This window comes from Segetibacter sp. 3557_3 (assembly GCF_004354985.1).
Classification (GTDB): Bacteria; Bacteroidota; Bacteroidia; order Chitinophagales; family Chitinophagaceae; genus Segetibacter.
In genome coordinates this window covers 1-57,671 of record NZ_SMSK01000008.1, presented here as the reverse complement: position 1 = coordinate 57,671, position 57,671 = coordinate 1, and the positions used below count along the sequence as shown (strand labels likewise).

General features: G+C 45.9%; 44 protein-coding genes (1 of these 44 running past the window's edge). 32 read left to right on the top strand and 12 right to left on the bottom strand.

Annotation, left to right across the window (positions count from 1 at the left end; all coding sequences use genetic code 11):
* Window positions 1-1,258, bottom strand: partial view of an NAD-dependent DNA ligase LigA gene (gene ligA, locus EXU57_RS13580; protein WP_243745593.1) — the 5' portion only. The gene continues 941 nt to the left of window position 1, outside the view; the window shows 1,258 of its 2,199 coding nt (coding positions 1-1,258); it begins with the start codon at window positions 1,256-1,258; its stop codon lies beyond the left edge, outside the window.
* 456 nt (window positions 1,259-1,714) lie between these two features.
* On the opposite strand from ligA, the gene EXU57_RS13575 reads away from it, so the two are divergent.
* From EXU57_RS13575 to EXU57_RS13525, 11 genes are all read left to right on the top strand, one after another.
* Complete coding sequence (locus EXU57_RS13575; RefSeq protein ID WP_165958137.1) at window positions 1,715-2,458, top strand: NUDIX hydrolase; 744 nt, start codon at window positions 1,715-1,717, stop codon at window positions 2,456-2,458.
* 173 nt (window positions 2,459-2,631) lie between these two features.
* Window positions 2,632-5,808: an alpha-amylase family glycosyl hydrolase gene (locus EXU57_RS13570; protein WP_165958136.1), complete on the top strand. Its 3,177-nt coding sequence runs from the start codon at window positions 2,632-2,634 to the stop codon at window positions 5,806-5,808.
* A gap of 202 nt (window positions 5,809-6,010) precedes the next feature.
* Window positions 6,011-9,073: a SusC/RagA family TonB-linked outer membrane protein gene (locus tag EXU57_RS13565; RefSeq protein ID WP_133268765.1), complete on the top strand. Its 3,063-nt coding sequence runs from the start codon at window positions 6,011-6,013 to the stop codon at window positions 9,071-9,073.
* 18 nt (window positions 9,074-9,091) lie between these two features.
* On the top strand, window positions 9,092-10,480 hold the full coding sequence (locus EXU57_RS13560) for a RagB/SusD family nutrient uptake outer membrane protein (RefSeq protein ID WP_133268764.1): 1,389 nt from the start codon (window positions 9,092-9,094) through the stop codon (window positions 10,478-10,480).
* A gap of 19 nt (window positions 10,481-10,499) precedes the next feature.
* Window positions 10,500-11,006 (top strand): DUF5004 domain-containing protein, encoded by a 507-nt coding sequence (locus EXU57_RS13555; RefSeq protein ID WP_133268763.1) that lies wholly within the window; start codon window positions 10,500-10,502, stop codon window positions 11,004-11,006.
* Window positions 11,007-11,017: 11 nt separating this feature from the next.
* Window positions 11,018-11,788, top strand: coding sequence for a hypothetical protein (locus EXU57_RS13550; protein WP_133268762.1), 771 nt, complete (start codon window positions 11,018-11,020; stop codon window positions 11,786-11,788).
* Between the two features lie 11 nt (window positions 11,789-11,799).
* Entirely contained in the window at window positions 11,800-13,602 is a 1,803-nt protein-coding gene (locus EXU57_RS13545) for a SusE domain-containing protein (RefSeq protein ID WP_133268761.1), read from the top strand.
* Window positions 13,603-14,101: 499 nt separating this feature from the next.
* Window positions 14,102-14,977 carry a YicC/YloC family endoribonuclease gene (locus EXU57_RS13540; RefSeq protein WP_133268760.1) on the top strand — a complete coding sequence of 292 codons (876 nt, stop codon included), beginning with the start codon at window positions 14,102-14,104 and terminating at the stop codon, window positions 14,975-14,977.
* A gap of 117 nt (window positions 14,978-15,094) precedes the next feature.
* Entirely contained in the window at window positions 15,095-15,571 is a 477-nt protein-coding gene (locus EXU57_RS13535; protein ID WP_133268759.1) for a gliding motility lipoprotein GldH, read from the top strand.
* Between the two features lie 46 nt (window positions 15,572-15,617).
* Window positions 15,618-16,604, top strand: coding sequence for a sensor histidine kinase (locus EXU57_RS13530; RefSeq protein WP_133268758.1), 987 nt, complete (start codon window positions 15,618-15,620; stop codon window positions 16,602-16,604).
* Entirely contained in the window at window positions 16,601-17,308 is a 708-nt protein-coding gene (locus tag EXU57_RS13525; protein WP_133268757.1) for a response regulator transcription factor, read from the top strand. The genes EXU57_RS13530 and EXU57_RS13525 overlap by 4 nt, the downstream gene beginning before the upstream one ends.
* Before the next feature lie 32 nt (window positions 17,309-17,340).
* On the opposite strand, the gene EXU57_RS13520 is transcribed toward EXU57_RS13525, so the two are convergent.
* Window positions 17,341-19,140 carry a BatD family protein gene (locus tag EXU57_RS13520; protein ID WP_133268756.1) on the bottom strand — a complete coding sequence of 600 codons (1,800 nt, stop codon included), beginning with the start codon at window positions 19,138-19,140 and terminating at the stop codon, window positions 17,341-17,343.
* A gap of 197 nt (window positions 19,141-19,337) precedes the next feature.
* Between EXU57_RS13520 and EXU57_RS13515 the strand changes: the two genes are divergently transcribed.
* Window positions 19,338-20,474 (top strand): formimidoylglutamase, encoded by a 1,137-nt coding sequence (locus tag EXU57_RS13515; RefSeq protein WP_133268755.1) that lies wholly within the window; start codon window positions 19,338-19,340, stop codon window positions 20,472-20,474.
* Between the two features lie 99 nt (window positions 20,475-20,573).
* Here the strand turns inward: EXU57_RS13515 and EXU57_RS13510 are convergent, their stop codons facing one another.
* The 3 genes from EXU57_RS13510 to EXU57_RS13500 all read right to left on the bottom strand — a co-directional run bounded on the left by EXU57_RS13510 (window position 20,574) and on the right by EXU57_RS13500 (window position 24,977).
* The gene (locus tag EXU57_RS13510; protein ID WP_243745592.1) at window positions 20,574-21,212 is read right to left on the bottom strand and encodes a LysE family translocator; all 639 of its coding nucleotides are present in this window, start codon (window positions 21,210-21,212) and stop codon (window positions 20,574-20,576) included.
* A gap of 28 nt (window positions 21,213-21,240) precedes the next feature.
* Entirely contained in the window at window positions 21,241-22,773 is a 1,533-nt protein-coding gene (locus EXU57_RS13505; RefSeq protein WP_133268753.1) for a GH3 auxin-responsive promoter family protein, read from the bottom strand.
* A gap of 272 nt (window positions 22,774-23,045) precedes the next feature.
* Complete coding sequence (locus tag EXU57_RS13500) at window positions 23,046-24,977, bottom strand: glycosyltransferase family 2 protein (RefSeq protein ID WP_165958135.1); 1,932 nt, start codon at window positions 24,975-24,977, stop codon at window positions 23,046-23,048.
* Window positions 24,978-25,087: 110 nt separating this feature from the next.
* On the opposite strand from EXU57_RS13500, the gene EXU57_RS13495 reads away from it, so the two are divergent.
* The 4 genes from EXU57_RS13495 (at window position 25,088) to EXU57_RS13480 (ending at window position 28,918) form a co-directional block, all read left to right on the top strand.
* Window positions 25,088-25,864: an inositol monophosphatase family protein gene (locus EXU57_RS13495; RefSeq protein WP_133268751.1), complete on the top strand. Its 777-nt coding sequence runs from the start codon at window positions 25,088-25,090 to the stop codon at window positions 25,862-25,864.
* 81 nt (window positions 25,865-25,945) lie between these two features.
* Entirely contained in the window at window positions 25,946-26,983 is a 1,038-nt protein-coding gene (gene thiL / locus EXU57_RS13490; RefSeq protein WP_133268750.1) for a thiamine-phosphate kinase, read from the top strand.
* An 88-nt stretch (window positions 26,984-27,071) separates the two neighbouring features.
* Window positions 27,072-27,392 carry a hypothetical protein gene (locus tag EXU57_RS13485; protein WP_133268749.1) on the top strand — a complete coding sequence of 107 codons (321 nt, stop codon included), beginning with the start codon at window positions 27,072-27,074 and terminating at the stop codon, window positions 27,390-27,392.
* Between the two features lie 32 nt (window positions 27,393-27,424).
* Window positions 27,425-28,918 (top strand): S41 family peptidase, encoded by a 1,494-nt coding sequence (locus tag EXU57_RS13480; RefSeq protein WP_133268748.1) that lies wholly within the window; start codon window positions 27,425-27,427, stop codon window positions 28,916-28,918.
* Between the two features lie 246 nt (window positions 28,919-29,164).
* Here EXU57_RS13480 and EXU57_RS13475 read toward each other — a convergent pair whose 3' ends face one another.
* From EXU57_RS13475 to EXU57_RS13465, 3 genes are all read right to left on the bottom strand, one after another.
* On the bottom strand, window positions 29,165-31,213 hold the full coding sequence (locus EXU57_RS13475) for a M13 family metallopeptidase (RefSeq protein WP_165958134.1): 2,049 nt from the start codon (window positions 31,211-31,213) through the stop codon (window positions 29,165-29,167).
* 98 nt (window positions 31,214-31,311) lie between these two features.
* Window positions 31,312-32,412, bottom strand: a complete 1,101-nt coding sequence (gene nagA, locus EXU57_RS13470; protein ID WP_133268747.1) for an N-acetylglucosamine-6-phosphate deacetylase — start codon at window positions 32,410-32,412, stop codon at window positions 31,312-31,314.
* Between the two features lie 44 nt (window positions 32,413-32,456).
* Complete coding sequence (locus EXU57_RS13465) at window positions 32,457-33,242, bottom strand: amidohydrolase (RefSeq protein WP_133268746.1); 786 nt, start codon at window positions 33,240-33,242, stop codon at window positions 32,457-32,459.
* Between the two features lie 234 nt (window positions 33,243-33,476).
* Here EXU57_RS13465 and EXU57_RS13460 point away from each other — a divergent pair, with 234 nt between their 5' ends.
* Complete coding sequence (locus tag EXU57_RS13460) at window positions 33,477-33,917, top strand: VOC family protein (RefSeq protein ID WP_133268745.1); 441 nt, start codon at window positions 33,477-33,479, stop codon at window positions 33,915-33,917.
* Window positions 33,918-34,052: 135 nt separating this feature from the next.
* Here the strand turns inward: EXU57_RS13460 and EXU57_RS25120 are convergent, their stop codons facing one another.
* Both EXU57_RS25120 and EXU57_RS13455 read right to left on the bottom strand, forming a co-directional pair.
* Window positions 34,053-34,817: a ZIP family metal transporter gene (locus tag EXU57_RS25120; RefSeq protein ID WP_165958133.1), complete on the bottom strand. Its 765-nt coding sequence runs from the start codon at window positions 34,815-34,817 to the stop codon at window positions 34,053-34,055.
* A gap of 68 nt (window positions 34,818-34,885) precedes the next feature.
* Window positions 34,886-35,779, bottom strand: coding sequence for an alpha/beta fold hydrolase (locus EXU57_RS13455; RefSeq protein WP_133268744.1), 894 nt, complete (start codon window positions 35,777-35,779; stop codon window positions 34,886-34,888).
* Between the two features lie 138 nt (window positions 35,780-35,917).
* On the opposite strand from EXU57_RS13455, the gene EXU57_RS13450 reads away from it, so the two are divergent.
* Window positions 35,918-36,649, top strand: a complete 732-nt coding sequence (locus EXU57_RS13450) for a DNA-formamidopyrimidine glycosylase family protein (RefSeq protein ID WP_133268743.1) — start codon at window positions 35,918-35,920, stop codon at window positions 36,647-36,649.
* 61 nt (window positions 36,650-36,710) lie between these two features.
* Here the strand turns inward: EXU57_RS13450 and EXU57_RS13445 are convergent, their stop codons facing one another.
* Window positions 36,711-37,106 carry a hypothetical protein gene (locus tag EXU57_RS13445; RefSeq protein ID WP_133268742.1) on the bottom strand — a complete coding sequence of 132 codons (396 nt, stop codon included), beginning with the start codon at window positions 37,104-37,106 and terminating at the stop codon, window positions 36,711-36,713.
* A 235-nt stretch (window positions 37,107-37,341) separates the two neighbouring features.
* Between EXU57_RS13445 and EXU57_RS13440 the strand changes: the two genes are divergently transcribed.
* From EXU57_RS13440 to argH, 9 genes are all read left to right on the top strand, one after another.
* The gene (locus tag EXU57_RS13440) at window positions 37,342-38,049 is read left to right on the top strand and encodes an alpha/beta fold hydrolase (protein WP_133268741.1); all 708 of its coding nucleotides are present in this window, start codon (window positions 37,342-37,344) and stop codon (window positions 38,047-38,049) included.
* 694 nt (window positions 38,050-38,743) lie between these two features.
* On the top strand, window positions 38,744-39,451 hold the full coding sequence (locus EXU57_RS13435) for a GNAT family N-acetyltransferase (RefSeq protein WP_133268740.1): 708 nt from the start codon (window positions 38,744-38,746) through the stop codon (window positions 39,449-39,451).
* A gap of 20 nt (window positions 39,452-39,471) precedes the next feature.
* Window positions 39,472-40,737: an argininosuccinate synthase gene (gene argG / locus EXU57_RS13430; protein ID WP_133268739.1), complete on the top strand. Its 1,266-nt coding sequence runs from the start codon at window positions 39,472-39,474 to the stop codon at window positions 40,735-40,737.
* 72 nt (window positions 40,738-40,809) lie between these two features.
* Window positions 40,810-41,865, top strand: a complete 1,056-nt coding sequence (argC, locus tag EXU57_RS13425) for an N-acetyl-gamma-glutamyl-phosphate reductase (RefSeq protein ID WP_133268738.1) — start codon at window positions 40,810-40,812, stop codon at window positions 41,863-41,865.
* Between the two features lie 71 nt (window positions 41,866-41,936).
* Window positions 41,937-43,097, top strand: coding sequence for an aspartate aminotransferase family protein (locus EXU57_RS13420; protein ID WP_133268737.1), 1,161 nt, complete (start codon window positions 41,937-41,939; stop codon window positions 43,095-43,097).
* Between the two features lie 141 nt (window positions 43,098-43,238).
* Window positions 43,239-44,255 carry an N-acetylornithine carbamoyltransferase gene (locus EXU57_RS13415; protein ID WP_133268736.1) on the top strand — a complete coding sequence of 339 codons (1,017 nt, stop codon included), beginning with the start codon at window positions 43,239-43,241 and terminating at the stop codon, window positions 44,253-44,255.
* A 27-nt stretch (window positions 44,256-44,282) separates the two neighbouring features.
* Window positions 44,283-45,122, top strand: coding sequence for an acetylglutamate kinase (gene argB, locus EXU57_RS13410; protein ID WP_133268735.1), 840 nt, complete (start codon window positions 44,283-44,285; stop codon window positions 45,120-45,122).
* On the top strand, window positions 45,119-46,225 hold the full coding sequence (locus EXU57_RS13405; protein ID WP_133268734.1) for a M20 family metallo-hydrolase: 1,107 nt from the start codon (window positions 45,119-45,121) through the stop codon (window positions 46,223-46,225). Before argB ends, EXU57_RS13405 begins: the two co-directional genes overlap by 4 nt.
* 105 nt (window positions 46,226-46,330) lie before the next feature.
* A complete protein-coding gene (gene argH / locus EXU57_RS13400) occupies window positions 46,331-47,665 on the top strand; it encodes an argininosuccinate lyase (protein WP_133268733.1) in 1,335 nt (444 codons plus the stop codon).
* A gap of 30 nt (window positions 47,666-47,695) precedes the next feature.
* Here argH and EXU57_RS13395 read toward each other — a convergent pair whose 3' ends face one another.
* A complete protein-coding gene (locus EXU57_RS13395; protein ID WP_133268732.1) occupies window positions 47,696-48,112 on the bottom strand; it encodes a DoxX family protein in 417 nt (138 codons plus the stop codon).
* A gap of 534 nt (window positions 48,113-48,646) precedes the next feature.
* On the opposite strand from EXU57_RS13395, the gene EXU57_RS13390 reads away from it, so the two are divergent.
* Genes EXU57_RS13390 through EXU57_RS13370 form a run of 5 tightly spaced genes read left to right on the top strand, consistent with a single transcriptional unit; the run spans window position 48,647 to window position 57,512 of the window.
* The gene (locus EXU57_RS13390) at window positions 48,647-49,504 is read left to right on the top strand and encodes a hypothetical protein (protein ID WP_133268731.1); all 858 of its coding nucleotides are present in this window, start codon (window positions 48,647-48,649) and stop codon (window positions 49,502-49,504) included.
* Window positions 49,501-53,157 carry a BamA/TamA family outer membrane protein gene (locus tag EXU57_RS13385; RefSeq protein WP_133268730.1) on the top strand — a complete coding sequence of 1,219 codons (3,657 nt, stop codon included), beginning with the start codon at window positions 49,501-49,503 and terminating at the stop codon, window positions 53,155-53,157. Before EXU57_RS13390 ends, EXU57_RS13385 begins: the two co-directional genes overlap by 4 nt.
* Window positions 53,158-53,166: 9 nt before the next feature.
* Entirely contained in the window at window positions 53,167-54,378 is a 1,212-nt protein-coding gene (locus EXU57_RS13380; RefSeq protein ID WP_133268729.1) for a Pycsar system effector family protein, read from the top strand.
* Between the two features lie 12 nt (window positions 54,379-54,390).
* Window positions 54,391-56,439, top strand: coding sequence for a polyphosphate kinase 1 (gene ppk1, locus EXU57_RS13375; RefSeq protein WP_133268728.1), 2,049 nt, complete (start codon window positions 54,391-54,393; stop codon window positions 56,437-56,439).
* On the top strand, window positions 56,436-57,512 hold the full coding sequence (locus EXU57_RS13370; protein ID WP_133268727.1) for an adenylate/guanylate cyclase domain-containing protein: 1,077 nt from the start codon (window positions 56,436-56,438) through the stop codon (window positions 57,510-57,512). Before ppk1 ends, EXU57_RS13370 begins: the two co-directional genes overlap by 4 nt.
* Window positions 57,513-57,671: the final 159 nt, after the last annotated feature.

The following is a 57,671-nucleotide window of genomic DNA, read 5'->3' as shown; positions in this document are numbered from 1 at the left end:
AAATCGAACCAACCGTTACGCCTGCAAGTTGCACAGGTTCAATCTTCGCTACCGGGGTTATAGAGCCCGTACGTCCAACCTGGTATTCAATCGACCGGAGTTTACTCGTTGCCTGCCGGGCTTTAAACTTAAAGGCAATTGCCCAACGCGGATGATGCGTGGTCATCCCCAGCTTCTCCTGCAGCTCCAGGTCATTAACTTTTATTACCATACCGTCCACTTCATACGGCAGGTCATCCCGCAGCGCTTCAAATTCGCCAACATGATCAATAACCGCCTTAATACCTTTTACGACGACCTTTTCTTTTTCGGGACTTCTAAATCCCAGTTGCCACAATAGGGTTAAGGAGCCGGAATGTGTATCAAGGAAAGCCTGGCCCTTCCTGACTGCTTCCTTGTCGTTGGTCGGTGTATGATAACTGATATTGTACAAAAACGCTTCAAGTCCCCGTTTTGCTACCTCCTTTGGGTCCTTCATGCGCAGGCTGCCGGAGGCACCGTTTCGTGCGTTTGCAAGGGGGGCAAGGTTTAAACCAGCAAGCATCTCATTATACCTGTTAAAAGCTTTTTTGCTCATCATTACCTCACCGCGTATCTCCACCTGCTGCACCCCAAAATCAGAAAATGCTGCTGATAAAGGTATTGAACGCACCTGCCTGATATTGGTCGTAATATCTTCACCTTCCACCCCATTTCCGCGGGTTGTACCTCTTGTCAGCACATCATTTTCATAAATCAGCGAAATGCTCGCGCCGTCAAACTTCGGCTCAATACAGTATTCAATATCAGCAATACCTGCGGCCTCCCGGGCTTTTCGATCCCAGTCAACCAGGTCATCTTCGTTATAACTGTTCGCCAGGCTCAACATTGGTACAATATGCTGAACCGTATTGAAGCTCTGGTTTAAGCTGCTGCCTACCCGCTGCGTTGGCGATTGCGACGTAATAAGTTCCGGGTGGGCAAGTTCAATAGCTTCCAGAGCCTTGAATAACTTGTCGTATTCAGCATCAGAAATCAGCGGATCATCCATCACATAGTAGCGGTGTTCATGAAAACGGAGCACCGTGCGCAGGTCGTTGATGACCTCTGCGGAATGATCTTTTTTGTTCAGGAAGTTACGCGTCATCTCCTGTAGCTGCTTCGTCTGGTCTGCTGTGTACATACATTCAAATTGGGTCATAAAATTATCCAGAATTTCCATCCGATAAGAAACAACGTTCGCACCTGTAATGATCAGCTCATAAACCGTGATGGCCATACGGCACAGCTATTTAAATGGCCAACCGGGGTACACGGCATGCTGCAGCAAATGCTTCTTCTGTTAGGTAGTTTTTATGGACCAGGCATTTAAGCCCGATGGGGCTTTTCTTGCGTCGCACTCTTGTACAGGATACCATTGCTGAGCTTTCCCTACAGCAAGGGTAAAGCGTGTAGTCTTATGCACTTACATATGAACACACGTTTGCACTAGATAGGAGTCACGACGCTAAGAGAGGTGGCCATGCTGGCAGGCATTAATTTTTTACATAGTTGTTTGTCGCACCACATCATACCGCCTGCTGAACCCTCATCCTTAAAAAATAGTTTAGAATATGATTATGTAATTTATACACGTACCAAAAAATGTTTAATTTCCCATTCGAACGATTGCCCGAACCTAGTTCTGGTGCTGCACCGGATCTTGTATACCATAACTAACAACCAATACTGCCATATGGAGCTTGTTACCGAATCTCCCATTACAAAGGATAAAAAAGAGCTGCTAAAAAATGCTTCTGAACTCGTAGCTACTTATCCAAAGGTTCCTATAACCGTTGACTGTGTAATTTTTGGCTTCGATGAAGACAAACTAAAGGTGTTGCTTATCCGAAGCGACCTTGCTATCTACCAGGGCAAATGGTCTTTGTTGGGCGATATCATTACCGATACGGAAGAACTCGATGAAGCCGCATACCGCATCTTGCAGCAACGTACCGGTATGGACGATGTGTTCCTGGAACAGGTAAAAACCTTTGGTAAACCCGGCCGCCATCCCGGTGGTCGTGTAATCACTATTGCCTATTGTTCGCTTTTGAATATCTGTCATCACCAGTTGAAAATACACGATAACGAACTGCATTGGCACAGTGTAGATAATCTCAGCGATATGGCCTTCGACCACCAGGAGATTATCGATGAATGTTATCGGTGGCTGCAAAAACGAATACAGGAACACCCACTCGGCTTTAATCTCCTGCCTGAAAAATTTTCCCTTCGCGAACTGCAAAACCTTTACGAAGCTATCCTCAACATCAAACTCGATCGTCGCAACTTTAGAAAAAAGTTCTTTGCCATGGACTTCCTGATTGATGTTGGTGAATACGAACTTGATGTTCCACACCGGCCAGGCAAACTTTACAAATTCAACTTCGAGAAGTACGAAAAAAACAAACGTAAATGGTTTGCAATAGACTTCTAGTGATATCCCCCTGATCTCTGCTCCAATGTTGGTAGCGCCGCGTGTTTAGCAGATCCCATTTATTTTTTGAAAGGTTTTTAACAATTCTTTTGGACTGTAAATTTTATTGCTAATATTGTGTAAGAAATACACATCGAAAGTTGTGTTGTTTTCATAACGAAATGCCTTGCCCAATGAGATTGATCTTTACATCTTTCTTCGTGTTGTTAATGCTAACTACACAATCCCAATTACTTACTACTTCACCTGAATTTGTCAGGGAAAGCTCTACTTCAGTTGAGATCATCGTTGATGCCTCAAAGGGCAACCAGGGTTTAAAAGATCACCTTCCCACATCCGATGTATACGTTCACTTAGGTGTCATTACTAATTTCAGCTCAAATCCAGGGGATTGGCAACACGCAAATAACTTCAACTGGGGTACTACAAATCCACTGGCTAACTGCGTCTATCTTGGAAACAACAGGTGGAAGTATACCATTACAGGTAGTATCAGGAGCTTTTTCAACATCACCAACCCTGCTGAAGTCGTTTATAAAATTGCAATCCTATTTCGCAACGGAAATGGCTCGAGGGTACAGCGTAACAGTGATGGAAGCGATATGTACATACCGGTTAGCGACAATTCCTTACAGGTCAGGATCACCGATCCTCCTCGTGAACCGCGGTATGTAGCGGTACCCGAGCCCATCAACAAAGCGGTTGGTGAACAATTGCCGGTTACAGCGAAATCAAGCGAAAATGCCGATCTCAGGATTTATTACAACGGAACAGAGATCGCCTCGGCAGCGAACACTGCTGTGCTTAGTGCTTCAGCAACAATTGTCGCAGGCAATCAGCAGATCATTGCCGAAGCCAGGTCCGGAAGTATAACCCGCTACGACACCCTTCTTTTTTTTGTTGCACCAGCACCGGTGATAGCTACCCTCCCTGCGGGAGTTAAAGACGGCATTAATTACGAGCCTGGCGATACGTCCGCAACGATCGTATTATTTGCACCGGGTAAATCCCGCATTGCTGTCCTGGGCGACTTCAACAATTGGACGGAAACGCTGCAGGAACAAATGAACAAAACCCCGGATGGGAACAGGTTTTGGATCCGCTTGAAGGGTTTAACCCCGGGTCTGGAATATGCTTACCAGTATTTTGTTGACGGTAACCTGAGAGTTGCAGATTACAATGCTGAAAAGGTACTTGATCCTGCTAACGATCCTTTTATCCCGGCAACTAATTACCCGGCACTTAAGCCATACCCAACCGGGAAAACCAACGGTATTGTAAGTGTTCTTCAAACAAATAAACCCCTGTACAATTGGCAGGCGAACAATTTTATAAAGCCCGACAAGCGTAATCTTATTATATACGAAATGCTGGTTCGCGATTTTGTTGCAGCACAAAACTGGCAAACGGTTACAGACACCCTTACCTACCTCAAACGCCTTGGCATAAACGCAATTGAAATAATGCCGTTTAATGAATTTGAAGGCAACAACAGCTGGGGCTACAACTCTTCTTTCTTTTTTGCTCCTGATAAGATGTATGGTCCCGAAAATGCCCTGCGCCGGTTTGTAGATGAATGTCATAAGCAGGGTATAGCGGTAATCATGGATATCGCAATGAATCACGCCTATGGTCAATCTCCTACAGTTCAGCTTTACTTTAATAGTCAACTTAACCGGCCAGCCGGCAATAACCCATGGCACAACCAAACTGCCACCCATCCTTTTAATGTTGGCTACGATTTCAACCACGAAAGCCAGGCAACAAAAGAACTGGTTGACCGTGTGATTGAACACTGGCTTACAAAATACAGGATTGATGGATTCAGGTGGGATCTCTCCAAAGGTTTTACGCAACGGAATTCCTGCGTTACGGCCAATTGCGAAAGCGATGCTGAAGTAGGGAACTGGAGTGCCTATGATGCCGGGCGGATAGCAACCTGGAAACGGATTTACGATAAAATGCAAACAACAGCAGCTAACGCCTATTGCATCCTGGAACATTTTGCAGCTAATAACGAGGAAATCGAACTGTCAAACTATGGAATGCTGCTGTGGGGTAATGCCAACTACAACTTTAACGAGGCAACCATGGGCTATGTCGGCACTTCAAACTTCGAAGGTGCTATATATAAGCAACGTGGTTGGAGCCAGCCGAACCTTATAACCTACCAGGAAAGTCACGATGAAGAAAGGTTAATGGTGAAAAACCTTGCTTTTGGCAATAGCAGCAATCCTGCGCACAATGTTAAGGATCTAAACACAGCCTTAAACAGGAATGGAATGGCTGCGGCTTTCTGGGCAATGATACCTGCACCAAAAATGTTATGGCAATTTGGTGAACTGGGATATGATTATTCTATCAACTATTGCCAGGACGGTTCCATCAACAATAATTGCCGCACCAATCCAAAACCCATCCGGTGGGACTACCAGCAAAATGCCAACAGACGGGCCCTGTATGATGTGTACTCGAAATTACTCAGCCTCCGAAATGTGCCAAACTTCTTGCCGACGTTTGTTACCAACGACATTAGCTGGAACCTCAATGGCGGTTTCAAAACCCTACAGGTAAATTCCGACTCTTTAAAGATCTGCGTTATCGGCAACTTCGATGTTGTTACTACCACCGGTACGGTTACTTTTCAACAACCCGGAACCTGGTACAACTACCTGTCTGGTGGCACAAGGGCTGCAACCGGAAACCCGGAAACAATCACACTTCAGCCGGGCGAATACTATGTTTATACCAACAGGAACGCCAATCCATTCGTAACCGCATTGCCGGTGAAACTGGTTTCATTTACAACCAACCTGAAGCCAGGTGCTGTAGACGTAACCTGGATTACAACAAACGAAGACCAACTCAGGAGTTTTGAAGTAGAACGCTCCTTGAACGGAACAGACTTCAGGCAGATTGAAAACCGTGCTGCAGCCGGGAGCTTAACAAGCCGGACTTCTTATATTTTCTCCGACAGGGAAGCCATCGCTTTAAATGTCGGTTCAGACCTGTACTACCGCCTGAAAATGGTTGACATGGACGGACAATTCTCCTATTCGGCAATCTGTCGTGTGCCCGCAGCAAAGCGAAAAGGTTTTACGATCTATCCAAACCCGGCAACAACCATACTTTATATCAGATTCGACCAGCAGAATGTAAGTGAACCAAAACTGACCATCACCGACCTAACCGGAAGAAAGTACAGGACAATAACAACAACAAACGCCCCTATGTCAAATGGTACCTTGGCTGTGCCCCTTGGCAAAATGGCAAAGGGCAGCTATTTGTTGAAGCTTGAAACCAGGAAAGGTGAGGTATTTATTAAACAGTTTTCTGTTCAGCAGAATTGACCTGAACAACACTGCATCGTTATGGATAGACCGGTTGTCTTGTAAACACCCGTTTTATAAAATATTCACTTCTGGAAAAACTACACCAATAGTATTCTACCAGGTTTTACCTGTTGGTAAGGAGTTCCTGCGCCTACATGGCCAGCGGGATTACCAAGCTTGACCTGGGTTAAAAATTTTATACGCTTTTAAACACACCATTATGAATCTAAAGGGATTGCTCAAATTTCTAACTCTCCCCCTGCTTTTCTTCTCCGGGATGGTATTCGCCCAGGAAAAACTGGCCTCCGGAAAGGTGGTCGACAGCAGGGACAACACGCCTATCGCAAATGCTACCATCGCGGTAAAAGGCGCAACCGCCGCCACTGCGACCACCGCAGATGGAAGTTTCCAGCTGCGGGTGCCGGCAACTGCAACAACCCTGGTGGTTAGTTCTGTTGGCTACAGCAGCAAAGATGTGGCTATCGGCTCCGGACCGATCCAGGTAACGCTTGAACAAACGAATGCGGCACTAAACGAAGTTGTTGTTGTAGGTTATGGTACCCAGCGGCGCCGCGATGTAACCGGCGCTATCGCCAAGGTAAATTCAGAACAACTGAATTCCATACCCGTTCCGAGCTTCGAGGCTGCGCTTCAGGGAAAAGCCGCAGGTGTTCAGATTATACAAGGTAACGGGCTCGCCGGATCAGGTTCTGTGGTCCGGATCAGGGGGATAGGGTCTATTTCGGCTTCCGGCGATCCCTTGTACGTGGTCGACGGCATACCGATCATCTCAGACCCTTTTTTACGCACCAACCAAGGGGCTATGAATCAAAATCCGCTGGCCTCAATTAACCCGGCTGATATTGAGTCGGTGGAGATTCTCAAAGATGCAGGCGCAACCGGGATCTATGGTTCGCGTGGAGCAAACGGCGTTATCCTCATTACCACTAAACGGGGTAAAAACGGTAAACCCACTTTTAATTACGCCAACAAACTTGGTATTTCTACCTACGCCAACAAACCGGATTTTGTAAATGCCGCTGAATGGCTGCAGCTGCGTCAGGAAGCATGGGTAAACGACGGTAAAACCGGCCTGGCCGATTTACCGAATGGCATTACCCGGGCACAGGCAAGCCAGGCAAATACCGACTGGTGGGATGAGCTGACGCAAATTGGCTTTATTAACGAGCATAATCTTAGTATGAACCAGGGTAATGCAAAACTTAAAACTTTCGCTAACCTGAGTTACAGTAATAACGAAGGTTACATTAAGAGCAACGCATATCAACGTATCAGTGCCCGTTTAAATGTGGACTACAACATCCTGAAAACCCTGAAAGTTTCACTTTCATCGGGCTACAACCGAGGTGTAAACAAGCGGGTTCCTGCTGCATGGGATGGTGGCATCGGAGATGCCATGTCGGGGGCACTACCAATATTTCCGGTGTATAACGCTGATGGAACTTACTTCACCGGAAACGCAAACCCGGTACGCCGTATCAATGAAACAAAAAGAAGAGAAATTGATAACAGGTTGATCGGTGGTCTGTCTGTAGAATTTCAGCCCATAACCAACCTGTTCCTAAAAGCGTCCAGTTCTATAGAATACACCACGGCTATCGACGACCAGTTTGAGTCGTACCTGTGGACACGCTTTTCTACTCCGGACTCAGGATATGCAAAAAGATTTCCTTACTGGGGCACAAACGTAAGCAGTACGGCCACTGCCAATTACCTCTGGAATCCGGGCAAAGAAAACAGGTTCAACTTCCTGCTCGGTACCGAAACCCAGGAGTACAGCAGGAAATCTTACACGTTTGAAACCGGTGAGTACGCGGCTGAACCTTACTGGAAACATCCCGAAGATTACCGTGAGCGTAGGGACTCCTTAAAGAGTGCAGTTGCCAACAATGTTTCCGAGCAGGAAGCTTATACTTTCAACAGCTTTTTCGGCCGGGTAAATTACAGTTATAAAGACCGGTATTCCTTACAACTTACCGCACGTGTGGATGGTTCGTCAAAGTTTGGCGCCAACAACAAACACGGCTTTTTCCCCGCCGCCGCAGCCGCATGGACGATAAGTGAAGAAGACTTTCTCAAAGGCAACAAGTTCATCAACTTTCTAAAACTGCGGGCGAGTTATGGTGTGGTTGGTAATGCAAACATGCCATCAGGAAAGTACTATGCAAACTATCGAAACGGTGGCATCAACTACAATGGTGATCCTACGTTATACCTGAATGATGGTGGTTATGGTAATCCGGATTTAAAGTGGGAAACCATGAATAACGTAGATGCCGCAGTCGAGTTTGCGCTGTTCGATAACCGGCTGACCGGTGAAGTTGCTTACTACAATAAGCAAACTACCGACCTGTTGCTGGAACCAGGTGTTTCCAATTCTGCAGGTACCGGAAAAATTTTCCGGAACGTTCCCGAGAGTAAAATTCTGAATGAGGGAGTCGAGATAAGTGCCAATCTTAAGATCGTAAATACGAATGATTTCAAATGGTCCGTGGGCGGCAATATTGCCAACAACAGGAACGAGGTACTCGAATGGTCGCTTGGTCCTGATGCGGTAACCGGTGGAACAAATGATACCCGGGTAGTAAAGGGCCTGCCGCTTGGTGTTAACTACCTGGTCCGGTATTATGGCGTGGATCCATTAGATGGCAACCCGATCTGGCTTGACCGCAACGGTAAACAAACCAAAACCTATTCACTAGATCATCGTGTTTATGCAGGAAGTGTTATGCCGGATTTCATTGGCGGCTTCAATACTTCAGTCGAGTACAAAGGCCTGACACTATCAACACTATTCTCCTTTGTGATTGGGGGCAGCATATATGAGAATTCGGCTAAATACCAGTTTGCAGGGGTTTCTAAAAAGTTCTGGAACGTGCGGAGAGACTTTCTTGACCGTTGGACCCGCCCCGGTGATGTATCGATGTATCCCCGTTTTGTTTCCGACGCTACTGCATTCCCGGGAGTATCCAGCGAGGACCAGTTTAACTCTACGATGTTCCTGAGAGACGCCTCGTACCTGCGGATGAGAGAACTAACGCTGGCGTATCGTTTTCCTGCAAATGTTTTAAAAGGTCTGAGAAATATCAGGCTGTTTTTAACCGGGAGCAACCTGTTTACCTGGTCGAAATACCCGGGCGGAGATCCGGAGATCACCCGTGACTTTGAAAATTCACAAGACCGGAACCTCAGCCCTAACATTACTTATTTAACGGCTCCCAGCCAGAAAACGGTTGTCTTCGGATTAAACGTGGGGTTCTAACATAAAACATACTCGTATATGAAACTAAATAGTAAAGTCATCATCATTATACTGGCCGTTGTTTTTACTACGTCGGCCTGTAACAAGTTCCTGGAGCGTCCGCCGGAGGGGCAGCTTACGAAAGAAGAGGCCTTTGCAGATGAACAGGGACTCATAAGATTTGCAAATGGCATCAACACCCTTCTTGGTGACGGGGTATTTATGGGTGGCCGGCATCAAATTTTGAATGAGCTACTCGCTGATCATTATAGGGGCGACAAATTTACCGGGGATTATTCGGAGATTTATAAAAGGCAGAATTCCTACTTCGGTGCTACACGCGACGATTACTATAACCGTGCATATCAGGTAATCACCCGGGCCAATGTTATCCTGGAAAACCTTTCAATAGCTTCTTCGGCCAGGCCGGTTTTGGAAGGGCAGGCAAAGTTTTTCCGCGGCATAATGCACTTTGAGATGGTCAGGATGTTTGCGCAGCCTTATGGTTTTACTCCGGACAACTCACATCCTGGAGTGCCAATCAGGACCGGTGTTTCCTTAAACTCGCAGGAACGTGCCACGGTTAAAGAAGTATATGACATCGTGATTGCTGATTTGAAATCTGCGGATAGCCTGTTACCAACTGAACCTGCAGGCGGCAAGTTTTACACCCCGACCAAATGGGCCGCAAAGGCTTACCTGGCGAAGGTTTATTTCCAAATGAACAGCTTTCCGGACGCATTTAGTTATGCAGACCAGGTGATCAAAAGCAATAAGTTCCAACTCGACACTTCTTACAACCACCGCTTCTCAGAAGGCATGAGTAAAGAAGGCATCTACGTTATCCAGAACCAGGGTTCGGCGTATGCCCCGGGTAGCGATCTGCGAGGTAGTTTCCGCTCGGATCAATCTCCGCCCGGCTTCACCTTCACCGACCAGTTTTACGCGGTTGCCACTTCAAAGGGCTCGGATAAAAGAAAAGCCTGGTACAGCAATACCCTGCAAGCGGGCCTGAATGTGCTTACTAAATATAACAAGGCCTTTTTCGACCTGCCGATTATTCACCTTACGGAAATAAAACTCATCCGTGCAGAAGCTGGTGCGGAAACAGGCAGCGCCAATTTAGCCGTAGCGATTAGCGACATCAACGAGATCCTCACGCGTGCATATGGCGGACCAGCCCAAAATCTGCCAGCTACTGCATCGGCGGCGGCCGTCATTGCTGCAGCACGAACCGAAAGAGAGCTTGAACTCGTAGGAGAAGGCAACAGGGTACAGGAGATCAAACGGATTGGTGTAAGAAGCAGCCAGAACCTTGATCGACGCGGTTCTCCATGGAACTGTCCTGGATTTATTCTCCAGTTTCCGAAGGGAGAACAGGACGCCAATGCTTCATTTCAACTGAACCCTGAAGGCAATTGCTTTTAAACATTAAAGAGAAACATACATGAAAACGTCAAATAAACCAGGCTTCTTCATCGCCACAGCCATGGTGTTGTTGTACGCCTGCCAGCCTGAACAATATAAATCTGTTGGATTACCGAACGACAATGTTTCGATGCTTGCAGGTACCTGGAAGCTGAATAAGGTGATACAAACCGATGAGGACTCAAAAAGAAAAGGGTTTCCTTACCAGCAACTTGATCTGACAACCCTATTTCCTTATAGAGATTTTGTGCTTAAGCTCGACGCGAATGGCAGCGCACCTTCTACCTTTAGCACAACCCCGGGTAATTCGCCGCGTATTATCCGGCTTGCAAGTGGCAATTGGTTGGTAGATGATCCTGCATACCCAAAAGTACTTACCCTGGCCAGCGCAACCGATACTGCACGCGTTACCCTTGGTGCCTACCCAACCGGTATCACGCCGGTATTAAAGATCACCCGCGAGCGACGTGACTCGGCTTCAAACAGGCTTATCATGTCGTACAGTTACGAGTTCACCAAACAATAAACGAAATCAAGATGAAACAAATATGCAGTTTAGTGTTGTGCCTGGTTGCCTTTGCGTTTGCAGGCCATGCGCAGGTAACATTTTCTCCACCTGTATTTACCGCTGAAGACGAGGTCACCCTTACGGTGGATGTCACCGGAACACCTATGGCGGGTCAACCTGAAGCTTATATATGGATGTTTTCAAACGTTAGTGGGGGAGGGAAGGATGGATTTACGAATACATCATGGACAAATTCGCCCGCTACGGCAAAGATGACGCCAGCAGGTACCAACAAGTGGTCCTTTAAGTTTACGGGCACAACCATGTTTAGCCAAACCCCTGCAGAACTAAAAGACTTTGGTTTTTTGGTTAAAGCAAAGGACGGCTCTAAACAGAGCCCCGACTACAAACCTTTCGCATTCGATCCCCTGATTTTTGCACCCGCTAAGCTTAGGGTATTTCCTGCAAAGGTCGACAGGGATGATGTGGTAACGGTGAACTTCGACCAGGCACTTGCGACCACCGTTGAAGAGCAACGTATGGCACCTGTTTCAGCTACGATTGCCTTACTGGACAACACTGGGGCGGAAGTAGGAACACCACTTACAATAGCCACACGTAAAATTGAAAACACCGTTTGGGCAGCAAGCTTTATTCCTTCGGCCCAATTTACCCCGGGCGCTGGTCGCAGGCTCGCGCGATTTAAATTTAAATTCAACGGAACCGTCAGGGATACCAATGGTGCAAATACCACCGTGTCGTCATCCGAAGCACAGGTTGAGTTTGTTACCCTCAAATAATAACGATTGTCATGAAAAAATTATCACTTTTTACCTTCCTCATACTTGTTCTATTAGCCGGCTGTAAAAAGGCGGATCTTGCCGGTGATGAGGTTACAGGAGAGGGCCTTGTTGGATTTGCAATTAAGTCGCCGGTGTCAGGCACCGAGGTTATACTGAATGCAGCAACACCGTCGGCACCTATTGAAATCACCTGGTCGGAAGCTAAGCCCGGCTTGAATACAAAGCCAACTTACACTTTTCTTGCAACGCAAAAAACAACGGGTACTTTCGAAGTTCCGCTGATCCAGGTGCCAGCCGACAATGCCGGACTTGATACAAAACTCACCCTTACCCACAAGCAGCTTGATGATGCCCTGAAAGCAAAAGGCATCGCCGATGGGGCCAAGGCTGAACTGACCTGGACGATAAAGGCAGACAATGGTTCAACCGTAATCCTTGCTTCAAATGTTTTTAATATTACGGTTACCCGTTTCAAAGATGGCGCGTCGCCATTTATCCTGCTTGCTCCGGCTTCTTCTACAACGCCCGTTGCTATCGATCCGGGATCGACCACGCAAAGCATAACTTTTCGTTGGACGAGGTCATTTCCAGCGGCCGGTGGTCCTGCTGTTAGTTACCGGGTACTCTTCAGTCCTGAAGGAAATTTTAGTAGTCCGTTGTTTAGTTTAACGCCAAACCCGGCTCCCGCTGACACTACTGCAAGCATAAGCTATAAGGCCCTGAGTGATACGCTCACCGCTAAAGGCCTGACTAACCTGAGTGCACCAACAGCATTGAAGTGGACCGTGGTGGCTACGTCCGGAAGCTGGCGCCAACAAGCGGACTTTGTTAACGACATTGCCGTGCTTCGTGAGGTACGGCTTTACATGCCCGGAAACTACCAGACCGCAACTGGAAATGGGGCAGACTGGACACCGGCAAATGCACCCGAGTTATTGAGGGATCTGCGGCCGGGACTTGCCAATAACCTTTACTACACTTATATCTACCTGCCCGCTAATGCCGAGTTTAAGATAACCCAGGGAAGGACATGGGATGTGAACTATGGCGGCACGGGTGGTAACCTGGTACTTAACTCATCAGACAACATTAAAGTGACCACCGCGGGAGTTTACCGGGTATCGGTAAACCGCACCACGCTTAAGTACAACGTTATGGCAGGAAGAATGGGTTTTGTTGGAGGTGCAACGGCAGCCGGTTGGACCCCTGCAAACGTGTTTCCCAACAACGCACTTAGTTTTATCGGAACAAACCTGTTTTTAGGCATTGCCGATTTTACCGCAGATGAATGGAAACTGATTGACAACAATGAATGGAACAATGGCAGCAATACACCCGATGATACGAGGAGTTATGGAACAAAAACCGGGAACATACTATCGGTTAATGGCGACAACTTTGCTACCGTAAACCCACCGGGCCGGTACAGGGTAATATGGGATGGCAGAGACAGCAGCGCATTGAAGTACGATATGACCGCTGCCGCACAAATGCGTGTAGTTGGCGACGGTATGGATGTGCCGGGAGTAAACGACTGGGATCCGGGAAGCAGCCCGCAGATGAATTATCTTGGACAAGGTCGCTGGCAAATCAGGCTCAGCCTTAAAGCAGGTAAAGACATTAAGTTCCTGGCGGGCAATGCCTGGGGTGCGTTTGATTACGAGGACAATGGCGACAATGGTTCAACCGGGAGTAATACCAACCGAAAGTTGAAGTGGGATGGCGGAGGGAACTTTAAAACGCCTGCAGTTGCCGGAACCTATACCATCATTTTAGATGAATATGCTCAAACGATGCAGATTAATCCTTAAGTACAACCTGTAAACAAGTTTCAAAGCCGGCTCCGAAACGAGCCGGCTTTTTTGTGCGATCTCTTATTGGGTCGGGACAGGCTTTGTTTAGCGGGCAACCTACCCAAGTTTTTAATTGCTATGATGCATGTACCTGTTAGATAAACAAAGCATGTGATGTGCTTCGGAACAAAGTTCCAGGTAAAGCGGAGTTAACCATTAGGCTGACCTTTCAGGTACTCAAACACCTGTTCCATCAATGAAATATTGTTCACACGTGCGACGCAACGGCCGATGCCCAAAGCGTTATGGCCGGGTCCATAAAAATTACCTTAGATGGTATTGTGCAAGTATTGCAGTGCAGATAACGGGCAAAATGGTTTGTACCGGTTCGACCTTTTGGCTATAACGTGCACAGTTCAAGAGGCTTAATGTAAGGCAACCGCGTATTGACCTTGTGGGGCTTAAGTGTTGCTTATGATTTAATTCATTTACTTTTACCCGATAACAAATTTATACAATGCTGCATTCAATGACGGGGTTTGGAAGGGCTGAACAAGCGGTTGGCGACAAGGTTTTCCTGGTGGAGGTGAAATCGCTTAACGGTAAACAGTTTGACATACGCATCACCATACCATCACTGCTTAAGCCATACGAATTTGAGATCAGGAACATGTTGCAGGAGAAGTTGGTTCGTGGCAGCGTTGAATGCATAATCACGATAAAACAAAATGGTTCTTCGCGCCCGGTAACCATTAATACCGAACTCGCAAAAGCATATTACCAGTCGATCTCTGATCTTTCCACGGAACTGAACCTTGACGCTGCAGGAATATTAAGTGCCCTGTTGAAATTACCCGACGTGGTAACCAATTCGACCGAGATGCTTACCCCCACGGAATGGGAAGGATTTAAAGAGGTGCTTTCAAATGCAATCGGGCTGCTAAAACAACACCGCGCCGAAGAAGGCAAGGCGATGGAAACCGACCTGTTGCTTAGGATTGAAAACATACTGTTGCAACAAAATATAATTGCAAAGCTGGAGCCACTGCGCCAGCAAAAGATCAGGGACGGCCTGAAGAAAGTGCTTGAAGAAAATGTAGGCAAAGAGAGCTATGACCCTAACCGTCTTGAGCAGGAACTGATCTACTATATCGAAAAAATTGACATCAGCGAAGAGCAGGTACGCCTGAAAAACCATTGTGATTACTTTAGGTCGATCCTGGTTGAAGCCGATGAAAGTAAGGGTAAAAAACTGTCTTTTATCATGCAGGAAATTGGAAGGGAAATCAACACCACCGGGTCGAAAGCGTATGACTCGCAAATACAAAAAAGTGTAGTGCTGATGAAAGATGAGCTGGAGAAAGCAAAGGAGCAGGTGCTGAATATTTTGTAACCCGGTTGGCGGAACCAAGAAAACCATTGCGCCTGCTGATCAGTACCCGCCGTTAAAACACCTGATCTATTATTTGAAAATCTGCTTGCCGGAATACCTTTGTAAAAATACCCGCGTTTGAAAACAGTATGTATTCTTTTTTGTTTGTTCTTTCTCTTCTCCTGCGATACCATTGACCTGTATGAGCAAACAAAGGCTTTCCGGAAACATGAATGGAACAGTAAAGAAAAAGTTCCGATAAGTTTCGAGATCACCGATACGGTATCACTTTACAACGTATTCGTCGTAATCAGGCATACGGACGCGTACAATTTTAATAACATCTGGCTTAACCTCACCACTGTTGCGCCAGGAGATACGGCTGTAACAAGGCGGCTGGATCTAAAGCTTGGCGACAACCAGAAAGGTTGGCTGGGCAGTGGTATGGACGACATATTTGAACATCGCATATTGGTATCGCGTAATCCCGACCCAACGGTAAGCGGGATTGTATTAAAAAAAGGCAGGTACCAGTTTATACTCGAGCAAACCATGCGCGAAGATCCGCTGCAACATGTTATGAACGCGGGGATAAGATTAGAAAAAGTGAAATAACGGCTTCGCGATAACGGTAAATTATCTGCGGGGCTGTTCCAGAAAAATGAAATCAAGGAATACCTCAAGAAAACTCCGGGTTATTACAATCGTATACTGGTTCCTGTTGCTATACGTGGTTGCAGCCCTTGTTTGGTGGTTTAGTTTGCTCGAGCGGCAGAACAGGCAGATGACCGATTACAAGTTGCAGGAGCTGGTAAAAACTGACCCGGATTACCATCTAAAAGTTAAGGCAATTACCAGCGAAAAGCGGCGGCAAACCAGGAAGTTTGCACTCGAAGGTGTGGTGTTTCTCGGACTCATCATCATTTCTGCAATATATGTTTACCGCGCCACCCGTCGCCAGTTCAGGCTTTCGTTACAGCAGCAGAATTTTATGATGGCGATTACCCATGAGCTTAAAACCCCCATTGCCGTTACCCTTTTGAATCTTGAAACCCTGCAAAAACACAGGCTCGACGAAGGCAGGCAGCAAAAGCTAATTGCAAATACCATCCAGGAAGCCAATAGGCTAAATACCCTTTGTAACAATATCCTGCTTGCTTCGCAGCTGGAAGCGCGGGCTTACCAATTGAACAGGGTAGAACTAAACCTTAGTGAAGTTGTGGAGGACTGTATCGCAGAGTTTGAGAATCACTTCCCCGGCCGCAAAATCAATGGCAATGTTGACCAGCAGGTTTTTTTCACGGGAGAACATTTGCTGTTGCAGGTACTGGTGAACAATCTACTGGAAAACGCGCAGAAGTATACGCCAAGGGATATCCCCATTAAAGTTGACCTGGCCGAACAAATGCAGCGAATTGTTTTAAAGGTTGCCGACCACGGACCTGGCATCCCCGAGGACGAAAAGCGTAAAATATTTGAGAAATTCTACCGGATCGGAAACGAAGCAACACGCAATACCAAGGGCACGGGATTAGGGTTGTACCTATGCAAGAGAATTGCAAATGATCATGGCGGTGACATATCGGTTAAAAACAACGAACCGCAGGGTAGCGTTTTTACGGTAACTCTAAATAAAACAACCGTATGACAAAAGAAGTAAAAGCAAACATTTTATTGGTTGAAGACGAAGAAAATCTTCATGAGGCGCTAAAGTTGAACCTCGAATTAGAAGGGTATTCAGTTACTTCTGCTTTCACGGGCAATGAAGCTTTCAAGGCAATAAAGGATGAATACTTCGACTTGATTATTATGGACATTATGTTGCCTGAAGTGGATGGCATTACCATAACTGAAACACTCCGGATCCAAAACAACGAAGTTCCTATACTAATTCTTAGTGCGAAAAACAACAGTGCCGACCGGGTGCTGGGTTTAAAAAAGGGTGCCGATGACTACCTTACAAAACCATTTAATCTCGAGGAGCTTCTACTGCGTGTAAATAAGCTGATACAGAAGAACAAAAAACTACTCGACAAAGAGTCGATCGGGGACGTTTATGAGTTCGGTAAAAATAAAATAGACTTTAAGGCACAGGAAGCCATTACCTGGAATAACGAGCACATTGAACTGAGTAAAAAAGAAGGGATGCTTCTAAAGCTGCTGCTGGAGAATAAAAATGAGGTGGTAACCCGGGAGAAGATCTTACAATCAGTTTGGGGTTACAATGTTTACCCTACAACCCGAACGATTGACAATTTCATACTGAACTTCCGCAAGTACTTTGAACGGGACAGCCGTAACCCGCAGTTTTTTCATTCCGTGCGGGGGGTTGGTTATAAATACACCGAATAAATTTAAGGGCATAAAGGATACGCCGGCAAAATTTAGAACCGGGCCTTCTCCAGCTTCGTCAGTAATTCTATAGCGCGTAAGCGATGCTTCATGGCCTCTTCCGCATCAAACACCGGGGTATACATGCCGAGGCTGCAGTCTCTTACCAGCTGATCCAGTTCTTTAAAGGTCTCCTGCTCGCCTGGTTGTGCATTCACGAGCGCAGCAGTATCGTTGCCTTCGACATGGTAGCGTGCGCCAAGGTAAGAACTGATATGTCTTTTGAGTTGCTTATAGAAGTCGTAGTCTTCAATCGGATTAAGGTCACGAATAGCATGAATGTATTGTTCGGAGTCAATAATCGCTGGTGGCGGTGTTTCAATTTTCACAGGTACAACCGGAGCTGGGACAGGCTGTTTTTTACGGCTTCGTTTGAAGTTGAACCAATACAAGCCTGCAATTACGGCAACAAAGGCGGCGATGATCAGCAGGTATAATCTTGTTTGAAAATCGGAGGTGCTGATGATGTTGGAAACGGGCAATACCTGCTTGCGACCTCGTTCAACATTAAACGATAGTGCGGCTGTTTGTATGGTCTCATAGCGTTCGTTTACCGGGTCGAAATAGCAAAACCCTGTACCGGGCAGGCTATACTGGCCCTTTTTAGCCACAACAAACGGGTAGGTAAACGTTTTTCGCACCCGTACCGGTGCGATGTTTTTATCAGACTCCTCTTCCTGTGCGGGATCGAAGCCTTCGATCCCTTTTGGCCATGTAACCGTTGGTGCTACAATTTGCTGCAGGTTACCAATACCCTCGATAACCACGCTAAGGGCAGCGTTATTGTTGGTGGTGATTTTACCGTCCCCGACGGATGCCTCCATCGTAAATCTTCCGACTGCCCCGGTGAAAGCGTCTGGCTGAGGCATAGGCAGCGGTTTAACTTTAATAACGCTGGGAGGGTTACTTACCGTTACTTCCTGTTCAAACGCCGGTGTTGAACGGTTGTAAAACAAGTCGCGATAGTTAAGGTCTTCTTCTTTGTAAAACATCACGTTATTGGCAACGCTTGCTTTTGGCAGTATCACTTCACCGGGCTGTAGGGGAAACAGCTGCACTTTGCGGATAACATAAACGTTGTACATCTTGCCATTGATCATCTCGCGCTTAGGCAGGGTTTGCTCCGTGGTAAGTTCGGTAACGGTACAGCCTGAAAACTCAGGTTGTTTTACAACCCGCGATTGAGAACGTAAACGGGTACAAAGTTTATAGGTTGCAATAACCGCTTCACCAACATAACACGTTGGCTTGCTGATATCAAGTTTTACCAGCAGGTTATTTTTTATTTTGTTGATGGGGTTTTCGCCTTTTCTCAATACCTGGTCCCTTGTATCTGTCTCTTCATCCTGAGCCGGGTCGTCCATTATTGCACCGGGTTGGGAACCCATATTCGTACGCCTGTTACCTGCCACATGGTCAACAGGTTTTACATCGATGGTGACTGTATTGCTTTTGCGTTTGTTGTTGCGGTCGATGTTTACGGTTGCAGCAGGAACACTCAGCTTGCCGGTGCGGGTTGGCTGCAGGGTGACGGAATAGATAATCTGTTGGGTAATCGTATTACCGCTTTGCATACGGTTACTGCTGAAATTTGGACCAGACTGGACCACCCAACCGGGAAATGAGGGAAGAATAAAATCAGCCAATTCAAGATTTTCGGCCACGTATTGCACTTCGAGCAGGTCACTTTTACCTATGGCTTTCGAGGAGACCCGGGTTGTAAAACTTTGTGCAAAACTTGCACTTGAAATTACAAACAGCACCGCCCATATGTATCTTAAAAAGGTCTTCATGTATTCAGGCAAATGTAATATTTACCGGACGCATGGGGAAAAGAATAGCGGTTAACCGCTCGTTAAAACCGCCGCACCCATTCGGGTACAAGGTGATCATAAAACCCCTTTTGTGGATTTTGTAAGGGGCAGGCGGCTGTTATTCCCAATGAAGATGCCACCCCTGTTTTTGTGTAAGTTTGTTCCAAACTACCCCAATGCCGAATATAGAATCAATCATTGACTTTTTAGATCCTGTAAATGTATTTGAGTTGTCGAATGATGAGGGCTTTAAAGGCACCCAACTTGGCCGGCACATTAACCTGTACGACGAGTCTTTTCCCGACATAACAGATGCAGATATGGTGCTGGTGGGCTGCGGAGAAAGTCGGGGTATGTTTACTGAAGCCGACTATGCCGCAGGGCCAAATGCCGTTCGAAAAGAGTTCTATGGTCTTTTTCACTGGCACCAGGATGTAAAAGTGGCGGATATCGGTAACGTAAAAACGGGTTCATCGCTTAAAGACAGCTATGCAGCCCTGAGCGCGGTAGTAAATGAACTTTTGCTCCACAACAAACGTGTGGTGATATTGGGCGGGAGCCACGACCTTACCGTTGCACAATACAAGGCTTATGCGCACATGGAACAGATCATAGAAGCCGTATGCGTCGACGCAAAAATTGACCTTGATATCGAAAGCGTGATGCCGGCAGAAAACTTTCTCATGGGCATGTTAACCGCCGAGCCAAACTTCATCCGCAACTACAACCATATCGGTTTCCAAAGCTATTTTGTACATCCCGACATGTTGCAGACTATCGATCGCCTGCGTTTCGACTGCTTCAGGGTTGGCCGGGTAAAGGAGAACATGGAGGAGATGGAACCCGTAATCCGGAATACGCACCTCTTTAGCTTTGATATAGCTGCAATACAGAACAGCCATGCACCGGCAAACCGGACTACACCAAACGGCTTCAACGGCGAAGAAGCCTGTACCCTGATGCAATATGCCGGTATGAGCCCTACCGTAAACAGTGTTGGCATTTATGGATTTGATCCCCGGTTGGATGTGCACGACCTTACCGCAAAGCAGGTCTCCCACATGTTGTGGTATTTTATGGATGGAATCTCAAAGGGTAAGATGGAGGCTGCAATCGAGGAGCGCAATCATTATAACGAATTCAACATGGCCTTTGCCGAAATAGAAACATCGTTTTTGCAAAGTAAAAAAAGCGGCAGGTGGTGGATGCAGTTGCCGGACGGAAAATTCATTGCCTGCAGCCATCGCGATTATATTGCAGCATCAAGAAACGATATTCCCGAACGGTGGTTACGGGCGATCGAAAGAAGTTAGGGATTAATGATTGCGAATTGGCGGATTTAGAATTAAGGTGCAGATTGTGGATGACAAAGCAAAGGTTAAGAAGCGTTTCGGTTGAAAAGGGAGGGAATGCTAAGAGATGCTGTCGCCAAAGGACACGAGGCCCCAGATGAGTGCTACACCAAAGCCGATCAGCACGAGCCCGCTTACCCGGTTGATAATATGGATATTATGTGGGGTCAATTTTTGCCGGATCCGGCCCGCAAGCATCACTTTTGTGATATCAAAGACCGCGACTACTACCAGGCAGGTTGTAAAAACAATCAGGCGATAGTGAGAGCTTTCAACGAGCAACGATGTAGAGGTGAGCAACCAGAAGCCAATTACCGCCGGGTTTAACAAGTTCATAAAAAAGCCCGACAGAAAGATCTTGAGGTAATCCCTTTTTCGCATGGTCTTGATCACATGCATGCCTTCAGGGTTAACGGGTACCTTTTTATAGAAAATCACATAAACCCCCAGTGCAATCAAGAGGCAGCTGCCGCCAATGCCGATCTGGGTTTTATATTCGAGCAGGTTGCTAAAAAGCTCTGTAAAGAAATTTGCGACGACTACAATAGCAATATCACTTGCCGATACCCCCGCTATAAACGCAAATCCGCCTTTATGTCCGTTGTTCAGGCTTTGTTTGATGATGGAGAAAATGACTGGTCCTACTGTTATACTGAGCATAAAACCTAAAGCCAAACCTTTCAATACTGCAGGAATCATCAATTACAATTAAGCTTTAATCACTTGTTTATCTTGACACCAGCTGTCCTGCTAAAAAATTCTGCCAGTCTTCGAGCATTTTTCCTTTTAGCACCCTCGGAAACTTGTGCTGCCCGCCTACTTTTCCCTTCTGCCGCATAAATTCCATAAAGTCTTCCTCCGTAAGCACATCCAGCATGATTGATTTCAAGGCGCTATTGCGTTCAACAGCATAGTCGTCATTGAGTTCCTTAAGCTTGTCATCAATTTTGCGGCACAAAAGTTCTTTATCTACCTTATCGTCGCAGGCCACATACCAGTGATGTGCAAAAAACGATTCAAAAGGTACCCCGGCCACTGTGAACTCAGGTATACTAATGTTCATCTCTTCGCTTACAAGCTGAACCGCCTTGTTCATATTGTCGACACTCAGGTGTTCACCCACCAGGCTTAAGAAGTGTTTGGTACGCCCTGTAATCACGATCTCCGATCTTTCTTTATCCGTAAATTTTATGGTGTCGCCGATAAGGTACCGCCAGGTGCCTGCTGAAGTACTCAATAAAAGTGCATAGGTTTTTCCTTCTTCTACTTCGTGAATCATGAGCACTTCCGGGTTGGCAACCACGTTTCCGTCTGCATCAAAGTTGTGTTCATCAAATGGTATAAACTCGAAAAAGATATGACCTGAAGTAAGCAGCCGCATGCCCTTTGCGTATTGGCGATCCTGGTAGGCAATGAAGCCTTCGCTCGCGAGGTAGGTCTCGATGTAAATCAGAGGGCGTGCAAGCAATTTTTCAAAGCCCTTTTTGTAGGGCTCAAATGCTACCCCCCCATGAACAAAAAAGGCCAGGTTTGGCCACATATCATGTATTGTCTTCAACTTGTAACGCTCAATAATCCGCTCCATGCACAATTGTATCCATGCCGGCACCCCAACTACAAATCCGATATCCCACTCTGGTGCTTTCTCTACTATTTCATCCAGTTTCTTGTTCCAGTCACGTTGCCGCGAAATTTTGTGGCCGGGTTTAAAAAAAGGCTGGAACCAAAAAGGAATTCTTTTGCTCGTAATGCCACTCAGGTCGCCTGCATAGTAGCCATGTTCTTTTTGCAGATCGGTGCTGCCGCCAATCGTCAGCCAACCTTTTCCGATAGATTTTACCGGCAGGTCCTGGTAGTTGCGCAGTGTAATCAGGTGTTTGATCATGGCAAGGCGATTGCCACGCAACAGGTCTTTAGTAATGGGAATGTACTTACTTGAAGCCTCACTTGTTCCACTGCTCAGGGCGTAATAATTAATCTTTCCCGGCCAACATACATCCGGAATATTCTTAAGCGTTTTATGCCACCATTCGCGGTAAATTTTATTGTAATCAAAAACCGGAACCATTTTCTGAAATGTCTTGCCCGGGTGGCTGCTCATCAGGATCTCGTCAAACTTATAAGCCTGCCCAAACTCAGTAAAACGTGCTTTTCGAAGTAGTCTTTTTAACACATTTATCTGCTGACGGCGTGCATTGTTTTCGGGTAACCTCAATGCCCTCATCAGTGTTTTTGGCAGCTTAATATCGAATATAGCCATATGGCAATGGTTGTGTTAAGTATACATGTACGAAACTACAGCAATTGCTGCACATGTAGTGGTGGGTTTTCGTTAATACCGCTCCGCTCTCAGGAGGTGTTTTCTTTGGTGACCGGCATTTTCCAGGAATGATTCATTGTTGCCACATCTGCCGGCTGCTCATTTCGATGGGCCGGTTCAGCATCAGGTTTCATGGTATCAAAATCCATTTTCAAGCAGACGTGAAATGCCCTGAATTGTTCCGGAAGCTGTAACGCACCTGCATTTAGCCGTTAATTCTTGCCGGCTCTACGGTAATGCTTTACAATGAGTTTAATGTCACGAAGCCAGTATAAACCAGTTCTAAAGGAGCTTTCGTGCTGTGCCGTATTTTTCGAAGAAATAGTGGAGATGTTGGCAACAGGCTTACGGTTAGTTGTGAGTAAACCTTTTTTAAAAACAGGCATCTGAAGGTTTTGTACCCCATAGCCCATCCATGTTTTTCGTCCGCTTAAAACCACCAGGGCATGCGGGATGATCCTGCTGCCGGTAATCAACAACTGTATCGGGAATGAAACAAGGATGAACAAAGCAATTACGATATCAGTCAACCTTTTCATGTATTGCTGGTACGGGTCAGCAAGCGAATAATAACCTTCGTCCGACAACGACTCCCCCGCAGTATCCCGGGAGTCGCTACCAATTATGGAGCTACTGTGGTCTGCATGAAAGCGGGCGTACACACCTTGTGGAACTTGTTGCAGCAGGACAATGATGTCGTTGAAGCTAAGGTTGCCCTCACAAAAGATGATTTCACCATATTGTCCCTCGCGTACACCATGTGCCAGTTTAGCTAAATCCCGCGTACCAGGATCTTCGTCGATTTCTAAATGACGAATGTCGGCGGCAAGGTGCCCGGATTTCAAAAGCAGCCGGTGTATGCTTCCGAACTGGCTGGCAGTTCCGGCTATAGCGATCTGTTTCCGGTGAGTGGCAGCCTTATTAGCTTTAACAATCTTCAGCTTGTGTAATATCGTACGAAATACAATAATCAGGGTTGCAGCGCAGATAGCAGCAACCAGGATTACCGGGGCATACCTCACAGGGTTCGGAAGAAGTTCAAAGACCATCAGGTTTACTGCGGTCGCAATAGCAATGGCTGAGATGACCTTTATATTGCTATACCGTTCGTGGTATATGCCGGCAAGTACACCGGTTAACAAATAACATGAGGCAAATAGGGGCCAGGAAAGCTCGATTGCGTGGCCAGGTGCCAGGGCATTTTTTGCGAAAAGGGACCCGGTTGCAATACCTGCAAGCAAAAACGCAAGCATCATAATTGCAAGTTCCGCCGCCGGCAGCCAAACCTGCTTGAGGAAGTTGTTGACGACTGTTGCAGAGGCCCGAAGCCAGATACCGCCATGGATCAGCCGGTTATACATTCGGGCTTTGTTACCGCCATAATGCTTCTTTACAAAAATGCTCATCGCATTGTAAAAGATGTGCACATAGTTAAGGGTGCCCTTTTTAGTACTTTCTCCTTTGAAGTGGATGATGGTGGTATCGGCAAAATAGTAATTGCGATAACCGGCCTGCTGTATGCGGTAACTAAGGTCGATGTCTTCGCCATACATAAAAAACGATTCGTCGAAGCCACCTAACTGCAATAACAAGGGTTGCCTTACCATCATAAAAGCACCGGCAAGCACATCAACATCATGTGTTTTATTTTCATCAAGGTATCCAAGGGCATACCGGTCGAAAACCTTAGACTTTGGGAAAACTGCATTCAGCCCAAGAAGTTTGTACAAGGAAGTATACGGGGCCGGAAAGGACCTTTTGCTTTCCGGAAGGAATTTTCCGCTGCCATCCACCATCCTGACCCCAAGCGCTCCCGCTTCCTTATGCGAACACATAAAGGCAAGGCACTTTAGTAAACAGTCCTCCGGAATAATGGTGTCGGGATTTAAAAACAAGATGAACTCTCCACGGGCTTTATGCAGCGCCAGGTTGTTGGCTTTGCTGAAGCCAAGGTTATTTGCATTGGACAAATAGATGGGAAAGTGGAACCTGTTTCTAAGGTATTCGATGGATCCGTCGGATGATGCATTGTCAACGATCCAAACCTCAGCATCAATTTCCTCAATGGCTTTTTGAACAGCGCAGAGGCATTGCTCAAGAAAATACCTGACGTTGAAGTTTACTATAATAATGGATAATTGCAAAAACAGGTGCTGTTAGTCTACACGAATTACGATTATTTTTTTTCAAAGCCCAAACTATTACAAGGGCTTATTATTTCCATCAATAAAATACGTCCATTTATCTTTGCGGGATGCTTAAACAAACATTATTTGAAGCTACCCACGCGGGGGCGGATGTAATCCGGCAGTTCTTCAATGGAACCTTTGAAGTGTCAAACAAAGAAGGTGTGAATAACCTTGTAACGGAAGCCGATCATGCGGCAGACAGGATTATTATGGAAACCATTCGCCGCAGTTTCCCCGATCACTACCTCTTAACTGAGGAATCAGGGGAGCTAATCATGGACAGCAGTTATAAATGGATCATCGATCCAATTGATGGTACGGTGAATTTTGCCAATGGTATTCCAATTTGTGCCGTAAGCATCGGGCTCGAACATAATGGAACCATCATAATGGGTGCGGTTTATAATCCGCTCATGAACGAATTCTTCTTTGCTGAAAGGGGCTCAGGCGCAACCCTCAACGACAAACAGATCGGGGTTGGCCAAAAAACGGAACTGATTAAAAGCTGTATCGTAACCGGTTTTCCTTATACTTATATCGATACTCCAAACGGGCCGTTGCAGATTTTTGAAAAACTGATCCGCAAGGGTGTACCGGTTCGCCGGTTGGGAAGTGCTGCAATAGACCTTTGCTGGGTTGCCGCCGGCCGCTTTGATGGCTTTTACGAACACAAGCTAAATGCATGGGACAGTGCCGCTGGATTCCTGATTGTAGAGGAAGCTGGCGGAAAGGTGACCGATTTCTCGGGTAATCCCTATTCGCCCTACCAGCCCCAGCTTCTTGCTACCAACGGTTTGATACATGATGAACTGCTGAAAGCGGTGAATGGTGAATGGATGTAAGCGTGCAGCAGGCAAACCGTTAAAGCTGCAAGAGGCAGCGTTTTCAATGTTAATATTTTATCATTCCGCAATTTCGCCAATATGGAAAACAAGCGTACTGAAATTACCGACCTGGGTGAGTTTGGGTTGATCGACCACCTGACCCGAAACTTCGAGATACAGAATGCTTCAACCATATTAAGCATCGGTGATGATGGTGCCGTGATTGATCATTTTGGTAAGCAAACCGTAATCTCTACGGATATGCTTATCGAAGGGATACACTTCGACCTGATGTATACCCCGCTGAAACACCTGGGTTACAAAAGTGTTGTTGTTAACCTCAGCGACATCTACGCCATGAATGCCAACCCAACTTCCATCACCCTGAGTATTGCTTTCAGCAACAGGTTTAGCCTGGAGGCACTGGATGAATTTTATAATGGAGTATATGCTGCCTGTGAGCAATACAACGTTGATCTTATTGGCGGCGACACATCAACTTCGCAAAAAGGCTTTATCATCAGCGTTACTGCATTGGGCGAGGTTATTCCTGAAAAGATGGTAAAGCGGAGTGGAGCAAAAAAGGGCGACCTCCTTTGTGTGTCTGGTTTTCTGGGGGGAGCATTCCTCGGCTTAACGGTACTTGAAAGAGAAAAGAAAATCTACCTCGAGAGCCCGCAGGTTCAACCCGATTTAGGGAATGAAGAATATATCATCGGCCGGTTGCTAAAACCTGAGGCTCGCAAAGACATCGTTGAATTCTTTGAGTCGGCTGGTATTTTGCCGTCAAGCATGATGGATGTAAGCGATGGGTTGAGCAGCGAGATCATGCACATTTGCAAGCAAAGCAATGTGGGCTGTATGATTTACGAAGATAAAATCCCGGTTCACGACGATGCCCGGCGGTACGCGTATAAGATTGAGCTGGACCCGACTGCCTGTGCGCTAAGTGGTGGCGAGGATTACGAACTGCTTTTTACCGTTCCGCAAAGTGAATACGAAAAGCTGGTGTTAAATGAAAATATATCTGTAATCGGCTATATCACGGATGTAGAAGAAGGCTTATACATTACCACCAAAGGAGGAAACACCCACAAGATTGTTGCGCAGGGTTGGAACGCTTTCGGTAATGCTTAACAATACTGCCACCTGGAGCCGGGATTGCGGCACAGAGGTGGCAGTATTTGAATAGGTTGCGCAGACCTATCTATAAACAAGAGCTACTATGAAAACGATACTTGTACTGATCAGCTGTTTGTTGGTATTTGCTGGTTGTTCTAAAAACAACAACAGTGCTGAACCATCAGCCAGCCCAACCATTACAACCAAAGCAACAATCGATTACCTGGGCGATCCCAGGGTAGATGGTTTTGGCTGGACACTCAGGATAGGATCAACGTATGAGATACCAACAAACCTGCCTGAAGCGTTTAAGGTTGATGAACAGGAAGTAAACGTGACGTACAAAAGAACGGAGCAGGTATACCCGTGCCGTTGCAGTGAAAAAAAGTTTATGGTAGAAATCATCACGATCACCAGGATCTGAAAACGAAATAAAGTAATAGGTATATTGTGGGAGTGAAAATCAAGTGTGTAAGACTCATTTTAGCTGTGCTTTCGGTTTCATTAATGGGGTGTGGAGCTTCAAGACAGGCTCAGCTTCCCACAACCAGGATGAGCCCCGAATCGTTGAAAGCTGATGTTTCACTCCTGAAAGCCATTCTCGAAAAAAACCATCCCAGCCTTTATTGGTATACCACCAAAGACTCTCTTGATGAGCACTTCCGGCAAACCATTTTATCAATCACCGACTCGCTCACCGAACATCAGTTTAAAAACAAACTTGCCTGGCTGATCAACAAAATTCACTGCGGTCACACCGCTGTTCGTTCATCTTCAAGATACAATAGGTTAAGTACCCGCAAACGGTCACGTCAATTTCCACTATCGCTAAAGGTGTGGGATGACAGCATGGTGCTTGTAAATAACAGCATTCGAAATCATCCCGAATTAAGACGGGGCACGATCATAACCGGTATCAATGGCTATTCTAACCGGCAATTGCTCGACAGTATTTACCAGTTTATCAGTACTGACGGATACACGATTAACTTCAAACAACAAATTGTAAGTTTTAATTTCCCGTTTTATTACGCCAATACCTTTGGGCTCGACAGCCAGTACCGGGTGAGTTATATCGACAGTACGGGCCGGCAGCGGAATGCCATCGTAAAAAGTCTTACACCTCGACCGGAACTTACCCGTAAAGACGTTGACTCGTTGCGCGGAATAACCCGCCGCGAGTTCCGGCAGTTTAAAAAGATGTCGAAAAGGAGCTTGTTGATTGACACCAGTTTGCATACCGCGATCCTGAAAGTTAACACCTTTAGTGAGGGACATTTGCAACCGTTTTTCAGGCGAACGTTTAGGAAGCTTAGGCAGGAAAAGATTGAAAACCTCGTAATTGATCTTCGTGAAAACGGGGGAGGAAATATTATGAGCAGTACCCGTCTTACACAATACCTGATCAAAAGGCCCTTTAAGATTGCTGATACCGTCGCTGCAATTAGCCGCAGTTTTACGCACCGTCAACATATAAAACCGTGGTTTATTTATTGGTTGAGTATGCACGTAACGGGTCGAAAAAAGCAGGACGGCCGTATACACTTTAGTTATTTCGAGAACCACCGGTTTAAGCCAAAAAGAAAGAACCATTTTGATGGCAAAACCTACCTGGTAGCAGGAGGTTACAGCTTTTCGGCAGCAACCCTGTTTGTAAGTGCACTGAAAGGCCAGGACAATGTAACCGTTGTTGGTGAAGAAACCGGCGGCGGATCATACGGGAACACTGCCATGCACCTTCCGGTGATTAACCTGCCAAACAGTAAAGTGCGGGTGATTTTACCACTTTACCGGATTGTTATCGACAAGAACCGGCCTAAGACCGGGCGTGGCATATTTCCCGACATACCCGTAAACCCCTCATCTGCAGCAATCCGCCAGGGCGTCGATGCCAAAATGGAGGAAGTGCACGAGCTGATTATCTCCGGGAAGAGCCAGGCTAAGAAATAGACCTGAATGGATTACTGTCACTAATCTGATCTCTCGTTTGACTGCGGCATAGATCGCGATCATTAATTACTCTACTACAAAGACCCGTTAACAATACTTGCCAAAAAACCGCCCGGCAGCATTTGCCGGGCGGCCTGTTATTGAGTAACGTTGGCGCAGCCGGGCGGGCAACGATGTTCCATCAACGCTCAAATGCTGGTCACAAAAAAAGCTCAAATTCATGCGTGCTACCCTGATAATAACTGCTTACCAAACACGGATGCGTTGGTCCGCAGGTTTATACATTTTGTCGCCCTGCTTAACATTGAACGCTTCGTACCAGGCATCAATATTTGCAACCGGGCCATTGGCGCGATGCATGCCTGGTGAATGCGAGTCCGTAAGGATCAGCTGCGCCTGTGTTTCGGGAAGCGCATTGTTCCGCCACACCTGGGCCCAACTCAGGAAAAAACGTTGAGCTGGTGTAAAGTCATCGATTTTCTTGCCCTCTTTAAACTGTTTGGTTTTTGTAAACGCTTCGTAAGCAATGCTAAGTCCACCAAGGTCAGCCAGGTTTTCACCCAGGGTTAACTTACCATTTACATGTAGTGTATCCAATACCGTGTAATCATTGTATTGTTTCACCACCATGTCAGCCTTTGCCTTAAACTTATCGGCGTCTTCTTTTGCCCACCAGTCTTCAAGGTTTCCGCTGGCGGCAAACTGGCGGCCCTGGTCGTCAAAGCCATGGGTCATCTCGTGCCCGATCACCGCACCGATGCCACCATAGTTCACCGCATCGTCGGCTCCGAAGTCGAAGAATGGGAACTGTAAAATGGCGGCAGGAAAAACGATTTCATTGTTACTGGGATTGTAATACGCATTAATGGTTGGTGGTGTCATTCCCCATTGGGTTCTGTCGACAGGCTTGCCCATACGGTTTACCATTTCGTTATAGGCCCAAACATCCGCACTCCGGATGTTTGCGAGCAGGTCGGTTCTGGTGATGGTAATCCCCTGGTAATCTTTCCACTTGTCGGGATAAGCGATCTTCTTCGTGAAAGCTTTAAGTTTTTCAATCCCCCGTTTTTTAGTGGCTTCACTCATCCAGCCAAGCCGCTTTAACCGGTCCTCAAAAGTGGTCGAGAGGTTATTTACCAGTTCAACCATGCGCTGTTTTGCTTCAGGCCGGAAGTATTTTTGAACATAGAGTTGCCCAAGCATTTCACCAAGTGATGCATCAAGAAGGCTTGCCATTCGCTGCCACCTTGGTGTTTGTTGGCGTTGGCCGGTCAATACCTGGTTGAATCTAAATGACTCTTCAACGAAACGATTATTGAGGTATGGGGCCGAGCTTTTAATAACGCTCCACTTCAGATAACTTTTCAGGTCAGTCAGGGGGGTAGCAGTAAGCAGTGAGTCAACCGACTTTAAAAATGCAGGGTTGCTTACCAATACAGAGTCACCGGCCTGGATCTTCATCTGAGTAAGCAGGCTTTGCCAGTTAATGGAAGGTGTGGTGCTGCTAAGCTGCTGAACGGAAAACTTGTTATAGGTTTTATAGGGGTCACGCATTTCTACCCGGCTATATTGGGCGTTTGCAAGGGCGGTTTCGAGTCGGAGGATAGCATTGGCGGCTGCCGAAGCTGCTGCCTGGTTTTCACCGATCAATCCAAAGGATGCCTGTATGTATTGCTTATAGGCTTCGCGGATCCTGGTGCTTCGGGCATCATCTTTAAGGTAATAGTCGCGATCAGGTAATGTTGTTCCCCCTTGCCCGATTTGTGGAATATACTGGTTTACATTCTTACGGTCGGGTGCAACCCCTGTTCCGAACAGTGGTGCCCCCAGGCCTTGAGTTCTCAGGTAGGCAACTTCGCCCAGTACACCCTGCATGTTATTCAGGTTTGCGATACGATCGAGATCAGCCTTGATGGGTGTAATCCCCTTAGCCTCGATCGCTGCACTATCCATTCCGCTGGCGTAAAAGTCGCCAACCATTTGTGTTAACCTGTTTGCTTTTGTATTCGCGGCAGACTCATCGAGCAGCGCACGCAATCTTTGTGAGCTTTCTTCGCGCAATACATCGAAGCTTCCCCACCGGGTTTTACTGGCGGGCACAGGGTTTTTCGAAATCCAGTTACCATTTGCGTATAGGTAGAAGTTATCGCCTGGTTTTACAGAAAGGTCCATGTTCGCCTTATCGATAAACTTCTGTTTCGAATCAGGCTTGGGGTCCCCTTTACCGGGGTTCGCACATAGGATCACCGGGGCGAGCAAAAAAGCGAGTAACGGGAGGGAAGTATTGTTTTTCATATGTTGTAAATGGGTAATTATTTAACAATGCAAGATAACAAGTGATCTTTTCAGATGTTTAATTCCGGTGTTTGTAACGGAATTTTGGGATGGTTTTCTCAGTCCCTTTTTTGTAAAACAACTTCCAGGTTGCTGTCGAGCACGACAAAATCGGCGGCTGCTCCTTTCACCAGCCGGCCAAGCTGGTTTTGCATGCCAATTACCTGGGCGGGATACAAGGATGCCATGCGTAACGCTTCGTCCAGTTCAATATCTGCGTATTCAACACAGTTTTTTACCCCGGCAGCCATCGTCAGTGCTGAGCCGCTGAGGGTGCCTGCAGCTACGTACTTGTTGCCTTCCCGCTGGTGCGGGTAAGGACCGTCCTTTGTATCCGTAACAGCATCCGTAATAATGAACAGCCGTTCTTTCATCACCTTCTTAGCAATACTCAACACGGCGAAATCTACATGTTGCCCATCGGGAATTATACTCGACATCACAGCATCGTGCTGCATGATTGCTCCAACCAATCCTGGTTCGCGGCTCTGGAGTTGACTCATTGCGTTGTACAGGTGGGTAGCCAGGAATATTCCGTCATCAAATGCCTGTGTAGCCTCTGCAAAGGTTGCATTACTGTGGCCGGCGGAAACAATGACATCATTCGCCTGGATCAACTGAATAATCTCGGCTGAGCAAACCTCTGGCGCCAGGGTGATCATTTTGATAACATCCCTGCCATATTCCAGCAGGGCTGAAACATCCTTCAAAGTTGGAATTTGAACCAGGGCAGCCACGTGTGCGCCTCTTTTCAACCGGTTGATCCACGGCCCCTCTATGTGTAGCCCGAGAACCCCTGTACCACCTTCCCTCCAATAAGACCGGACAGCATCAATCGCACGGTAAAAAACTTCCGTGGTATTTGTGGCGACAGTCGGCAGAAAATAGCTCGCACCACCGGTCTTACAATAAGCCAGCATTGCTTTAAGTGTTTCAGTAGAAGGGTCCTGTGAGAACAACTTGCCAAGCCCACCATAAATCTGCAGGTCGATGAATGCGGGCGCCATGATTGAACCCCCATAGTGGGTTACGTTAAACACGGGAGAAATAAACTGCGTAGGAATGATATCGGTGATAATGCCATTGCTTACCAGTACAGCGTGTTGGTGAAGCCATTCATCTCCTGTAAATAGTATATCAGCAGAGTAGGCGGTAGGCATTTATCCGGGGTTTGAACTTACAGTGCAAAAATCAGGCGAGGAGATTATTGTAAGATCATAAACGGATCAGCATCCTTCCAAAACGGCATCTTTAACCGTACTTCGTTAAGTTCATCCTTCTGCAGGGTTACCGTGTGTTCAAACTCGTTATGGGCCTGCTCAAACTGAACTTCGCCTATTGGATTAATGATCATACTATCGCCACTGTGGTAAATACCATTGCCATCATCACCAACACGGTTAACCCCAATAACAAAACATTGATTTTCGATTGCACGGGCTTTGAGCAGGGTCTTCCATGCATGACTGCGCCGTTCGGGCCAGTTAGCAACGTATACCAATAAATCATATTCGGGCTCACCATCTGTTTGCTGACGCGCCCACACGGGAAACCGCAAGTCATAACATACCTGCAGGTTGATTTTCCACCCTTTAACTGAAGCTACCAGGCGCTTTTCACCCCTAGTATAATGGTTATGCTCGTTGGCATAGGCAAACAAATGGCGCTTATCGTAAAATCCCATCTGGCCATTCGGAAGCATCCAAACAAGGCGGTTGTAAAACTTACCCTCCTCTTCAATCATCAGGCTACCGGTAAGTATAATCTTCCGTTCAGCGCTGAGGTTACGCATCCATTCAACTGTTGGTCCATCCATGGGTTCTGCAAAACGGCCGGGTTGCATGCTAAAACCTGTGCTAAACATTTCAGGTAGAATCACCACTTCCGTTTTATCAAGCCCCCTTATTTTCGCTTCCAACATGCGCATGTTTGCAGCTTTGTTCTCCCACTCAAGCGCAGTTTGGATAAGCGTGCAGGTTAACGTGGACATGGTTGCGGTTTTAAGTGAAACAAAATTAAGCGCTATGATGGTCGGAAACCCGGGGCAGGGGAAAAAACCAGGCGCTAACGCCAATAACCCATGCAATTAAAAGTAGGTGCCATTGTAAAGAACAACTTTCACCAATTCAGGCCACTGCTGGCGCAATCAACCTCTTTTTTGACGCGATTATACCTTACGCATGTGATCGTTAAGTGCTAGGTTTATGAACTTAAATCTATTAAGATGGCGACCATCAATCCTCACATTAATTTTAACGGGAATGCCGAAGAAGCATTTACCTTCTACAAATCCGTATTTGGCGGAGCGTTCACAAAGCTCATGCGTTTTAAAGACCTTGCAAACCTTGGTATACCGGTAGATGAAAAGGAAGCCAATAAGGTTTTCAATATCGCTTTACCTATCGGGAAAACCAATATGCTGATGGGAAACGACGTTCCGGAAAGTATGGGGAGAACTAACGAGAATGAGAACAGGAGCAAAATTGTAATTGTTACTGAAAGTAAAGAAGAGGCAGACAAATTGTTCGATGGACTCTCCGAAGGCGGACAAATAGAAGGTCCTATGGGTGACACTCCCTGGGGTTCATACTTTGGCTGTTTTAGAGACAAATACGGTATTGAATGGATTATCGAATACGCCAGGGAAGAAGCAGGTAAGTCATAGTCGAAAATAGGAGGGTGTAACTGTGTCGCAAAGCCTACCTGCAAGTCGTATAACGTTTTTATTATAATCCGTAGTTAGGTAGGCTTTTTTAAAACGCACAACTGCTAGCACCTGCAAACGTGATCCTGTGAAGTGCTACGAAGCCTCACTAAGTTTAGTAAGCACAAAAGCACATAAAAAGCCTACAACTGTGATCAAACCGGAATAGTTGTGTGCAGTTTCAAATGCTTCAGGTATCATCGTGTCGGCAAGCATTGCAAGAATACCACCAGCGGCAACTGCCGTAGTAGCAGCAATTACCTCTTCACCAAACCCTTCGAATGCAACAAAGCCAAAATAAGCTGCAATTCCACTTGTAAGTGCTATAGCTGACCATAGGGTGAAAACGTACCGGGCGCTTCGTTTTGCCTTCTTCATACCTGAGGCGCTGCTTAAACCCTCGGGAACGTTGCTGAGGAAAATGGCTACTACCGCCACAAGGCTCACATTGCCACCCTTGATCATGCTTACCCCGATAACAATTGACTCGGGAATACCGTCGATAAGAGCACCAATGGCAAGCGCCATTCCGCTGCCGGCTTTTGTATGTTCCGAATGTTGCTGCGCTCCCGAGCGTTTCCTGTGTTTTGCTCCCGCCCTCGCGAGCAATACGTTTGCAACGGTATAAATAATGGCTCCTGAAAGAAAACCAATTGCCGTTGAGTCAAAGCCACCCCTGGCATAAGCTTCATCCATCAGGTCAAAAGAGAGCGCCGAGATCAAAACACCACTTCCAAATGCCATTACCCCGGCAACCAGCCGTTGCGGTATATTTAGGAAGTAGCCGAATACTGCCCCGATAACCAGGGCCGATCCGGCCAACAAGCCCCACAAACCAGCCTGTAAAGATGATGGTAGCATACCTGGAAAACTAAGTTGTAAGAAGGGTTTTGTTCAAAAATTGATGTGCGCGGATCTACAGACAGAGGCTACTGCCCACCTAAAAATTGCAATAGCGCTTTGTTTAACTCCTGTGGCCTTTCAAGGTTCAGGAAATGGCCGGCATCGGGCACCATGACCTGTTTTGCTCCCGTGATGTTTGTTGCCAGGTATTTATTAATCTGCAGTACCTCGTTCATATCTTCAGTGCCCGCTATTAGTAAAACAGGTGCTTTAATCATTGCAAGTTTATGAATAGCCGATGGCGAAGAGGATTTTGGCCACCCCGACGCACGGTGCTGTTTCATATTGTAGTAGATCGTATTCAATACCGTACGCCGCAAGCTGCTGTCCACATCCACATTGCTGCGTTTTGGTCCTTCAAGCCAGTAATGTGTAAATACCTCGGCTGCAGCGGCAGTGTCCCTCTTTTTAAGGGAAGTATCCAGCAACTTAAAATATTCCCTGGTATCAGGTTGAAGCTGGCGGCCTTCTTCCCAGCCACTTAGGCCGGCAGAAATAAGCACCAGCTTACCCACCTTGTCGGGGTATGACGTGGCAAAATCAAGAACTGCCGCTGCACCCAGGGATATACCGGCAAAGGCAGCTGTATGAATATGCAGTGAATCCATAACAACCCTGATAACCTTTTCTGCCAATGGAGCCTGCATGGTATCTATGGTCTGCCCATGTCCGGGTAAGTCGACCAGGACGACCTGGTGTTTGTTTAACAAAGCAGGGGTTTGATACTTCCACATACGGCGATCCATAAAACCTGCATGAACAAGGATTACCGGATCTCCCTTTCCGCCTGCTTCAACGTACACCTTTGTGCCATCTACATTTACGTAACCCGACAAGAGTTTTTGCGCATCGCACCTATAAGCGATAAGACTTAGAACAAGGAAACTGATTTGCAAAAAGAGTTTTTGCGTTAGCGCCATAAAACATGTTTGTTCAACAAATTAAGCCATTTGTTATTAATGCTGGGGCTTCGGTTATTGCATAAACGAGGTGAGTCCCGGATATTCCAGCACCTTAATGGCTTAAGTTTTGAATGGCCTTTGACCTAAAGATGACTTATGCCGGAAGGACCTTCTATTGTGATACTAAAAGAACTTGTGCAGCAATTTAAAGGTCGGACCGTAATAGAAGTGGGAGGAAATACGAAAGTGGACATTAGCGCCCTGCCTGGCCAGGTGATAACCGATTTCAAATCTTGGGGCAAGAATTTTCTGATTTGTTTCTCCGGGTTTACAGTGAAGATCCACCTGATGTTATTCGGTACTTACCGGATAAATGAACAGCGACCGGTAAAGCCGAGAATCAGCCTCCTCTTCGAAAATGGTGAACTTAACTTTTATGCCTGTACAGTAGCAGTAATACCCGGTAAGATCGATACGGCGTTCGACTGGGAAGGTGATATCATGAGCGACAAATGGAGTCCGTCGAAGGCTAAAAAGAAACTAAAGGCATGCCCTGATGCTTTGGTTTGTGATGTGCTGTTAGATCAGCAGATTTTTGCAGGAGTTGGGAACATTATAAAAAACGAAGTCTTGTTTCGGATTTTTGTCCATCCGGAGAGCAGGGTAGGTGCGCTCCCGGTAAAGCAGCTAAACGCCTTATTGAGGGAAGCCCGGGCTTACAGCTTCGACTTCCTGGAATGGAAGAAAAACTTCGTGCTTAGAAAACACTGGCTTGCGCATACAAAAAAGATCTGCCCTCGGTGCGACATTCCGTTAGTAAAGAAGTATGCCGGTAAAACCAACAGGAGATCTTACTTCTGTATCAATTGCCAGGTGTTGTATGAATGACCCGGCAAAAGGGGCAGAAATAAAAAAGGTTACCGTTTTGATAACCTTTTCTATTGAACCCTTATCTCCTTGTTGAGTCTCCAACTCCACCGCTTCCTACACCGCCACTACCTGTTCCACCACTACCTGATCCAGTTCCACCACTCCCAGTTCCACCGCTACCTGTTCCGGTTCCACCGCTGCCAGTTCCACCGCTACCTGATCCACTGCCAGATCCGGATCCAGTACCTGAACCTGAACCTGTTCCGGTTCCACCACCTGTACCGTTGGTATTTAAGCTGTCATTTCCTGGCGCCGACATCCTGTTGTTGGAGTCAGTTGAACCACCTGGAGAGCTGTTTGTTACCCCATTTTCATTTGTTGAGTTCATTGAGTCCGAAGTAGTTTCTGTCCGGTTTTCAGGAGAACTACATGCTGCCGCAAGCACGATGGCAGCAATACCCATTACTTTTTTCATAATTATTGTTTTTGATGTTTACATTTATCGATGGCTGTTCTATCATATGATAGATTTTCATAATCAACAATTTCCCTGCCATAGGGTCGGTGTAAAGCGATACGGGGAAGATCGAAAACGTATGCCGAATTTTTTCCTCATGCTAACTCACAAAATCCTGTTATTTGGGTTTATACTGCTAAAGAGCGGCGAAATGGGGTATTGATTGAGCAACAAGTACTAACCATATTCTTTTATGGACCTGATTTTATTACACGGGGCCACGGGATCTTCCCGCCAATTCGATCCTTTGCATTCCCGTTTTTCGGCAGGCTACAACTTACACCCGCTAAATTTTAACGGGCATGGCGGCTCGACTGTTCAGGACGAATTTACCATTCCGCGCTTCGCTGCTGAGGTAGGGGAATACATAAAACAGCATTGCATTCATGAAACCACCGTTATGCCCGTTAACGTTTTCGGCTATAGTATGGGGGGCTATGTTGCCATGTACCTTGCACGTCATTCTCCACAGCTGGTAAATAAAGTTGTCACCTTAGGTACGCGTTTTTCGTGGAACACTGAAGTTGCCGAACGTGAGATTGCCATGCTCAATCCCGAAAAAATCGAAGCCAAAGTGCCTGCTTTTGCCGGCAAACTTGCGCAAGACCATGGTGTCGATAATTGGAAACGGGTGCTTACCCATACTGCAGCAATGCTTGGCGAAATGGGCGAAAAAAATCCACTTCAGCCCGAAGACTATGCTTTAATTAAGTGTCCCTGCCTGTTAATGGTGGGTGACCGCGATAAGTTAGTACCTGTTTCAGAAACCGAACAGGTGTACAAACAACTGGGTAATGCGGAACTTGCCGTATTGCCGTCAACGGGGCACGCACTTGAACAGGTCAATCCGGAGCTGTTAAGCATGATGGTTAACCGGTTCCTGCAGTCCTCAAATAAATAAATCGCCCAAGGCGCAAAGTGACTATCTCTCGAAAAACGCTTTCCTTCAACCTGACCCGGTTAAACATCCTGAACTTACGGGTATCGCAGAACGAAGTTTATGAGAAGAGTTAACTGGCAAGCCGTGGCCAGTCCGGTTTTTGTCTAGGCACATGCCTTGTGCCCGGATTAGCATTTTTTTTTGGTGGCCGGCATTTGACCAGCAAGGAGGCAGCCGTTGCCACGCTCGGTTCATCTTTAGTTTTCCATAGCAGCACGCCACTATTTTGTTTGCCCATTCTGTCTACGCTGGCAACCACGGCTGGTGCAACGTTGGTGTCACTATTAACCGGGTTTACCAGGGGCATAACAACGCATTCATTTCCTCATAATAAAAGCTGTTGTCTCCACGTTATTAAACAAAACTTTATAAAAAAATATCGGCCCGTCTTTTCAAAGTATTATACTTTTACTGCTTCAATAGTTTAATCACCATTTTGATCTCATAGAAAAAGTTGAAAAATTTTATCACCCATACGCACCTGTCTGCCAACCATCCTACCTTGATGGGCACGGTAAATTCCTTGGGTATTGATAACTTCACTTTCCTGATCCGACGACCACGTATCTGATTTCCCCGGACCTCCCGGTTCTGTTGAAGGGGTGTATTCTGTTTGGCACGATATATTCATTTACTTTCTTAATTATTATTCGACGTGGATCAGCAAATTATTATCAGGGTCGCTAACTCAAACGATGTTCATTACGCTAAGGCAATCACCGACGAAATGGAGGCTTCAGCGCTTGCCCGTGGTACTGGTATTGCCAAGCGTAGTCCCGATTACGTTTCCGGCAAAATGCAGGAGGGTAAGGCGGTAATTGCACATACTGAGGACGGCACCTGGGTAGGTTTCTGCTATATTGAGGCCTGGGGTCACGACAAGTTCGTTGCCAACAGTGGCCTTATTGTTTCTCCGCCATTCAGAAAAAGCGGAGTTGCAAAACAAATCAAAAAAACGATCTTCGATCTATCCCGCGAAAAATATCCTGAATCAAAAATCTTTGGTCTTACAACAGGTTTAGCTGTGATGAAAATCAACAGCGAACTAGGTTATGAGCCGGTAACCTATTCTGAACTCACCGACGATGACGAGTTTTGGAAAGGATGTAAAGCCTGCGTTAACTACGATATCCTCATGAGCAAGGAGCGCAAGAATTGTATGTGCACCGCTATGCTCTACGATCCCGCCGATCATTATGAAGCAGCAGAAACTGCTGAGGACTTCAATACCAACTCGAAACTATACGAACGGTTTATGAAGGTGAAGCAAAGCCGATTACTAAAGTTGCTGCGCAAAAAAGACCCTGCCTCCAGGCTTAAAAACCGTTCGCTGCTTCAATATTTCTTCAATCTTTTACCTTAACCGGTACAACCTGTTATTACATGCCAAATTTATTTGAACAACAACAAACTGTTCATCCTGCACCCTTAGGCCCGGGCGCCAAAGTGGTGTTGGGATTTAGCGGCGGTTTGGACACTTCTTTCTGTGTAAAATACCTTACCGAAGAACGCGGGTTTGAGGTCCACAGCGTTATTGTAAATACGGGTGGCTTCACCAAAGACGACCTGATCGAAATCGAACGGCATGCTTATAACCTTGGTGTTAAGTCGCATAAAACCGTTGATGCACAGGAAAGTTATTACGATACCATCATCAGGTACCTGGTGTATGGCAACGTGCTAAAAAACAACACCTACCCGCTGAGCGTAAGTGCTGAACGACTGATCCAGGCATTGCACATTTCTGATCATGTTGAAGAATTGAAAGCCGAAGCGGTAGCGCATGGCAGCACAGGTGCCGGCAACGACCAGGTTCGGTTCGATATGATTTTTAACATCATGATCCCTGGTATCGAAATCATCACACCAATTCGTGATCTCAAACTCAGCCGCGAACAGGAAATTGAATACCTGCAAAGCCGGAATGTAGATATGAATTTCTCAAAGTCGATGTACTCAATCAATAAAGGATTATGGGGTACAAGTGTTGGCGGAAGAGAAACCCTTCATTCAAATGGTATGTTGCCCGAAGAAGCCTGGCCCACACAGGTTACAAAAACAACCGCTGAAGAAGTACAGCTGCACTTCGAAAAGGGCGAATTAACAGGGGTAAACGGGCACACTTATGAAAGCCCGATACTTGCGATTAAACACCTGCAGGAAATCGCCGGCCCATTTGGAATCGGCAGAGACATTCATGTGGGCGATACAATAATTGGTATAAAAGGCCGGGTAGGATTTGAAGCCGCTGCACCAATGGTGATCATCAAAGCACACCACGCTTTAGAAAAGCATGTGCTTACCAAGTGGCAGCTCAACTGGAAAGATCAGCTGGCCTTGTTCTATGGCAATTGGTTACACGAAGGTCAGATCCTCGATCCGGTTATGCGCGACATTGAGGCTTTCCTGAAAAACACCCAAAAGAACGTTACCGGAACAGTGTTTGTCAAACTTATGCCTTACCATTTTCTTGTTGGTGGTGTTGAATCGAAGTATGACTTAATGAATAGTGCATTTGGTAAATATGGCGAAATGAACAATGGATGGACAGGTGAAGACGTGCGTGGTTTCTCCAAGATCTTTGGCAATCAAACAATGATCTGGCACCAGGTAAAAGATGCTGCCGAACCACACCACGTGCAACATTAGTCAACGCGTTCGCCTTATGTAACCGCGGGTACAATAAGGCCCTGATTTTTCACAAACCAATCATTTATCTAAATGGCGGAATATGCATCTCAACAAAGTAAGGTACGGGTCGGCATCATTGGTGGAGCAGGATATACAGGAGGCGAACTGATCCGTATCTTGATAAATCACCCTGATGTAGAGATTGCCTTTGTACTTAGTAAAAGCAATGCTGGAAAACCTGTATCAGACGTTCATGCTGACCTTGTTGGTGAAACCGGTTTAAACTTTACCGGGGAAGAGGAACTAACTGACACTTTCGCTGCTTATGCAGACGTACTGTTTCTGTGTGTTGGTCACGGTGATGCTAAACAGTTCCTGAATGCTCCGGAAAATTCCGGTAAGACTGGAGGAATACGCATTATAGATCTATCGCAGGATTTCCGGTTACACGTTAATGGTGTCAGGCCGACTTTCCTCGACACGCCTTTTATTTACGGATTACCGGAATTGAATAAGGCTGAAATCCGCACGGCTAAATATGTGGCTAATCCCGGCTGTTTTGCTACTTCCATTCAATTGGGGCTACTGCCACTTGCTTCTGCAGGGTTGTTGACGGACGTATATTCTACCGGTATAACAGGCAGTACAGGTGCGGGCCAATCCCTTTCACCGACCTCGCATTTCAGCTGGCGCGCTAATAACATACAAGCATATAAGGGGTTACAACACCAGCATGTTAAAGAAATCAGCCAGTCGCTACAACAGTTGCAGCCTGATTTCCAGAATGCGTTAACCAGCAGTAAAGGACTCCACTTTGTACCATGGAGGGGCGATTTCACCAGGGGCATATACATTAGCTCAACCCTTGACTGTACCCTTGCCGAACATGAGGTGAATGCCTTATACCAGGCCTTCTACAAGGATCAGCCGTTTACTTTCGTGAGTGAAAAAATGGTGGATATGAAACAAGTAGTAAACACCAACAAGTGCCTGGTACACGTTGAAAAAGTGCAGCAGAAAATTGTCGTTCATTCCACTATCGACAACCTTGTAAAAGGCGCCAGTGGCCAGGCGGTACAAAATATGAACCTCATGTTTGGACTTGATGAAGGCGCGGGCATAAGGCTAAAAGCAAACGCTTTTTAGTATCCGGATGACTCCGGCCCAGATCACAATCGATTATCAACCCATAAAACAAATCCCACCGGGTGAATACTATGAATCTCTTTGATGTTTATCCGATCAACAACATTACCATATGCAAGGCCGACGGCTCTTACGTATGGGACGATAAAGGCGTACAATACCTCGATATGTATGGAGGACACGCTGTTATAAGTATTGGACATACACATCCACATTGGGTTCGCCGCATAGAAGACCAATTGCACCAGATTGCTTTTTATTCCAACTCGGTAAAAATCCCCTTACAACAACAGCTTGCAGAAAAGCTGGTTCAGTTAAGTCAAAAACCGGACTACCAGCTTTTTCTCTGTAATAGCGGAGCAGAGGCTAACGAAAATGCCCTAAAACTAGCCTCATTTCACAATGGCCGGAAGAAGGTGATTGCTTTCTCGAAATCTTTTCACGGCAGAACATCGCTTGCCGTTGCCGTTACGGATAATCCAAAAATCGTTGCCCCCGTAAACGAAACCGATAACGTTATCTTTCTGCCCTTTAATGATGTTGATGCACTGAAGAAGTGTTTTGATGAGATGGGTGATGAAATTTCATCGGTGATCGTGGAAGGTATACAGGGAGTTGGCGGAATTGTTATTGCTTCGGATGAGTTTTTACAAGCAATCCGTTCATTATGCGATAGCTATGGTGCGGTCTTTATCGCCGATAGCGTTCAATGTGGTTATGGAAGAAGCGGGCTTTTCTTCTCGCATGATCATGCAGGCGTAAATGCCGATATCTACTCTATGGCAAAAGGCATGGGTAATGGCTACCCGATCGGTGGTATCTTGATTGCGCCACACATAAAACCGCAACATGGTATGTTGGGTACCACTTTCGGGGGAAACCACCTTGCGTGTGCCGCTGCCCTTGCCGTACTTGAAGTCATTGAAGAGGAGAACCTGGTAACTGCTGCCGAACAAACCGGCACCTACCTGATGAACGCGTTAAATGAGATGGACGAAATTAAAAACGTGCGGGGACGTGGATTGATGATTGGATTTGATGTACCCGAAGACCTAAAGCAACTCAAGAATAATCTCTTGTACAATCACCATATTTTTACCGGCGAAGCAAAACCAAATGTTATCCGGTTGCTGCCTTCACTTGCGCTTACCAGGGAACAGGCTGATCACTTTCTTGAAGCACTGGAAGCAGCAATTACGGTACTCAGGCCAGCTGCTGCAACAGCGAGTTGAGTGTAAATGCGCTCAAGTAAAATTAAGGTAAGCGCAAAAATGACTTAGCTGCCTGAACACAGAAAGCTATTCTCTCCGTTTAATACTGCTCAGTTATGAACCGCAGTTCAGTGTAATTCTCATGTTTAAACCCGTATTTAGATGACAAACCAGGATGTCAATTCTACACCAGGCAGTAACAGTGGTCCTACAAGGCAATTTATTGCTGCTTCTGATGTAAGCGACATCAACAAATTGGTGGACCAGGCACTGTACTATAAAGCCAACCCTTTTGTTGATAAGCATGTTGGAACCAACAAACGCATTGGATTGTTATTCCTGAATCCAAGCTTACGAACAAGGCTGAGTACGCAGGTTGCTGCACAAAACCTTGGTATGGAGGCCATCGTTTTTAATGTGGATAAAGACGGCTGGGCACTGGAGTTTGAAGAAGGTGCTGTAATGAACGGGAATACGGTTGAGCACGTGAAAGACGCTGCGCCAATCCTGGGCAGTTACTTCGACATGCTTTGCATCCGAACCTTTCCATCCTTAAAAAACAGGGAGGAAGACTATAGCGAGATGTACATCAGCCAGTTTATCAGGTATGCTGGTGTTCCTGTAATCAGCCTTGAAAGTGCCACATTACATCCGCTGCAAAGTCTTACCGATATTATAACCATAAGAGAGCAGCTTGCAACTACGGCAATTCAGAACCGCCGACCCCGGGTGGTGTTAACGTGGGCACCACATGTAAAGCCATTACCGCAATGTGTAGCCAATTCGTTTGCTCAATGGGTAAATGCATGGGGAGAGGCCGACTTCACCATTACCCATCCTGAAGCATATGAACTTGCAGAACAGTTTACCGCTGGTGCAGTTGTCACGCATGACCAGGATGCTGCACTAAGGGATACTGACTTTGTGTACGTTAAAAACTGGAGCACCTACAACGACTATGGTAAGATTAAATGCAGTGATGACCGATGGATGCTTACTCCTGAAAAGCTGCAACTTACGAATGACGCGAAAGTGATGCATTGCTTGCCTGTGCGTAGAAATGTAGAGCTTAGCGATGCTATACTCGACAGCCCTAATAGTATTGTAACGCAACAGGCAGGCAACAGGGTATGGGCCGCGCAAGCTGTCATCAGGAACATACTCGCAGCTAATCCTTAAGTGCTTAATTATTCTGAATAAAAAATAATGAGTCAATTACCAGGGGATCGCCCCGCGGGGCAAAGCGCATATGTTATCAAAATCGGCGGCAACGTTATAGATGATGAGGATGCTTTGAGCTTATTCTTAGCTAACCTCTCAATAGCAGTAAATAAAAATGAAAGCTCTGCATTTATACTTGTTCATGGTGGGGGTAAGATAGCCACCAACATCGGCGATAAGCTTGGGATCAGGTCAAATTATGTAAATGGCCGACGTATTACCGATGATGATACGATAAACCTGGTTACTATGGTTTATGGCGGCCTGGTAAACAAGCAAATTGTAGCGCGACTTCAAAGCGCCGGCATCAACGCTGTCGGACTTACCGGTGCGGATGCTAATCTCATCCCGGCAGTAAAGCGGCCGGTGAAGGAGGTAGATTTTGGATGGGTTGGAGACGTAGCTGCAGCTGATATCAATGTTGATATTCTGAGCCGGTTTATGTCTATGGGTTTACTCCCCGTTTTTGCCCCACTCACACACGATACCCAGGGCCATATCTTAAACACCAACGCAGATACGATTGCCTCGTCGCTTGCAGTAGCACTTTCTTCAACTTATCATGTCCGGTTACTTTATTGCTTTGAAAAGAAGGGTGTACTGGAAAACGTTGATGATGAAAACTCCGTAATCAACAGCATTACAAAGCTGAAGTATGCGGAGTTACTTGCTGCCAACAGGTTGTTTGCCGGCATTCTTCCTAAACTCGACAATGCATTTGCTGCAATAGACGCGGGGGTTAAAGAAGTACTGATCGGCCACGCAAATGATCTGGTGCAAAATACTTCGGCGCATACCGTTGGAACCCTTATTCAAAACACATGAGCCGTGACTTACTATACGAAGATGCAGTTCGCCTAATAAAAGACCTTATCAGCGTTCCCTCATTCTCGAGAAGTGAAGACGGAACAGCTGCCGTATTGGTAAACTTTTTAGAACAAAAAGGGATATCCACTCAACGCCATCTGAATAATATTTGGGCAGTTAACCGGTATTTCGATCCTTCAAAACCATCTATACTTTTAAACTCACATCACGATACTGTTAAACCGAATCCACAATACACTAACGATCCGTTTAGTCCGATTGTAAACGATGGAAAATTGTTTGGATTAGGTAGCAACGACGCAGGTGGCTGCCTGGTTAGCCTGATTGCCACTTTCTTACACTTTTACTCTCACAACGGGCTCGCTTATAACCTGGTGCTGGCGGCATCGGCAGAGGAGGAAGTGAGTGGATACAATGGGATTGAAGCCCTGTTGAAGGAAGCCCGTTTTCGCGAAGTGACCCACAACGCATTTAATCCCGATGTAACAACCGGATCGTGTGCGATCGTTGGCGAACCCACATTGATGAACCTTGCGATTGTAGAAAAAGGGTTGATGGTACTGGATTGCGTGGCAAACGGCAAAGCCGGTCATGCAGCAAGGGAAGAAGGCGAAAACGCCATTTACAAGGCGATTACTGCCATAGATTGGTTTAGAACATACCGGTTTGAAAAGGTAAGCGAATGGTTGGGGCCGGTAAAGATGAGCGTTACGGTTGTAGAAACGGAAAACAAGGCACATAATATGGTACCCGCAATCTGCCGCTTTGTTGTTGATGTGAGAATTATCGAAAGTTATTCGCACGAAGAAGTGCTTGCAATTATCCGGAAACATGTGGATTGTGAAGTAACTCCAAGAAGCATGCGGATGCGGGCAACAGCGATCAGCCAGGCTCATCCGCTGGTGAGGGCCGGTATAGCACTGGGCGGGGCATGTTATGGTTCGCCAACCAGCAGCGATAAAGCCCTGCTGCCCGTACCAACGCTAAAGTATGGTCCGGGAGATAGCGCCAGAAGTCATACCGCCGATGAATTCATTTTTCTTGAAGAAATCAGGAACGGCATCGACCGCTATATTGAAACCCTTGAGGCTGTTCTATAATACGGTTGTTTGTATTCCTGCATGCGAAGGTTGACACCACTAACTTGTTTGCCTGCACTTACATTTGCGCATTCACACAAAGAGCTGCTTAATTAAACCCACACTATGAAACTCTGGCAAAAAAATACAAACGTTTCCGAGGCTGTTGAAAAGTTTACCGTTGGTAACGACCGTGCGATGGACCTGTATCTTGCAGCCTTTGATGTGCAGGGTTCGCTGGCGCACATTCAAATGTTGGAGAGCATCGGCCTGCTGACTACCGGTGAGCTCGACATACTTGCACGTGAGCTTAAAAGTATCCACCGCGAAATAGCATCCGGCAATTTCGAACTTGAAGAAGGTGTAGAAGACGTTCACTCGCAGGTAGAGCTCTTGCTGACCCGAAGACTGGGAGAAGTTGGGAAAAAGGTACATAGCGGGAGAAGCCGGAACGACCAGGTGCTGGTTGACCTGAAGTTGTTTCTCCGGAGTTCAATAGAGGAAATGGTAGAACATATCCGCAAGCTGTTCGACCTGCTCCAGGAAAAAAGCGAGCAACACAAGCAGCACCTATTGCCTGGTTATACGCATTTGCAACTTGCTATGCCTTCTTCTTTCGGACTGTGGCTGGGCGCCTATGCAGAAAGCCTGGTGGATGATGTACTGACATTACAATCCGCTTACAAGGTGGTAAATAAAAATCCGCTGGGGTCTGCCGCAGGTTATGGTTCTTCGTTTCCATTAAACCGTACGTTAACAACGAAATTGCTGGGTTTTGATGCGCTTAATTACAATGTGGTTTATGCGCAGATGAGCAGGGGCAAAACTGAACGAATCGTTGCCCAGGCTATCAGTAATGTTGCTGCTACGCTGAATAAGTTAAGCATGGATTGCTGCCTGTACATGAACCAGAACTTTGGTTTCATTTCCTTTCCGGATGAGCTTACAACGGGCTCGTCAATTATGCCGCACAAGAAAAATCCTGATGTTTTTGAACTTATCAGGGCCAAGTGCAATCAACTGCAGGCACTACCAAATGATATCACCCTGCTTACCACCAATCTTCCCTCCGGTTATCACCGCGACTTTCAACTGCTAAAGGAGAACCTCTTTCCCGCAATTGAAACGATTAATGATTGTCTTGACATGATGCACCTGATGATGAGCAACATCAGTGTTAAAGAAGGCATACTGAGCGATGAAAAGTACAAATACCTGTTTAGCGTAGAAGAAGTAAACAAACTGGTGCTTGAGGGTACGCCTTTCAGGGATGCGTACAAAAAGATCGGCCTCGCCATTGAGTCTGGGAACTTTGATTACTCAACCCAGGTGCACCATACTCATGAGGGCAGTATTGGTAATATCGGCACAGCCGAGATCAACAATATGATGCAACAGGCTATTGACTCCTTTGGCTTCGATCAATATCACCATGCGATTGGTGAACTGCTGAAAGATTAGCCTACCACAACAGTTTTGCAGATATGGATTTTAGCGACGTTTTTTACTGAGTTGTGAGTCGACACCGTATTTACCACTTCCAGTTACCAGCAAGGTAATGTAGATGAGCAGGTAGAGCAGGGCAAGTTCTTTTTTCGGCAGCGGGTCGCTACCGTGAACGACAAAAAATGCTACGGCCATGTTGATGATAAGTACAATTGCGGCAAGGCGTGTTGCAAAACCTATGATGATAAGGATAGAGCACAGTACCTCTGCAAAAACGACAAGCCCAAGGGTAAGTCCAGGGCCAAGACCTATAGGATCAGCAAATTGTATATTACCAAGCATTAATGTTTGAAACTTTGGCCAGCCGTGTATCAACATCAGTACACCAATCGCAATCCTGAAGATAAATAGCCACAGGTTCAGCAGGTCAGGATTAGGAGCAGTGTTAAACAATCTTTTCATAGCACGTCAGATGAGTTTTGAAAAATGAATGCGTTTTACCGCAATTTTTATTCCGCTATTGGCTTTATTGTAACCAGCTCAATTACAAGCCGCTAATTTAGATTTTATATTCGGATGGACGTGTATTCGGTAAAATCTTTCGTAAGTGCATTGAAATCTTTGCCACCAGGTGAGATGCCTTTATTTAAAACTGAAGATGAACAATGAATCTACCGATAAACTGAGCGTAGCAACGATGTTGCATGAACATAAACTGCCCGTCAACAAAAAAAGAAAGGACGCGGTTTGTTCGATCTGCATTGTGGCTGGTGGGTTCCTGCGTTTACAACCTACACTCGCGATCCTTCTGAATTGCAATTGGTTGTGAGATCAGGAGTTTTGGATTACTTAGTGGTGTAGATTATTTTACCCACTATAATTTTAGTGTTCGGGAATGACAAGATTGCAAAATATCGAATCAGTTGTTGGTCTTGCGGCAAGCAATTTGAACTTCTAGCTACACACCGGTATTATTAACTTCAACCCGCACCGCTCATGTATGTATTTAAAATAAGCGCAGGCTTTATTTTGCTCCTGATTTTGGCGTTGGGGTGCCGGCAAAAGACCAAATCGAAGTACCCTGTTCTTCCTAATTACGACCTTAATAATCCATATACCTACAACCTGCGCGACGAACTGGATGAGATTTCGGGTATGGTGTACTATCCAAAGGATACCTCTGTATTTGCAATCAACGACGAAAACGGGCTGCTGTACAAAATCTTCCTGCGCAAGAACGTGCAGGTGATGAAGTGGACCTTTGCCAAGGACGCCGACTTTGAAGATATTGCACTTGTTGACAGCACTTTTTATGTACTGCAGAGCAATGGGAACATTACCTCCTTCAAGGTGCTTACGGCAGACTCGGTAGTGGTAGATAAATGCAAGCGGCCTTACGAAGGCAAAAATGAGTTTGAAAGCATGTACTACGACGCTTATTACAAGGTGCTTGTACTGATTTGTAAGGATTGTGAAATAGACGATAAAAAAGGCATAACCGCATGGTCGTTTGACCCGGCGACGCATAAATACAGTGATACTCCGATTTATGTAATCAAAACAAAGCCCATTGACCAGATGCTTGGTGTGCAAAAGGAAAAGTTTAAGCCTTCGGCAGCAGCAATTCACCCCATAACAAAAGAACTTTACATTGTGTTTTCCGTAAATAAAGCAATAGTAATTGCCGACCGGAGTGGGGTGGTAAAGTTTGCAGTACCACTCGATCCTTTGATTTATAAACAACCGGAGGGAATCACATTTACACCGAAAGGCGATTTGCTTATATCCAACGAGTCTGCCGAAACGGGCCCGGGAAACATCCTGGTGTTAAAACAAAAAAGTACAGTACCATGAGAAGAGCAGGTTTCGTTGCGATTTTGACTTTTTTACTTCCGGCTATCGCATTTACACAGGACTCGCTACAGGCACGCATTATATTGATTGGTGACGCCGGGGACCTGAAAAACGGTCGTCATCCTGTGATATCTGCCGTGAAGGGCAGGACAAAATTTGATGAAAAGACTACGGTTGTGTACCTGGGTGATAACCTTTACTTAACCGGTTTACCTGATGAACAGGCTCCTATTTACGATATCAGGCGGCAGATATTAGACACACAGGTACTAATTGCAGGAAAAAGCAAGTCGAAAGTTTACTTTATACCGGGAAACCATGACTGGGAAAGGGGGCATGCAGGCGGGTACGCGGCAATTCTTCGCGAGGAGGCTTATATCAATGCAATTGGCAATTCGAATGTGCAATTTTACCCGGGCGGCGGATGTGGCGGTCCTGTAGAAATATCGGTAAGCAATGATGTAACCATGGTGATTTTTGATAGCCAGTGGTGGATACATCCGTTTGACAAACCCGGGATAGAGTCGGATTGTCCGAACAAAACCAAAACGGAAGTGTTGAGCCAGCTGGAAGATATACTGGCAAGAAACTCTAAAAAGTTCGTGATTTTAGCTTGTCATCATCCCTTTAAAAGTTATGGCCCACACGGTGGAAACTATGGGTTGAAGCAACATATTTTCCCGCTAACAGAAATGTGGCCAAAGTTGTATGTTCCCTTACCTGTAATCGGTTCTATTTATCCGATCGCAAGAGGGGTGTTTGGTACCCCGCAGGACCTGCGGCATCCTGCTTATGCAAACATGATTAAAGAGGTTGAAAATGTTGCAAAGCAGCACCCAAACCTTGTTTTTGTATCGGGGCATGAACACAACCTGCAACTGATCCGCGACAGCAGCTTTACTTACATCATCAGCGGCAGCGGTACAAAGAGCACAAGGGTGACCAGCGCCAACAAGAAGCGGCTGCCCTTTTCCACCTCTGAAAATGGGTACGCGGTGCTTGAAGTATCGAAAAACAAAAATGTTGACGTGGCATTTTATACCGTCGGTCGCGATACTGCTGCCTATCACCAGCACCTCGTGAATTTTGCCACCCTGCCCAAATCGGCCATGGATACCATTAACCCCAAAGCCGAACCGGTGATTACTGCTTTTAAAGACAGTGTAACGGTTGCTGCAAACAAAAAATTTGGAAAAGCCAGTGGTGTTAAGCGGATCATACTGGGCAACAACTACCGGAAGGAATGGACAACACCGGTAACCCTGAAGGTGTTTAACTTAAAAAAGGAAAAAGGCGGACTTACCATAGAGAGCCTTGGTGGGGGCAAACAAACCAAATCGCTGAAGCTTGTTGACAAAGGGGGCAAGCTATGGACCTTGAGAACCATTAACAAAGACCCCGAACGTGCCATACCTGAAAATGTTCGCGGTACCGTTGCAGAAGAAATTGTGCAGGATATGATTTCGGCAGCAAACCCCTATGCGCCGCTGATTATTCCCCCACTCGCCAAACCGTTGGGTATTCCGGTTGCTTCGCCCGAGTTCTTCCTTGTTCCGGATGACCCCGCTTTTGGTTTTTACCGGCCACTGTTTGCTAACCAGGTTTGCCTGCTGGAAGAGCGCGAACCCACCCCCGATAGCAGCGATACGAAAAGCACTGCCAAGATCATCAATAAGCTGATTGAAGACAATGACAATCACGTTGACCAGGAAAAGGTACTTAATGCAAGACTGTTAGACATGTTGATTGCCGATTGGGACCGGCACTTTGATCAATGGCGATTTGGAACATCTGACACAGGTAAGGGTAAGTTGTATTACCCGATACCGCGTGACCGTGACCAGGCGCTTTTTGATTCTGATGGGCTACTTGCAAAGCAGCTGTCGCAAAATGTATTGCCATTTTTAAAGGGCTTTAAGAAGAGCATTCCAAAGGTTTCGTGGCTCGCATGGGAAGCCCGTGATTTCGATCGCCTGTTTATGAATAATCTAGACGCTAAAAAATGGCGTAGCGTGCTGGATAGTTTTAAGATCAAGATTTCAGACGAGGTAATACGCCAGGCGGTTCAAAAACTTCCCCCTGAGATCTATGCTATTCGGGGTGAAGACATCATAAAAACGCTGATTAGCCGCCGGGACGACCTGGTGGGTGAGGAGGGTATGCGGTACTACCGCTTTCTTTCCAGGGAAGTAAATGTAGTGGGGAGCAATAAACACGAGTACTTTAAAGTTTTGAGTACGGACACTGGCGTCCATGTTACGGTTTATAAGCGTAAAGCAAATAACGACACATCCTCGGTGATGTATTCCAGGGAGTTTAACAACAAGGATACCGATGAGATCCTGTTCTACGGCCTGAACGGCGACGATTATTTTGAAGTTGATGACAACGTAAACTCGAAAATTCACGTCAGAATTATTGGAGGAAGGGGTAAAGACACCTTTAACGTTAAAGGAAACATCAAGAATCACATATATGATTTTGAGCGCGCAGGGGTAGAGTCGAATTATATTGTAAACAGGAGTAAAGTAAGAAGTGAAATATCTGCCAATCCGCTGAACAATGAATATGATGTAACGGGATATAAGTATGATATCTATCGCTTTCCAAGAATGAATGTAGGTTTCAACCCGGAAGATAAACTGATGTTTGGTGTTGGCTGGTTAAACAGGACCTATGGATTTAGAAATGAGCCCTACGCCACCCAACAACGGCTTTCGACCTTATATGCCATTAACCGTGGTTCGTACCAGGTAAATTACAACGGAGAGTTCAACCAATTGCTTGGTAAAGGTGACCTGGTGGTAAATGCTTCTATCGTACACCCGGTGTTGAACAACTTTTTTGGACTGGGTAATGATACCAAAAATACCCGGGAGATTGATTACTATCGTGTCAGATACAATTTTGTTGAAGCTGACCTGTTATACCGAAAGCGACTGGGCAACCTGATCCAGTTGACGGCAGGTGGTACGGTTTACAACTACTGGATTGACCCAAAGCAAAACGTTGGTAAAATTTTGCAGGAGCCGGGGATTGTTGGTCTCGACCCGGCAAGGGTTTATTCAACCAAAACCTATGTCGGTGGTAAGCTTGGTTTAACGATCAACAACCTGAACAGCGACCTGTTGCCAACCAGGGGTATCTACTGGAAGTCTGACTACCTGTCGAGTTATGGGGTGAACAACAACAGCAAAAACATTCAGCGGCTTACATCGGATCTTACCTTGTTTTCGAGCCTTACTGATCCGGCAAAGGTGGTGGCAGTAATCAGGGGAGGAGGCGGCATCATCTTCGGAAATAATTATGAATACTTCCAGGCGCTAAACCTTGGAGCCAATAACTTCTTGCGTGGTTACCGGAAAAACCGCTTCTCGGGCACCTCGATGCTTTACCAGAGTACAGAATTGAGGGTTAAGTTATTCGAGTCGCAGTCGTATGTATTACCGGGGGCGGTTGGTATCATAGGTTTTAATGATGTTGGTAAAGTTTGGGTTAAAAACCAGCAATCAACAAAATGGCATCATTCTTATGGGGGTGGGCTCTATTATTCGCCTTACAACCTGATTTTAGTTTCAGCAACGTTGGGTATTTCAGAAGAGAGTGTGTTATTTAATTTTTCAATCGGAACACGGTTCAATATCACGTTCTAAATTTTGTTAATGGATTCAAATACGATTTATAAAAAAGTTGAAAATCATGTTGTTGGATTGTTTGAAAAAAACCACAATCCAAAGTTGTTGTACCATAACCTGCAACACACCCGCAACGTAGTAAACAAAACGAAACAGATTGCTGCGCATTATGAGTTGAGTGAAAGAGACATGCTGATCGTTTACGTAGCAGCGTGGTTTCACGATACGGGATACATTTTTACGGAACCCCAATGGCATGAGGAAAAAAGCAGTGAGCTCATGCGTCGTTTTATGACGGAGTATCACCAGGAAGAAGAACTGATTAATGAGGTAGTCAAAACAATACTTGCAACAAAACCAACGGCCAAACCGGAAACACTGCTACAGGAGATCCTGCGGGATGCTGATAGCTTTCACTTCGGTACAAAGGACTTCAAGGAAATGAATAAGCTGGTGATGGCCGAACACCTTGCGGTCGATCCGGAATTTGATCAGTTCCAGGCACAGGTAAAGACACTTCAAATGCTTGAGTCGCACAGGTTTTTCACCTCTTATTGTCGCAATCAGTTAAACGATGGAAAAAATAAAAACGTGGCCCGCCTAAAAAAGAAACTCGAAAAACAAAAGACCAGTGAAGCTGCCAGCGCCGAAAGCAAACAAAATGTCGGGCTGATTAATAAGGGCATTCAAACCATGCTGAGGCTGACTTCGGAAAACCATATGAAACTGAGCGATATGGCCGACCAAAAAGCCAACATCCTTATTTCGGTGAATGCAATTATTATTTCAGTAATATTAAGCGTGTTGCTGCGTAAGCTTCAGACAGACGCATACCTTACCATACCTACCATCATATTCCTGCTTGTTGCTGTAACAACAATCGTCATCTCTATCCTGGCTACCCGGCCTAAAATCAGCTCTGGTAAGTTTGAAGACCAGGACGTGATCGACAAGAAAACCAACCTGCTGTTTTTTGGTAATTTTCACGACGCTTCATTTGAACAATATGAGCCGGCGATGCTGAAAATGATGAAGGATACCGACTACCTGTATGGATCACTGATCAAAGACATTTACCAGCTGGGTGTTGTTTTAGGAAGAAAGTACAGGTTGGTACGCCTTGCCTATAACATTTTCATGATTGGGATCATTATCTCGGTAATTGCTTTTGCGATTGCAACGTTCTTCTACCAGCCTGAAACGGTGATCATAAACAATGCACCGGGTACCCCGCTATAAACTTAACCGCTCATGTTGTATAACCGAGACCTTAGCTGGTTGGGATTTAACTATCGTGTGTTGCAGGAAGCTGCAAACAAAACGGTTCCCTTGTTCGAACGGCTAAAGTTTCTTGCCATATTCTCTTCCAACCTTGATGAGTTCTTCCGGGTACGCTATCCTTCGGTTTTCGCTTTTTCGAAACTCAACCGCAAAACACAACAACAGGTTAGTATCGGCTTAAATGAAGAATTACCCGATAAAATTCAGACAGAAATAAACAGGCAGTTAAACCACTTTGGGTCTATACTTACTGGTGAGATCATCCCGGAGTTGAAAGAAACCGGGATCATCTTCTACTATAATTCGCCGATCAGGCCGGAACATACAAACGAGATCCGGGAGATATTTTTATCGAAAGTGCTCTCATTTATTCAACCCCTGTACCTGGAAAGTGAGATTGGTAAAGCATTTAGTCCCGAGAATAACCAGTTATACCTTGTAGTCGTTTTAAAAGAGGCTGACATCGCCAGTTTTAAACACGCGATCATCAATATTCCTTCTGACAAGCTTAACCGGTTTTTCGAGCTTACACCCCTTGATGGAAATGAGTACGTAATTTTTATTGACGATATTATTCGTGAAAACCTCGACTGTCTATTCCCGGGTTTCGAGATCGCTGGTGTTTACAGCGTTAAATTCAACCGCGACTCAGAGTTACATCTTGACGAAGAATATAGTGGCGATCTTCTTGGCAAGATTGAAAAGCAACTCAAAAAACGCGACTTCGGGCCTCCGTCAAGATTCTTGTATGAAGGCGGGATGCCTCGTAACATTCAGTTGTTTCTTGCCTCTACGTTCGGGGTGCAGTTTGAAGAGATGTTTGCGGGAAGCCGTTACCATCACCTGAGTAACCTTTCCTCGTTCCCGACATTCAACAAAAACCTGAACTACGAAAAGCGGAGGCCACTCGCGACAGCAAACCTGATGGCCTGTGGTGACATCTTTAATATCCTGAATCAACAGGATGTATTGCTGCACATTCCTTATCAATCGTATAACCCGGTCTTATCGTTTTTTAATCAGGCGGCAGTTGATATTAATGTCACGGACATTTTTATAACACTTTACCGGGTTGCTGCGGAGTCTCATATCGTCAATGCACTGATCAGTGCTGCTAAAAATGGCAAGCGGGTTACAGCCTTTGTGGAATTGAAGGCAAGGTTTGACGAAGCGAATAATATCAAGTGGGGAAGAAAAATGAAAGATGCGGGTATCCGGATCATTTATAGTATTCCGCACATAAAGGTGCATTCCAAAATCGCCTTGATCCAGAAGCGATCAGGCGCCGATACGTTATCCTATGCCATCCTGAGTACCGGTAATTTCAACGAAATCACCGCCCAGTTCTATACCGATCATGTACTCATGACAACGGATCTCTTTATCATCAAAGAACTGCTTCAGCTTTTCAGGTTTCTGCAGAAGACAGATACCATCCAGCCGAACAACAAATTAAAGTTCGATAAGCTCCTGGTCTCCCAGTTCAATATGAACGAAAGGTTTGAAAAGTTGATTGATGATGAGATACAGAAAGCAATGCTTGGCGAACCGGCTGAAATTCGGATTAAGGTAAACAACCTTGAAGAGCCGCATATGATCAGCCTCTTGTATAAGGCGAGCCAGGCTGGTGTTAATGTAAAACTTTGTATTCGCAGTATCTGCTGCCTTATGCCCGGTGTTCCGGGAATAAGCGAGAACATTACGGTAAGAAGGCTTGTGGATCGATACCTTGAACACACGAGGTTATTCATCTTTGGTGCCGGTAACGATGCTGAAGTCATCATGGGTTCTTCTGACTGGATGACGCGCAACCTGTATCACCGGATAGAAGTTTGCGTATCGATTAAAAACATCACTTGCAAGCACGAATTGATCGACTATTTCGAAATGCAATGGCGGGATAATGACAAAGCTGTTGAACTATCTCCAAATCTCGAACAGCGGCCTGTTGTAACCACTGAGCAGGAAAACTTCAATGCTCAAACGGCGATCTACCATTATCTCCAAAACCGATTATGAAATTTCTTAGATTCTTATACCCCAGGTTTTCATTCTTAAAGAAGTACCGGTGGGCTGTTGTACTATACATTACGATGATCTGGCCCGTTGTGGACCTGCTCATTATGGTTACGAGGAACAATCCTGCCAATTACAATACCCTCGAAGCGCTCTCCTTAAGACTGTTGGTAGTGTTGTTTTTGAGTTTTGGAATGGGCTACCTGATCGTGTTTAAGTTGAAAAAGGTGCTGCGCAACAAGTCATTTGGGCTAAGCCTTGTTGTACGAAGTTTGATACTGATTGTTGCGGCTTTTATTATGAATTTCCTGACCGAAACAGCGCATGCGATAATCATTACCCGGCTCGACCTGATTGGCGCGCTCCGGTTTTTTTACTACGAAGCCTTCCAGGCATTCTGGCTCGTCAATAAGCTTTTCTTCTGGCTGATACTGTTCCTGATAACTCAGCTGATTATCGAGATCAATGAGAAGTATGCGCCGGGTGTTTTCAGGGATATTCTGTTGGGAAAATATGTTCAGCCGAAAGTTGAAAACAGGATCGTGATGTTTATTGACCTCAAGGACTCAACGCCGATAGCCGAGAAACTGGGAACGATCATGTACTTTAAATTCATCCGCGATTTTATATACCATGTGTCAAACGCAATCAATGAATATGGCGGCAGAATTTACCAGTATGTTGGCGACGAGGTCGTAGCCTCCTGGATGTTTGACCAGCAGAATACCAGGATATGTATGTCGGCGCTGATTGAAGCCCGAAAAAACCTGCAGAAACATTCAGAAGATTTTAGACGCAGGTATGGTATCATTCCCGAGTTTCGGGTTGGTATTCACTGTGGTGAAGTAACCGTGGGAGAAATAGGGGTGATTAAGAAAGACCTGGCTATGAGCGGGGATACGATGAATACCACTGCCCGGATCAGGAGCGCTTGTAGCGAACTCAACCAAAAATTTATCGTTTCAAAAGCGTTCCGCGACAACATCAACCTGGAGGAATGGCAGAGTACCAGCCTGGGTTTGATTGAACTAAAAGGAAAAGGCAACGGGATTGAACTTTTTGCGCTTAAAATATAAGTAGTAATAATTGGTAAAGAATTGGTTTATCAAAACAAAGGAGGCCGTCTCAAAACTAAAGTTTGAGGCGGCTTTTTCTATTAGGCTGTATACGTTCCTATACTACTGTGAATTTTTCTATCTATATTCTCGTTGATCCTTTCTGGTTGTTATGCTTTA

Excerpts from the sequence above, each read along its gene's own strand:
- EXU57_RS13575 (WP_165958137.1), top strand. The coding sequence starts at position 1,715 with ATGGAGCTTGTTACCGAATCTCCCATTACAAAGGATAAAAAAGAGCTG.
- EXU57_RS13570 (WP_165958136.1), top strand. The coding sequence starts at position 2,632 with ATGAGATTGATCTTTACATCTTTCTTCGTGTTGTTAATGCTAACTACA.
- EXU57_RS13565 (WP_133268765.1), top strand. The coding sequence starts at position 6,011 with ATGAATCTAAAGGGATTGCTCAAATTTCTAACTCTCCCCCTGCTTTTC.
- EXU57_RS13560 (WP_133268764.1), top strand. The coding sequence starts at position 9,092 with ATGAAACTAAATAGTAAAGTCATCATCATTATACTGGCCGTTGTTTTT.
- EXU57_RS13555 (WP_133268763.1), top strand. The coding sequence starts at position 10,500 with ATGAAAACGTCAAATAAACCAGGCTTCTTCATCGCCACAGCCATGGTG.
- EXU57_RS13550 (WP_133268762.1), top strand. The coding sequence starts at position 11,018 with ATGAAACAAATATGCAGTTTAGTGTTGTGCCTGGTTGCCTTTGCGTTT.
- EXU57_RS13545 (WP_133268761.1), top strand. The coding sequence starts at position 11,800 with ATGAAAAAATTATCACTTTTTACCTTCCTCATACTTGTTCTATTAGCC.
- EXU57_RS13540 (WP_133268760.1), top strand. The coding sequence starts at position 14,102 with ATGCTGCATTCAATGACGGGGTTTGGAAGGGCTGAACAAGCGGTTGGC.
- EXU57_RS13530 (WP_133268758.1), top strand. The coding sequence starts at position 15,618 with ATGAAATCAAGGAATACCTCAAGAAAACTCCGGGTTATTACAATCGTA.
- EXU57_RS13525 (WP_133268757.1), top strand. The coding sequence starts at position 16,601 with ATGACAAAAGAAGTAAAAGCAAACATTTTATTGGTTGAAGACGAAGAA.
- EXU57_RS13520 (WP_133268756.1), bottom strand. The coding sequence starts at position 19,140 with ATGAAGACCTTTTTAAGATACATATGGGCGGTGCTGTTTGTAATTTCA.
- EXU57_RS13515 (WP_133268755.1), top strand. The coding sequence starts at position 19,338 with ATGCCGAATATAGAATCAATCATTGACTTTTTAGATCCTGTAAATGTA.
- EXU57_RS13510 (WP_243745592.1), bottom strand. The coding sequence starts at position 21,212 with ATGATTCCTGCAGTATTGAAAGGTTTGGCTTTAGGTTTTATGCTCAGT.
- EXU57_RS13505 (WP_133268753.1), bottom strand. The coding sequence starts at position 22,773 with ATGGCTATATTCGATATTAAGCTGCCAAAAACACTGATGAGGGCATTG.
- EXU57_RS13495 (WP_133268751.1), top strand. The coding sequence starts at position 25,088 with ATGCTTAAACAAACATTATTTGAAGCTACCCACGCGGGGGCGGATGTA.
- thiL (WP_133268750.1), top strand. The coding sequence starts at position 25,946 with ATGGAAAACAAGCGTACTGAAATTACCGACCTGGGTGAGTTTGGGTTG.
- EXU57_RS13485 (WP_133268749.1), top strand. The coding sequence starts at position 27,072 with ATGAAAACGATACTTGTACTGATCAGCTGTTTGTTGGTATTTGCTGGT.
- EXU57_RS13475 (WP_165958134.1), bottom strand. The coding sequence starts at position 31,213 with ATGAAAAACAATACTTCCCTCCCGTTACTCGCTTTTTTGCTCGCCCCG.
- nagA (WP_133268747.1), bottom strand. The coding sequence starts at position 32,412 with ATGCCTACCGCCTACTCTGCTGATATACTATTTACAGGAGATGAATGG.
- EXU57_RS13465 (WP_133268746.1), bottom strand. The coding sequence starts at position 33,242 with ATGTCCACGTTAACCTGCACGCTTATCCAAACTGCGCTTGAGTGGGAG.
- EXU57_RS13460 (WP_133268745.1), top strand. The coding sequence starts at position 33,477 with ATGGCGACCATCAATCCTCACATTAATTTTAACGGGAATGCCGAAGAA.
- EXU57_RS25120 (WP_165958133.1), bottom strand. The coding sequence starts at position 34,817 with ATGCTACCATCATCTTTACAGGCTGGTTTGTGGGGCTTGTTGGCCGGA.
- EXU57_RS13455 (WP_133268744.1), bottom strand. The coding sequence starts at position 35,779 with ATGGCGCTAACGCAAAAACTCTTTTTGCAAATCAGTTTCCTTGTTCTA.
- EXU57_RS13450 (WP_133268743.1), top strand. The coding sequence starts at position 35,918 with ATGCCGGAAGGACCTTCTATTGTGATACTAAAAGAACTTGTGCAGCAA.
- EXU57_RS13445 (WP_133268742.1), bottom strand. The coding sequence starts at position 37,106 with ATGAAAAAAGTAATGGGTATTGCTGCCATCGTGCTTGCGGCAGCATGT.
- EXU57_RS13440 (WP_133268741.1), top strand. The coding sequence starts at position 37,342 with ATGGACCTGATTTTATTACACGGGGCCACGGGATCTTCCCGCCAATTC.
- argG (WP_133268739.1), top strand. The coding sequence starts at position 39,472 with ATGCCAAATTTATTTGAACAACAACAAACTGTTCATCCTGCACCCTTA.
- argC (WP_133268738.1), top strand. The coding sequence starts at position 40,810 with ATGGCGGAATATGCATCTCAACAAAGTAAGGTACGGGTCGGCATCATT.
- EXU57_RS13420 (WP_133268737.1), top strand. The coding sequence starts at position 41,937 with ATGAATCTCTTTGATGTTTATCCGATCAACAACATTACCATATGCAAG.
- EXU57_RS13415 (WP_133268736.1), top strand. The coding sequence starts at position 43,239 with ATGACAAACCAGGATGTCAATTCTACACCAGGCAGTAACAGTGGTCCT.
- argB (WP_133268735.1), top strand. The coding sequence starts at position 44,283 with ATGAGTCAATTACCAGGGGATCGCCCCGCGGGGCAAAGCGCATATGTT.
- EXU57_RS13405 (WP_133268734.1), top strand. The coding sequence starts at position 45,119 with ATGAGCCGTGACTTACTATACGAAGATGCAGTTCGCCTAATAAAAGAC.
- argH (WP_133268733.1), top strand. The coding sequence starts at position 46,331 with ATGAAACTCTGGCAAAAAAATACAAACGTTTCCGAGGCTGTTGAAAAG.
- EXU57_RS13395 (WP_133268732.1), bottom strand. The coding sequence starts at position 48,112 with ATGAAAAGATTGTTTAACACTGCTCCTAATCCTGACCTGCTGAACCTG.
- EXU57_RS13390 (WP_133268731.1), top strand. The coding sequence starts at position 48,647 with ATGTATGTATTTAAAATAAGCGCAGGCTTTATTTTGCTCCTGATTTTG.
- EXU57_RS13385 (WP_133268730.1), top strand. The coding sequence starts at position 49,501 with ATGAGAAGAGCAGGTTTCGTTGCGATTTTGACTTTTTTACTTCCGGCT.
- EXU57_RS13380 (WP_133268729.1), top strand. The coding sequence starts at position 53,167 with ATGGATTCAAATACGATTTATAAAAAAGTTGAAAATCATGTTGTTGGA.
- ppk1 (WP_133268728.1), top strand. The coding sequence starts at position 54,391 with ATGTTGTATAACCGAGACCTTAGCTGGTTGGGATTTAACTATCGTGTG.
- EXU57_RS13370 (WP_133268727.1), top strand. The coding sequence starts at position 56,436 with ATGAAATTTCTTAGATTCTTATACCCCAGGTTTTCATTCTTAAAGAAG.